Below are 43,511 nucleotides of genomic sequence, written 5' to 3'. Positions count from 1 at the left end.
ATGCCTGATGACCATAGCAAGTTGGTCCCACCCCTTCCCATCCCGAACAGGACCGTGAAACAACTTTGCGCCGATGATAGTGCTGCAACCAGTGTGAAAGTAGGTTATCGTCAGGCTTGTTATATAAAAAAACCCCGCTAGATGCGGGGTTTTTTTTCGTCTGCAGCGTTCATCGGATCAGATGCCCCAGGTGATGCTTTCACCTTCCGCCTTGGCCGAGCGCAGCATTTCCATCAAAGGATAGGCGCGCTGCGAAAAATGCACTTTTTGTGCGCGCGCATGGGCGCCTGTTTCGCCGTCTTCCAGCGTTTCCGGCGTATGCGCATCGTGTTCGATGTCATTTTCCGGATGCAGTTTGCTTTCCGCGACTTCTTTTTCCAGCAGGGCCAGGGCATCGCCCGCTTCCGCTGGCGTGATGACGCCGCGCGTGGGGTTCTTGTGCAGGATGTCGAGGATGCGCTGGGCATGTTCCTGGTACATCAGCACTTCTGGGGAGGATTTGGATTTGAATGAGATCAACATAAGCGCTTTCTGAAACTTGTTGTTAGTGTCGAAACAATATCACGACTTGAAATGTCGCACAGGCCGTCCGATTGCCCGGATTGCACATTTGCAAGCCGGATAGGCCCATCTGTTGGACAACGTACGTATTTACAAGAGCGTGTTTACCGTGAAAACATCCGTTTTAAGCGATCGTTAAGTCTCAATCCAGTTTCACCGAGTCCATGAACGTGTCGATGGTGTCACGCGACAGCTTGCTTTCTTCACCGAGTATGATGATCTGGAAGATGTGTTTGTCCTGCGCCACAAAACGGCCGACCAGCAGGACGGGCTTGCCCTGCTGCATCCCCGTCGCTTCGACGCTCAGCGCGCTGCGTTGATGGCTGCCGGCCGCCGTGTTGCTGGCCGTCGATGCGGATTTCTCGCTGCGCACGACACCATTGATATTTTTCAACAGGGCTGTCTGCATGGCGGGCAGGGCCGTTTGTGCCTGTTCCGCACTGTCGAGCACGGCGCTGCCGATGGCGAAGGTATTGCCATCGACCTCGCTCGCCGTCATGGTCAAGCTGACTTTCTTGCCGTCGAGATCGATTTCGCGCGTCAGCACGGCCGGTTTGCCCGGAAACAGGGCCGTGAACTGGGCGTCGGGGCTGCGATAGTCGCGCCAGTCGAATTTCGGACTGCAGGCAGACAGGACGCTGGCGGCCGCGAGCGTAGCCAGAAAGAGGGCAAGTGATGTTTTTTTCATCAACAGATGGTAGCAGCGCTGCCAATCACGCGCAATCGCGCACGTGCGGGGTTCACAGCTTGCCTTATATCTCGCGCAGTACGCGCCGGTACTGGATCGCTTCGGCAACATGCGGTTGCGTGATGGCGGGGCTGCCCGCCAGGTCCGCGATGCTGCGCGACACGCGCAGCACCCGGTGGTAGGTGCGCGCCGACCAGTGCAGGCGTGTCATGGCGCCATGCAACAACTGTTCGCCATGTGGTTCCAGGCGACAATGTTGTTCGATTTCTGTGTTGCTCAGCTGCTGGTTCGCTTTTCCCTGACGTGCCAACTGCAAGGCATAGGCTGCCGCTACCCGCGCGGCGATCGCTTGCGTACTTTCGCCGGCACCTGCACGTCGCCCCAGCGCCGTCGGCGGCATGGCGGCCACTTCAATCTGCAGGTCGATACGGTCGAGCAGGGGGCCCGACAGACGATTGTGATAGCGCAATACGGTGTCTGGCGTACAGCGGCAACGACCGGAAGCGTGGCCCAGATAGCCGCACGGGCAGGGATTCATGGCGGCGATCAATTGAAAACGGGCAGGAAACTCGGCCTGGCGTGCCGCGCGTGAAATGCTGATCACGCCCGATTCCATGGGCTGGCGCAGCACGTCGAGCACCCGGCGGTGGAATTCGGCAATTTCATCAAGAAACAGCACGCCGCAGTGGGCCAGCGAGATTTCACCTGGCCGCGGCACGTTGCCGCCGCCCACCAGGGCTACGCCGGACGCCGTCTGGTGCGGGGCGCGGTAGGGCCGCCGTTTCCAATGCTCCACCTTGAAGTGGCTGCCCAGCGAATGCACGGCCGCCGATTCCAGCGCCTCGTCATCGCTCATGGGCGGCAGCACGCCGGGGAAGCGGCTGGCCAGCATGGTCTTGCCTGCGCCCGGTGGTCCCACCATCAGGACGTTGTGACCGCCCGCTGCCGCCACTTCCAGTGCGCGTCGCGCCTGCAGCTGCCCTTGCACGTCGGCAAAGTCGGGATAGGGAAAAGCGTGCGCTGCCAGCACGGGCTGGTGGCGTTGCAGGGCAGTCTGGCTGGCGTGCCTGGCAAAATGCGCGCAGACCTCGAGCAGGCTGTGGGCGGGATAGATGCAGGCATCGCTGACGAGAGCCGCCTCGTCCGCGTTCGCCTGCGGCAGGATGAAGGCGCGTGGCGTGCCTGACTGGCTGCGCTGCATGGCAAAGGTCATGGCCAGGGCGCCGCGGATGGGACGTAACTGGCCAGACAGCGACAGTTCGCCCGCGAATTCATAGTGCTGTAATTGGTCGCCCGGCAACTGGCCGGAGGCGGCCAGGATGCCCAGTGCGATGGGCAAGTCGAAGCGGCCCGATTCCTTGGGCAAGTCTGCCGGCGCCAGATTGGCCGTGATGCGCCGCGCTGGCATCTCGAAGCCGCAGTTTTGCAACGCGGCACGCACGCGGTCGCGCGACTCCTTCACTTCCGTATCCGGCAGGCCGACTATCGTAAACGAAGGCAAGCCATTGGCAAGGTGGACTTCGACACTTACCTCGGGCGCCTCCATGCCGGCCAGGGCGCGGCTTTTCAGGACGGCCAGGCTCATCAGACTCCCCTGTAGCGCGGACGCGGGCAGGATCAGTCTAGCGCTTGAAAAGGTGTGAGGCTTGAGGTATGCCAGCAAGGTCGCCGATTACGGCGCCCTGCGTGCAGCGGCTGCTTAGGCTTTTGGATCGTTCAGGCGCGTTTCCAGTTCGATCAGGCGCAATTCCAGTGCATCCAGTTTGGCACGGGTCTTGGCCAGCACTTGCGCCTGGATATCGAATTCCTCGCGCGTGACGAGATCGAGGCGGGCGAAGCCCTGGGTCATCATCGATTTCACATTTTTCTCGATATCCTTGGCCGGCGAGTTTTCGATGGCTTGATGGATCTTGCCCTGCAAGTCGTTAAAGAAGGTATTCATGTCCATGGTCAGTCCTTTTATGGTGCGGCCTGTGCATCGCACCATTGCGGTGCACAGCGGCGTTAATCTGGTGCGAAACTGGGCGCTTCATTGTGCTTCAGCAGTCCGTTGCCGCATTCCTGGCCGTGTGCAGGGTATGTATGGACGGAAATGCACCTGTCAAGGTGGCAATAGAGCTGGCACGTATTCTGCTAAAGAAGGTATGAACGCTTTGTGATCTCCAGCCAAGATTTTAAACCTCAACCGCTTTAAAAGTTCAATAAAAGGGAATCGCCATGAAGAATCTGTCCAAGAACATGACTTTAGCTGCAGCGTTGACGCTGGCCATGACCGCCTTGTGCGGTAGCGCCATGGCCCAGGATGCAGTGGCGGCGCCTGCTGCGGCCGAAGCCGTACCGGATAACGTGGTGAGCTACAACGTGGCGCTGACCAGCGACTACCGTTACCGCGGCATCTCGCAAAGCCGCCTGAACCCGGCCATCAGCGGCGGTGCCGACTATACCCATAACCCGACGGGCCTGTATGTGGGCACCTGGCTGTCGAGCATCAAATGGATCAAGGACGGCGGCGGCGATACCAACCTGGAATGGGATATCTACGGCGGCAAGCGGGGCGAGATCAGCAAGGATTTTACCTATGACGTGGGCGGCCTGTACTATTTCTACCCATCGAATGGACTGAGCACCAATGCCAACACCTTCGAGCTGTATGGCCAACTGGGCTATGGTCCCGCGTACATCAAGTACTCGCATTCGACCACCAATCTGTTCGGCGTGGCCGACAGCAAGAACAGCGGCTACCTCGACGTGGGTGCCAACGTCGAGGTGCACGACGGTTACATCTTGAATCTGCACGCCGGGCGCCAGAAGGTAGAACACAACGATTCCCTCAGCTACAGCGATTACAAGATCGGCGTGACCAAGGACTTCGGCATGGCGACCGTTGCCCTGGCGGTCGTCAAGGCCAATATCGTATCGCTGGCACCGAATGGCAAGAATCTGGCGAAATCCGGTCTCGTGCTGACCGTATCGAAAACCTTTTAAGCGAGACAGCCATGAAAATGATTACTGCAATCATTAAACCGTTCAAACTGGACGAAGTACGCGAAGCTTTGTCGGCTATCAATGTGCAAGGCATTACCGTCACGGAAGTCAAGGGTTTCGGCCGCCAGAAAGGTCACACGGAACTCTACCGTGGCGCCGAGTATGTCGTTGATTTCTTGCCAAAAACCAAGATTGAAGCGGCCGTCGATGACGCCATTGTCGACCAGGCCATCGAAGCGATCGAAGGCGCCGCGCGTACCGGTAAAATCGGTGATGGCAAGATTTTCGTCTACAACCTGGAACAGGTCATCCGCATCCGTACCGGTGAAACCGGCAACGAAGCGCTCTAAGGGGAATATTGATGCATAAAAATATAACAAAATTGCTAGCCGGGATAGCCTGTCTGTGTGCGTTTGGCGTCGCCACGCCGAGCTTTGCCGATGCGCCCGCCAAGACGGAGGCGGCCACGACCGCGGCCGTCGCCGCCCCGGCCGTGACGCCCGTGCCTGACGCAGCAGCACCGGCTGCCGCCACTCCGGCCCCGGCCGCTGCCGCGCCAGCCGCCGCGCCCGTTGCCAACAAGGGCGACACCAGTTTCATGATGATCAGCACCTTGCTGGTGATCTTGATGACGATCCCCGGCCTGGCCCTGTTCTACGGCGGCCTCGTGCGCTCGAAAAACATGCTGTCGGTGCTGATGCAAGTGTTCATGGTGTTCGCGCTGGTCATCGTGCTGTGGTGCATCTACGGTTACTCGATCGCCTTCACGGAAAAAACCGCCTTCTTCGGTGGCTTCGACCGCCTGTTCTTGAACGGCATCTGGGATCCGGCCAAGGGCACGTTTGCCGCCGCCGCCACTTTCAGCAAGGGCGTCGTCATTCCCGAGTTCGTCTTCGTCGCTTTCCAGGGCACGTTTGCCGCCATCACCTGCGCGCTGATCGTCGGCGCCTTTGCCGAGCGCGCCAAGTTTGCCGCCGTGCTGGCCTTCGTCGTGCTGTGGTTCACGTTTGCCTACCTGCCAGCGGCCCACATGATGTGGTTCTGGACTGGTCCTGACCTGATCACCAACGCCGCCACCTCGGCCAGCGAAGCCCTGAAGGCTGGCTGGATCTGGCAAAAAGGCGCGCTGGACTTCGCCGGCGGCACCGTGGTGCACATCAACGCCGCTGTCGCCGGCCTGGTGGGCGCCATCATGATCGGCAAGCGCGTCGGTTATGGCCGCGAATCGATGGCACCGCACTCGCTGACGATGACCATGATAGGCGCGTCGCTGCTGTGGGTGGGCTGGTTCGGTTTCAATGCCGGCTCCTCGCTGGAAGCGGGCGACGTGGCGGCTTTGGCTTTCGTCAATACCTTGCTGGCAACGGCCGCCGCCACCCTGTCGTGGGTGTTTGGCGAATGGATTTCCAAGGGCAAGCCTTCCATGCTCGGTGGCGCGTCCGGCGCCGTGGCCGGCCTGGTGGCGATCACCCCGGCGGCCGGCTTTGTCGGCCCGATGGGCGGCCTGGTCATCGGCTTGCTGGCCGGTGTCGTCTGCCTGTGGGGCGTGAATGGCCTGAAACGCCTGATCGGCGCCGACGATTCGCTCGACGTGTTCGGCGTGCATGGCGTGGGCGGTATCCTGGGCGCCTTGCTGACGGGTGTGTTTGCTGCACCACAACTGGGCGGCCAGGGCATCTTCGACTATGTCACCAACAAGATGTCGGCGGATCCGTACTCGATCGGCCATCAGGTGTGGGTGCAGGCGCAAGCGGTCGGCACCACTATCCTCTGGTCGGCCCTGGTTTCCCTCGTTGCCTATAAACTGGTCGACATCGTCATCGGCCTGCGCGTACCGGAAGAGGAAGAGCGCGAAGGCCTCGATATCACCAGCCACGGCGAGCAAGCGTATCATGGTTAAATAGCAATTATCTGGCATGCCAGCGCCCCGGCGCGGCATGTCCTGCTGGAAAAGGCGCCTCATTGAGGTGCCTTTTTTCGTTGTGGGAATGGAAAAGGTCTTTAAAACAAGGCTTTTGCCCCGATTTGGGGTACTTACACGGTAATATAGTCGGCAGTTCTGTGTGCTTTTTTGAATACTGCACATAATTTAAGGATGTAACTATGGTTCCCCATCTCGTCACGGCCCTGACCGGACCGCTGCTCGACCTCGAAAAAAAGATTCTGGCCGCGACGCCGGCCATTGAGCGCTGGTTTCGCATGGAGTGGCAAGAGCACACGCCGCCCTTCTATTGCTCGGTAGACTTGCGTAACGCGGGCTACAAGCTGGCGCCCGTCGATACCAATCTGTTCCCTGGCGGTTTCCACAATCTGGCGACGGAAATGCTGCCCTTGTCCGTGCAGGCGGCCATGGCCGCCATCGACAAGTATTGCCCGGACGCCCGCAACCTGCTGATCGTGCCGGAATTGCACAACACGACGCCGCAATACCTGCAAAACGTGGCGCGATTGATGCAGATCTTCCGCCAGACGGGGCTGCACGTGCGCTTCGGCTCTTGGTCGCCCGACATCACCCAGCCGACACCGTTGGCGTTGCCAGATGGCAACATGCTCGTCATCGAGCCCCTCGTGCGCCTGAACAATGGCCGCCGCCTGGGCTTGAAGGATTTCGACCCGTGCACGATTCTGCTGAATAACGACTTGTCGGACGGCATTCCCGATATCTTGCAAAATATTCATGAGCAAAGCCTGCTGCCGCCCTTGCATGCGGGCTGGGCCTTGCGCCGCAAGAGCAACCACTACACGGCCTACGATGAAGTGGTGAAGAAATTCGGCAAGATGATCGATGTCGACCCGTGGATGCTCAACCCCTTCCACGCCAAGTGCAGCGATGTGAACTTCCAGGAAGGCGAGGGCGAAGATGCGCTGGCCGCCAGCGTCGACGTGCTGCTTGCCAAGATCCGCAAGAAATACAAGGAATACGGCATCAAGGAAAAGCCGTTTGTCATCGTCAAGCCCGATGCGGGCACGTATGGCACCGGCATCATGACGGTGCGCGACGCCAGCGAAGTGCGCGACCTGTCGCGCAAGCAGCGCGACAAGATGTCCATCGTCAAGGACGGTAAAGTGGTCACCGATGTCATCATCCAGGAAGGCGTGCCCACGTTTGAAAGCATCAAGGATGCCGTGGCCGAGCCGGTCGTCTACATGATCGACCGCTACGTGGTGGGCGGTTTCTACCGCGTGCACGCGGAAAAGGGCGTGGACCAGAACCTGAACGCGCCCGGCTCGCAGTACGTGCCGCTGGCATTTGCCCAGCAGCATGCCGTGCCGGACTTGAAGGCCAAGCCGGGCACGGCCGCGCCGAACCGCTTCTATGTGTATGGCGTGGTGGCGCGCCTGGCCTTGCTGGCCGCGTCGCTGGAAATGGAGCGCACGGACCCGAATCCCGAGGTGTATTGATCCATCCCTGTGGCTTGCCGGGCGCGGTGACTACCGCGCCTGGCGATCTCGGCTAGAATCAAGCATTCCTTATCCAGGCTCCCCGATTGGACGCACCATGAAAATTGCATTCCTTGCCGACCCGCTGGCAGGCTTCAAGACTTACAAAGATTCCACCTTCGCCATGATGCGCGAGGCGGCCAAACGCGGCCACGCCGTGTACGCCTTCGAACAGAAGGACATGGCGCTGGAAGAGGGCATCGTCACGGCACGGGTACAGCATATCGAGCTGACGGGCGACGAACACGACTGGTACAAGGTCGTTTCCACCGAAGAAGTGCGCCTGTCGACCCTGGACGCCATCATCGAGCGCAAGGACCCGCCGTTCGACATGGAGTACGTGTACGGCACGTATCTGCTGGAACTGGCGGAAAAGCAGGGCGCGCACGTCTTCAACAAGCCGTCCGCCATCCGCGACAACAATGAAAAGCTGGCCATTGCCCAGTTTTCCGAATTCACTTCGCCGACCCTGGTGACGTCGAACGAAGCGCGCCTGCGCGCCTTCCACGCCAAGCACCAGGACGTCATCTTCAAGCCGCTCGACGGTATGGGTGGCACGGGCATCTTCCGCGTCAAGGCCGATGGCCTGAACCTGGGCGCCATCATCGAGACCCTGAGCGAGAACGGCGCACAGACCATCATGGCGCAGCGGTTTATTCCCGACATCGTCAAGGGCGACAAGCGCATCCTGGTCATCGGCGGCAAGCCGGTGCCGTTTTCGCTGGCGCGCATCCCGCAGGCGGGCGAAGTCCGGGGCAACCTGGCCGCCGGCGGCACGGGCGTGGCGCAGCCATTGACGGCGCGCGACCTGGAAATCGCGGAAAAGCTGGGCCCGATCCTGGCCGCGCGTGGCCTGATGCTGGTAGGATTGGACGTGATCGGCGACTATCTGACGGAAGTCAATGTCACCAGCCCGACTTGCTTCCAGGAAATCATGCAGCAGACGGGCTTTGACGTGGCGGCCATGTTTGTCGACGCCGTCGAGCATGGCGTTGCGCAAGCGCAGCAGCGCTAGAAGGTGAAATGACTATGGTAGGGATTTTGCTCATGACACATGCACCGCTGGGACAGGCTTTCATCGCCGCCTGCGCGCATGTGTTTCGGGGGCCAACGGAACGGTTTGAAGCCATCGACGTCGTCGCCGACCAGGACCTGGCGGAAGTGCAAAAGCTGGCGTCGGACGCCATCTGCCGTCTCGACGACGGCTCCGGCGTGCTGGTGATTACCGACGTGAAGGGCGGCACGCCGTCGAACTGCTGCAATAAGCTGGCCGATGCGGGGCGGGTGGAAGTCATCGCCGGCATCAGCCTGCCGATGCTGCTGCGCGCCATCACGTATCGCCGCGACACGCTCGACGTGGTGGTGGAGATGGCGCTGGCCGGTGCGCAGAGCGGCGCCGTGCGCGTCGATAACCGCATCCGCGTGGGAGAATAAGGAAGTGCATGGCCGCCGCCCTGAAGGCGGCGGTTTTTATAGGCCAAGATTGTCATCAGCGTAGTGCATTCAGGGATAGAGACCATACAAAAATGATTCAAAGAGAACTCGAAATCATCAACAAGCTGGGATTGCACGCACGCGCCTCCGCCAAATTTACCCAGCTCGCCGCCAAGTTCAAGAGCGACGTCTGGCTGACCCGCAACGCGCGCCGCATCAACGCCAAGTCCATCATGGGCGTGATGATGCTGGCCGCCGGCAAGGGCGCGAAAGTGACCCTGGAAGCCGAGGGCGATGATGAGCAGGCATGTGTCGATGCGCTCACCGCCCTGATTAATGACAGGTTTGGCGAAGGCGAGTAATGCCCGCCGAACGCAGCCGCAGCCGCATTCCGACAGGTCACCCCATGGCATCTTTCACGCTCCACGGCATCCCGGTCTCCCGCGGCATCGCCATTGGCCGCGCGCATCTGCTGGCGCCGGCCGCCCTTGACGTCAAACACTACCTGGTCGCCCAGGAACAGATCGAAGCGGAAGTCCAGCGTTTGCAAAACGCCATCGCCGCCGTCCACAAGGAGCTGCAAACCCTGTGGAACGAGCTGCCGAAGGACGCCCCCACGGAACTGGGCGCGTTCATCGACGTGCATGCGCTGATCCTGTCGGACCCGATGATCGCCGAAGCGCCGCTCGACATCATCCGTTCGCGCCACTACAACGCCGAATGGGCGCTGTTGACGCAGATTGATGAATTATCGGCGCAGTTCGACGAAATCGAAGACCCGTATTTGCGCGAACGCAAGGCCGACATCCAGCAAGTGGCCGAACGCGTGCTGAAGGTCTTGCTGGGCACGGAACAGCTGCTGCCGAAAGCGCCCGCCGACGATGAATTGCTGGCGCAGATGATCGTCGTCGCCCACGATATCTCGCCGGCCGACATGCTGCAGTTCCGCGACCGCTCCTTCATCGGCTTCATCACCGACGTGGGCGGCCAGAACTCGCACACGGCCATCGTCGCGCGCAGCCTGGATATCCCGGCCGCCGTCGGCATGTCGCAGGCGTCGATGCTGATCGAGCAGGACGACTGGCTGATCATCGACGGCGACGCGGGCGTGGTGATCGCCAACCCCAGTCCCCTGGTGCTGGAACAGTACCGCGAGCGCCAGGTGGCCATGCAGCGCGCGCGCAAGAAGCTGGGCAAGCTGAAAAAGACGCCGGCCGTCACCAGGTGCGGCACCCCGATTACCCTGCTGGCGAATATCGAACTGCCCGAGGATTGCCCGTTCGCGCTGGAATCGGGCGCCAGCGGCGTGGGCCTGTTCCGCTCCGAATTCCTGTTCATGGGCCGCGCGCACAAGATTCCCACCGAGGACGAGCAGTTCGAGGCTTACCGCAACACGGTGCAATCGATGAAGGGGCGCGTGGTGACCATCCGCACGCTCGACATCGGCGCCGACAAGCCGCTCGACCAGTCCGACCATACGGCCTTGAATCCCGCCCTGGGCTTGCGCGCCATCCGCTACTGCCTGGCCGAGCCGCAGCTGTTCCTGACGCAGCTGCGCGCCATTTTGCGCGCCTCCGCCTTCGGCAAGGTGCGCATCCTGATTCCCATGCTGGCGCATGCGTTCGAGATCGACCAGTCGCTGGCCATGATCGCGCAAGCGAAGGCCAGCCTGCGCGAGGACGGCGTCAAGTTCGACGACGAGGTCGAAGTGGGCGCCATGATCGAGATTCCCGCCGCCGCGCTGGCCCTGCCCATGTTCGTCAAGCGCATGGACTTCCTGTCGATCGGCACGAATGACCTGATCCAGTACACCTTGGCCATCGACCGCGTCGACTATGAAGTGGCGCATTTGTACAATCCGCTGCATCCGGCCGTGCTGCAACTGATCTCCATGACGATCGCCGCTGGCCACAAGGCGGGCATCGACGTGGCAGTCTGTGGCGAGATGGCGGGCGACGTGAAGCTCACGCGCTTGCTGCTGGGCATGGGGCTGCGCGAGTTTTCCATGCATCCGGCCCAGCTGTTGGCGGTCAAGCAAGAGATACTCAACAGCGATCTTGGCCTGATTGCGCCACAAATGCGCAAAATTATGCGTTCCATGGAACCAAATGTGATCGCGGAAGCTGTCCAGCAACTGCAGCTCATGTAAACTGTCACCTTATCAGCATCAGGACACCTCGCGCGCGGCAAGAGGTGCCCTGATGCTAAAGTTGCAGCACCTATCATCGCGGTGCTGCATCGACCATGGCCCGTGGGGCCGCCCCCCTTTTATAAACCGACACACATGTCATCCATTGGAATTGTTTCGCCGCAAACCATGTATTTTGCGCAACCCTTGCAGCTGCAAAGCGGAGCATCGCTGCAAGACTATATGTTGATGTATGAAACCTACGGCACCCTGAACGCCGACAAATCGAACGCGGTGCTGGTCTGCCACGCCCTGAACGCCTCGCACCACGTGGCCGGCGTCTACGCGGACGAGCCGAAAAGCACGGGCTGGTGGGACAATATGGTGGGACCGGGCAAGCCGCTCGACACCAACAAATTCTTCGTCATCGGCGTCAACAACCTGGGTTCCTGCTTCGGTTCGACGGGCCCCATGCACACCAATCCCGCCACCGGCAAGCCGTACGGCGCCTCCTTCCCCGTCGTCACGGTGGAAGACTGGGTCAGCGCACAGGCGCGCCTGGCCGATGAACTGGGCATCACGCAGTTTGCCGCCGTGATGGGCGGTTCGCTGGGCGGCATGCAGGCGTTGGCGTGGAGCATCATGTTCCCCGAGCGCCTGCGCCACTGCGTGGTGATCGCCTCGACGGCCAAGCTGTCGGCGCAAAATATCGCTTTCAACGATGTGGCGCGCCAGGCCATCCTGTCCGACCCCGATTACCATGGCGGCGACTTCTATGCCCACGGCGTGGTGCCGAAGAACGGCTTGCGCGTGGCGCGCATGGTGGGCCATATCACCTATCTGTCGAATGACGACATGGCCGAAAAATTCGGCCGCAAGCTGCGCGATGCGGCGCAGACGGGCGATTACAAGTTCGGCTTCGGCATCGACTTCGAGATCGAATCGTATTTGCGCTACCAGGGCGACAAATTCTCCGAATACTTCGACGCCAACACGTATCTGTTGATCACCAAGGCGCTCGATTATTTCGACCCGGCGCGCGCACACGGCGGCGACCTGGCCAAGGCCCTGTCGGGCACCAAGGCCAAGTTCTTCCTCGCCTCGTTTTCCACCGACTGGCGCTTCTCGCCCGAGCGCAGCCGCGAAATCGTCGAAGCGCTCGTCTGCAACCGCCGCCAGGTCACGTATGCGGAAATCGACGCGCCGCACGGCCACGACGCCTTCCTGCTGGAAGATGCGCGCTACATGAACATGGTGCGCGCCTACTATGGCCAGGTATGGAACGACATCGGGGCGGGCTTGCCCGCTCCTGCACAGCACACCGCCGTCCGCCAGGGCGCCAAGGAGACCGCATGACTTTTGACGAATTGAGCGCGCTGCGCCCCGACCTGGCCTTCATCGCCCACTGGGTGCCGGACAACGCACATGTGCTGGACGTGGGCTGCGGCGACGGCGTGATGCTGCAGTACCTGCAAAGCGACAAGGAGTGCAGCGGTTACGGCATCGAGATCGCCGACGACAAGGTATTGGCGAGTACTTTGCGCGGCGTCAATGTGATCCAGCAGGACATGGAAAAGGGCCTGGCCGTCTTTGGCGACAACAGCTTCGATACGGTGCTGTGCCTGTCGTCCCTGCAGATGATGAAGCAGGTCGAGCCGCTGCTGCGCGACATCGTGCGCGTGGGCGCCGAAGCCATCGTCTCGTTTCCCAACTTCGCCTACTGGCCGCACCGCGTGGCATTGCTGAAAGGGCGCATGCCCGTGTCGAAATCGCTGCCCTACCAGTGGTACGACACGCCCAACGTGCGCTGCGCAACCATCAACGACTTCCGCGAACTGGCCGAGGAATGCGGCCTGGAAGTGATCGAATGCGTGGCCCTGGCCGAAGGCAAGATGGTTTCCGTGCTGCCGAACCTGCGCGGCGACCTGGCCGTCTTCCGCCTGCGTAAAAAAGCGGTGCATTGATGAGCACAAGCCCGGCGCCAGGCTGGCGTTCCTATGCCAATGGCCGCATGCTGGCCGTGCTGGTGCTGGGCTTCAGTTCCGGCCTGCCCCTGTTCATCCTGCTGTACCTGTTGCAGGCATGGCTGGCCAAGTCGGGATTGAACGTGAAGGCGCTGGGGCTGTTCGCCCTGGTGCAGTTCCCGTATATCTGGAAATTCCTGTGGGCGCCCCTGATGGACCGCTACCGCATCCTGGGGCTGGGACGCCGGCGCGGCTGGATGGCGGCCACGCAGGTGGCGCTGTTCTTTTCCATCGGCGGCATGGGCATGCTCGATCCGCTCACGCAGATCGGCCTGATCGCGGCTGCTGCCGGCGGCGTGGCCTTTCTGTCTGCCAGCCAGGATATCGTCATCGACGCCTACCGGCGCGAAATTCTCAGCGATAACGAGCAGGGGCTGGGCGCCGCCGTCATCGTCAACGCGTACAAGGTGGCGGGCATGGTGCCGGGCGCGCTGTCGCTGATCCTGGCCGACCGCATGCCGTGGCAGCCCGTGTTCTGGATCACGGCCGCCTTCATGCTGCCTGGCCTCGTGTGCACCTTGTTGATCAGGGAGCCGACCGTGTATGGCTCGCCGCCGAAGACCATGCGCGAAGCGATCATCTTGCCATTCCAGGAATTCATCGCGCGCGATGGTTGGCGTAACGCAATGTGGATTCTCGCTTTCGTATTACTCTATAAAATCGGCGACAGCATGGCCACGGCGCTGGCGACGAAGTTTTACCTGGACCTGGGCTTTTCCATGACGCAGATCGGCCTGGCCGCCAACACCACGGGATTCTGGGCCAGTCTGGCCGGCGGCGTGGTGGGCGGCGTGTGGATGCTCAAGCTGGGCATCAACCGGGGCCTGTGGGTCTTCGGCGCGCTGCAGGCGGTCGCGATTCTGGGATTCGCCTGGCTGGCGCAGGTGGGGCCGAACACCATGCTATTGAGCGCCGTGATCGGTTTTGAAGCTTTCGCCAGCCTGGGCCTGGGTGCGGCCGCCTTTGTCGCGTTCCTGTCGCGCACCACGGACCCGCGCTACACGGCCACGCAATATGCGCTGTTTTCCAGCCTGAGCGCCGTGCCGCGCACCCTGATCAATGCCTCGGTGGGCTTTCTGGTCGCCGAGCTGGGCTGGTTCTCGTTTTTCATCGTGTGCTTCTTCCTGGCCTTCCCGGCCATGACGATGCTGCCTAAAATCGCTCCATGGAGGTCTGCCAATGGCACCAATATCCCTTAAACGTTACACCGTCCTGGCCAGCCTGTGCGCGGTCACGGCGCTGGCGCCCCTGTCCGTCCACGCCCAGCAGGCGACGGTACAGGATGGCATCAAGGTGCGTCCCTTGTCGACGTCGCGCATCTTTGCCGGCGGCACCGATTTCAATGCGGAATCGAAGCAGCAATATACGCAGCTGGTCAACGAAGCGAAGGAAAAAAATGCGCTGGTGCCGGACAGCGATCCGCAAGTGAAACGCCTGCGCGCCATCGCCCAGCGCATCATTCCGTTTGCCACGCGCTGGAACGATGCGGCGGCCAACTGGAACTGGCAGATCAACCTGCTCAACTCGGACGAGGTCAACGCCTTTTGCATGCCGGGCGGGCAAATCGCTTTTTACAGCGGGATCATCACCAAACTGAACCTGACCGACGATGAAGTGGCCGTCGTCATGGGCCATGAAATTTCGCACGCCTTGCGCGAACACTCGCAAGCGCAGGCCGGCAAGGGCAACCTGGCCGCCGTCGGCTCGAAGCTGGTGGGCGCCGGCCTGTCAGCCTGGCTCGGCGTCGACCCGAATCTGACCAGCACCGCCACGAACATGGCGGCCAAGGGCGTGATGCTGAAGTTCTCGCGCGACGATGAGCGCGAAGCGGACCTGATCGGCATGGACCTGGCCGCGCGCGCCGGTTTCGATCCGCGCGCCGGTGTGGTGCTGTGGCAGAAGATGGCTGCCGTGAGCGCGGGCGCGCCGCCGGAATTCCTCTCGACTCACCCGTCGGGCAAGGACCGCATCTCGCAGATGAACAGCCACATGGCGCAAGTGCTGCCCCTGTACGCGCGCAGCAAGGGCGTCAGCGTGGACGCCTTGCCGCCGTACCGCAGCAACGCCATCGCGCAGCGCTAGGATGTCTGTACGCAGTCCCGGCAACAAGCCGGCAGCAGCGCCGTTGCCCATGCGCGACGGCGTGGCGCCCAGCTACCTGTGGCTGCCGGAAGGGCAGTGGCCCGACATGCTGTCGTTTCTGCTGGAGCGCTATCCGCAGATCAGCGCCGCGCAATGGCGGGACCGCATGGCGCGCGGCGAAGTGGTCAGCGGCGACGGTGCGGTGCTGGGCCCTGGCAGCGCCTACAAGCGCGGCATGCGCATTTTTTACTACCGCGAGCTGGAGCGGGAAACGCCTATCCCCTTCCAGGAAGAGATCCTGTTCCAGGATGAACACCTGGTGGTGGTCGACAAGCCGCACTTCCTGCCCATGACGCCGGCCGGACGCTTCGTGCAGGAGACCCTGCTGACGCGCCTGAAGAAAACCCTGGACTGCGCCGACCTGACGCCGATCCACCGCCTCGACCGCGAGACGGCTGGCGTGGTGATTTTTTCGCGCCAGGTGGCCAGTCGCGGCGCCTATCAATCGCTGTTCCAGCGCCGCGAAGTGCGCAAGACGTACGAGGCGCTGGCGCCGCGCCTCGACGGCCGCGATTTTCCATTTACCTACCGCAGCCGCATGGTCGAGGGCGAGCAGTTTTTCCTCATGCGCGAGGAAGCGGGCGAGCCGAACTCGGAAACCGTCATCGACGTGATCGAGCGGCGCGGCGATTTGAACCTGTACCGGCTGCATCCGCACACGGGCCGCAAGCACCAGCTGCGCGTGCACCTGGCGTCGCTGGGCATCCCCATCGTCAACGATGCGTTTTACCCGGTCGCCCTGCCGTGCAAGGAAGACGACATGTCGCAGCCCTTGCAGCTGCTGGCGCGCGCCATCGATTTCACGGACCCGTTGAGCGGCGCGCCGCGCCGCTTTGAAAGCCGGCGCAGGCTGGGGGCTTAAACCTTGAGCGTGTAATCGATGATCAAGGGCGCGTGGTCGGAAAAACGCTCGTCCTTGTAGACGCTGACCGTGTGCGCCTGCGCCGCGATGCCGGGCGTTGCGACGTGGTAGTCGATGCGCCAGCCCACGTTCTTCGCGTAGGCTTGTCCGCGGTTGCTCCACCACGTGTACTGGTCTTCGCGCTTGTCCAGGCCGCGGTGCACGTCGACGAAGCCCACTTCGTCGAAGACGCGCGTCAGCCACGCGCGTTCTTCCGGCAGGAAGCCGGAATTCTTCTTGTTGCCCTTCCAGTTTTTCAGGTCGATTTCGTGGTGGGCGATGTTCCAGTCGCCGCAGATGACGACTTCGCGGCCCAGCGCCTTCAATTCCAGCAGGTGCGGCAGGAACAGTTCCATGAAGCGGAACTTGGCTTCCTGGCGCTCCGGGCCGGACGAACCGGACGGGCAGTACACGGAAATGACGGACAGGTTGCCAAAATCACAGCGCACATAGCGGCCTTCGGCATCGAATTCGGGGCTGCCGAAGCCGATATGCACGGCGTCCGGTTCCACCTTGCTGTATACGCCCGTGCCGGAATAGCCTTTTTTCTCGGCGTAGTGGAAATGGCCATGGTAGCCGTGCGGATTGAGGAATTCCGGCGTCATGTCGGGCAGCTGCGCCTTCAATTCCTGCACGCAGATGAAATCGGCCGTTTGCGTGCCCATCCAGTTGAAAAAGCCTTTTTTGGCGGCGGAACGGATGCCATTCAGGTTGGCGGAGATAATTTTTGGCATAGGTCGAGAGTGAAAAGGGCGCTGGACGGGGCCGGCGGGCGCGGCATGGCGATTGTCTCGCCGGTGCGCGCGGATTAAAATACAGGCACTTTTAAAAAATGAGGCTAATGTGAATAATTTACGCCAGCAGTTTATCGCGTTTTCAGTATCCAAGGGAGTCTTGCGGTTCGGCGAGTTCACCACCAAGGCCGGACGCCAGTCGCCGTACTTCTTCAATGCGGGCCTGTTCCATGACGGCGCCACCCTGGCCGAGCTGGCGCAGTTCTACGCGCAGACCCTGCTCGACTCGGGCGTCGAATTCGACATGCTGTTCGGCCCCGCCTACAAGGGCATCACCCTGGCGTCGGCCACCACCGTGGCGCTGGCCGGCAAGGGCCGCAACACCTCGTTCGCCTTCAACCGCAAGGAAGCCAAGGACCATGGCGAAGGCGGCACCATCGTCGGCGCCAAGTTGCATGGCAAAGTTGTCATCATTGACGATGTGATCTCGGCCGGCACCTCGGTGCGCGAATCGGTCGACATGATCCGTGCCGCCGGCGCCGAGCCATGCGCCGTGCTGATCGCCCTGGACCGCATGGAGCGTTCGGGTCCGGACGGCCAGCTGTCGCCAAGTTCGGCGGTGCAGGAAGTGTCGAAACAGTACGGCATTCCCGTCATCTCGATCGGCAACCTGGACGACCTGTTCGGCTACCTGAATGGCGCGGGCGCCGATCCGGAACTGTTGAAACATAAAGAGGCTGTTTCGGCATACCGCACCAAGTATGGGATTTAAGTAGTCTTGTCCAGCAGCGCCCGCAGCCGCGGGTCGCTGCAGGCGGCGCTGGCCTGCGGATGGCATTGCAATAACCGCCGCAGCAGTGCGCCGCCGATGCCGCGCCGGCGGAACGGCGGTTTCACGAACAGCATGTTCACCGTCACTTCGTTCGCGCACTTGCTGATGTCGAGCATGGCCACCTGCTGGCCGTCGATCCACGCGCACAGCGCGCTGTCCCCTTGCCAGTCTATCTGCATCATCACGCCAGCCATGGTTTGAGCGCCGCATGCAAACCCAGGGCGAACAGGCCGATAAAAAAGCATCGCTTGAATACTGGCTGCGCGATGCGCCCGCGCAGCCATTGACCGGCCAGCATGCCGGCCAGCGCCGGCAGCAGCGCATACGCCGACGCGCCGGCCGCACCGAGACTGAAGTCGCCGTGAAGGGCTAGGCTGGCCGCCAGCGCCACGGTCGACGCCGTAAACGCCAGGCCCAGCGCCTGCACCAGCGCATCGCGCGCCAGCCCCAGTCCCTGCAGATACGGCACGGCGGGGATGACGAAGACACCCGTGGCGGCCGTCACCAGTCCCGTTACCGCGCCTGCCACGGGCCCCAGCCACGCTTCGTGCCGCGTCGGCACGCGCAGCTGCAGCGAGAACAGGCCCGCCAGCGCATACAGCATCAGCGCCACGCCCAGCGCGACGATGGCCCAGGCCCCGCTGTCGGCCGGCAGCAGGGCGCCGCCCGCCAGGGTGCCCGCCATGACGCTGGCCAGCAGGGGCCACAGGCGCCGCAGCAGCGCACGCAGGCCCGGGCCTGCGGCCAACTGCCATACGTTCGTCACCATCGAGGGCACGATCAGCAGGGCGGCCGCCTGCACGGGCGGCATGACGAGGCTGAGCGTGCCCATGGCCACCGTCGGCAGCCCCAGGCCGACTACGCCCTTGACGAAGCCAGCGACGAGGAAGCTGGCGCCAACAGCCAGCAGAAATGACGTCTCCATCTTTTTCATCCCACAGTGATTTTGCGTGGATTCTGCGCGCGCTTGCGGATTTCGCCAAGGTGGATTATTTTGAGTCAGCCTCTGTAAAATACGAAGGCTGATAAGATGGCGAAAAGGAGAGCCGCCATGCGCTTTGATCTGGTCGATTTGCAGCTGTTTGTCAACGTGGTGGAGGCGGGCAGCCTGACGGCGGGCGCCGCGCGCAGTCACCTGGCGCTGGCCTCAAGCAGTGCGCGCGTGCGCGGCATGGAAGAGATGCTGGGCATGCCCTTGCTGCTGCGCGGGCGGCGCGGCGTGGAGCCGACCCCCGTGGGCCAGACCTTGCTGCATCACGCGCGCCTCGTTTTACTGCAAATGGAGAAAATGCGGGGCGAGCTTGGTGAGTTTGCGCGCGGCTTGAAAGGGCAGTTACGGCTGCTGTGCAATACGGCGGCGCTCAGCGAATTCCTGCCCGAGGCGCTGGGCGCTTTTCTCGACCGCCATCCGAATCTGACCATCGACCTGGAAGAGCGCCTCAGTTACGATATCGTCAAGGCTGTCTCGGAAGGGCTGGCCGACATGGGCATCGTGTCCGACTCGGTCGATATGCGCGGCTTGCAGACGTTTTTGTTTCGCCCCGACCGCCTGGTGGTCATCGCGGCGGCCGACGGCGTGCACCACCGCGCGTTGGGCCAGGATGGTGTCGTCGCGTTTTCCACGCTGCTGGATCACGATTTCATCGGGCTGGCCGACGACAGCGCGATGCAGCAGTACCTGGGCATGCATGCGGCGCGCCTGGGGCGTCCATTGAAGGTGCGCGTGCGCCTGCGCAGCTTCGATGCCGTGTGCCGCATGGTGGCCAGCGGCGTGGGCATCAGCGTGGTGCCGCTGGCGGCTGCCAGCCGCTGCCAGCAGACGATGGCGCTGCGCTGCCTGGAATTATCCGATCCCTGGTCGGTACGCAATCTGACGATTTGCGTGCGCCAGTTCAGTGAATTACCCCTGTATGCGCGCCAGTTGATCGATCACCTGAAGGCGTGACAGGGCATGACAGGAGCAGCGATGCGTTTTTCAGAAGACAAGATGGCCAGCCTGCGGTGCAGCGACCAGGTCGAGCGCCCCATCCACATCTGGCAGCCGCCAGGGCCGCAACAGCCACGTGCCGTGATCCTGGCGATCCACGGCGGCATGGCGCATGCGGGCGATTACGTCACGCCGGCGCTGTACTTCCGCCAGCGCGGCATCGCCACCGTCAGCTTCGACATGGTGGGCCACGATGGCCAGCGCAAGGTCGATATCCCATCGTTCGAGGCTTTCCTCGACGACGAAGAGCTGTTCCTCGCCTGGGTCAAGCAGGCGTATCCGGGTGTACCGATTTTCGTCATGGGCCACTCCATGGGAGGCCTGATCGCCACGCATATGGGGCTGCGGCGCTTTGCGGGCGACCCGGCCATCAAGGGTTTTGTCATCTCATCGCCGTATTACGTGAATGCGATTCCCGTGCCGAAGGTGCTGCAAATGCTGTCGGGCTGGCTGGCGCAGCGCTTCCCCACGATGAAGGTACCGCTGGGGAATCTGACCATGCTGCTCACGCACGACCAGACCATCACCGCGCGCCATTTCCAGGATGAGCGCGACGGCATCCGCGCCAGTGCCGCCTCGGTGCGCTTCGCCCATGCCTTGACGTCGGCGCAAAAGGAATTGGCGGGTGGCTTGTCGGGCTGGCGTTTCCCCCTGTTTGCCGTGGTGGCCGGTGACGACAAGCTGGCCGACAGCCGCGCCACGGAGAGCATGCTGCGCAGCGTGCCCGATGGCTTGCTCGACTATCACTACTATCCGGCCAATTATCACGAGAATTTCAATGAACTGAACCGCGAGGAGATCTTCGCCGCCATCCTGGCGTGGATGGAAAAACAACTGGCACCCGCTCCGCGTGAGGCGCAGGTATCGTTATAATCAGGTCAATGGATTTTACCGCCGCATGCCGGCCCGGTCCCCGCGGCGCAGGGGAATACTGAAGGAACGAACGATGCGCTTGCTGATTGCCCTGATATTCCCGTGGCTGACCTTTTTCACGATCGGCCGTCCGATCGCCGGCATCATTTGCCTGATCCTGCAAATCACCTTGATCGGCTGGCTGCCAGCGACGATCTGGGCCGTATATGCGCTGAGCCAGTTCAAGACGGACCAGAAGATCGCCGAGGCCATGCGCCGGCGTTGATGGTTTCCTAAGTCCTGCCTAAGCTGCGCTTCCTATCTTGATTCAACCGACACGAGGAGAGTGAGATGGCATCAAACAGACGCGGTACCCTGGGTTTGGCGGCGGCAATGCTGGCCGCCGGGCTGTTGCTGGGAAGTGCGGCGCAGGCGCAAACGGATAACGCACTGCCGCCCGTGCAGAAGAGCGGGGCGGTGGAGTACCTGAGCGGCGGCATCGGCCTCGACGAGTCGACGGCCATCAAGAGCGCCAGCCGGCATTGGCCCCTGAGCCTGGTGTTTTCCGTGCAGGCGGCAGGCAAGGCGGAATTTGCCTCCGACGTGAAGCTGCAGATCAGCGATGCCAAGGGGCTGTCGGTGCTGGAAACGACGGCCAGCGGACCGTTCCTGCTGGCGAAATTGCCGCCGGGCAGCTACCGCTTGCGCGCCACCCTGGCCGGCAAGACCTTGGAACGCAAGGTGCAGGTCAAGGCGGGCAGCTCGGCGCGCGTGGAGCTGGTCTGGCCGGCGGGAACGAACCAGGGCCGGCCTTGATGCCGGGCGACGGCAAGGCGGCGCCCGAGCGGGGCGTGCCGGCGCGCGGTTTGTCTGCCCATATCCTGCCCACGTCGGCGACGATGGTCGGCGTATGCATGACGGTGCTGTCGATCGGCCACCTGGCACCGCGCGGCGAGGTGCGCGTGGCGATCGACAAGCTGCTGGCCGTCGATGCCATCGTCTTTCTCGTCAGCGCCGTGCTTTCGTTCATGTCGCTGCGCCCCGGCCAGTCGCGCTTGCGCTACGAATGGTGGGGCGAACTGCTGTTCATTTGCGGCCTGGCCCTGCTGGCGCTGGGCGCCGTGGTGCTGGCCTTCGTCATCAACTGACCTTGAGTACGCGCCCTTCGGTGGCGCTTTGCAGCGCCAGTTCGATCAGGCGTATCGTCGCCGCCGCATCTTCGGCTGCCACGGGCGCCGGTGCGCCGTGGCGGATGGCGTCGGCCATGCCCTGGTAAAAGTCCTGGTAGCGGCCCGCTTGCATCTCGAGGTGTTCGAAATGGCCGTCCGGCTGCGTGCCCAGGTGCAGGGCGCCGCGCACGGGATCCACGCCCCAGCCGGGCTGGCCCGGCCTGCCGCCTGCCTTCAGGGCGTCTTCCTGCGGGTCGAGGCCAAATTTCACGAAACTGCCTTTGTCGCCATGCACGGCGAAGCGCGCCGTCGGCGCCTTCACCAGGCAACCCGCTTGCAGCACCACGCGCAGCCGGTCGTAGTACAGCACAAGGTGCATATAATCTATAGCCTGCGCGCCGTCGCGCTGCAGGGCGATATCGGCGTACAGTTTTTCCGGCTGACCGAACAGCTGCATGGCCTGGTCCAGCATGTGCGGACCCAGGTCGTACAGCAAGCCGCCGCCCGGCGCGCCGGACTCGCGCCAGCGCTGGCGGATCTCGGGACGGAAGCGGTCGAAATGCGACTCGACACTGGCGATGCGCCCCAGGGTACCCTGCGCCAGCAGCGTTTTGAGGGTCAGGAAGTCACCATCCCAGCGCCGGTTGTGATACACGCTGAGCACCAGCTTGTGCTCTTTGGCCAGCGCGATCAGGCTTTGTGCTTCAAAGCTGGAAATGGTAAAGGGCTTGTCGACCACCACGTGCTTGCCCGCCTGCAGGGCCGCTTGCACCAGGCTGAAATGCGCCTCATTGGGCGCGGCGATGACGACCAGCTCGATGGACGGATCGGCAAACAGTTGCGCGGGATCGGCATACACGGTCGCGTGCGGCCAATCCTTGTGCACGAGCTCCGGTTTGCTGGAAGCGACGGCGGCCAGTTCCAGGGCGTCGATGGTGGACAGCACGGGCGCGTGGAAGGTGGAGCCGGCAAAGCCGTAGCCGACCAGGCCGGTTTTGATCTTGTTCATGGCGTATTCACAGGTGCGTGGAAGAATCCATGATCATACCCGCAAGCGGGCGGCGGCATCGCTGCAACAATGTCGCTGCGATGCCGCCGCTACTGCATTAGTTCAGGCTCCAGACATATTGCACCTTGACGCTGGCGCTGACTGGCTTGCCGCCAGCGAGGGCCGGCTTGAACGTGCACTTGGCGATGCCGCTGCGCGCCGCCTCGTCGAGGGCCGGATGGCCGCTGCTTTTGACCACGCTCGACCCGTGGACCTTGCCGGTGGCATCGACATCGAAGGACATGTTGACCGTGCCCTCTTCCTTCGCCTGCAGCGATGCGGCCGGGTAGGTCGGTTTGCCGCAGACGCCAAAGTCGATGACGGGGCGGCGCTCCAGCACGGGTGCGCTGTCGGCGGCGACGGCCTGGCCGTAGATGCCGAGGCAGGCGCCGGCCAGTGCCAGCAGCGGTATGGCCGCTTTCCAGTTCAGGGTTTGTGGTGCAGGGCGCAGCAGTCGTGTGATACGTGACATAAGATCTCCTCCGTTGGCCGCCTGGGCCAGGTGGTGGGTTGAGAACTGGAGACGTTCCAGTTCCGAGAGTGCAAGAGCCAGACGCCGCGGTTCGCCCAGTTGTCTTGCTGCGAAATCATCTGCAATGTGTTCGCGTTCGAGGCGCACGCCGCGTGAAATCCACCAGACAGCAGGGTGGAAGAACAGCAGCGCCTCGATGGCGTTTTGCAGCAGGTTGAGCAGATAATCGTGGCGCCGGATGTGCGCCAGTTCATGCGCCAGCAGCGCGTCGAGCAGGTGCGGCGGCATGCCGGTGATCAGCGCCGCCGGCACCAGCACCATGGGGCGCCAGATGCCGGCCGTGAGGGGGCTGGCAATGTCGTCGAGCACGCGCAGGCGCACGGGCCGCGTCACGCCGGCATCTTGCGCCATGCCGGACAAGCGCGTTTGCCAGAGGGTGTGCGTGGCCTCGTCTTTGCGGGCGCTGCGTGCTATCCACAGCATGCCCAGCGCCATGCGCAGGGCCAGCATGGCGGCGCACAGCGCCCACACGCCGACGATGGCGCGCAGCAGCAGGTCCAGGTCGGGCAAGCTGTCGGGCGCCAGCAGGGCGGCCGGCAGCAAGGTGCTGGAAAACAGGACGCCCGTGGCATCGCCGCCGGCCAGGCGCAGATACAAGCCCGCCGCCGGCCAGGCCAGGCAGGCCAGCAGGGCGCCGCAGCCGACGGCATAGCGCGCCTCGGGACGCGCATTGCGCAGGACGGCCCGCGTCAGCGCCGTGGCGCAGCCGATCAGCAAGCCTTGCCACAGGAAGTGCAGCAGGGTCCAGCCCAGGGCCGGCACGAAGGCGCTCATGATTGATCGTCCTTGAGCATTTTTTCGATCTCTGCGCGTTCGGCGCGCGACACGCCCGTGCGCAGGGCCGCCAGCACCAGCGCCTTGGCCGAACCGGCAAAGGCTTTCTGCATCAATTCCTTGAGCAGGTTCGTCTGCAGGCTGTCCTGCGCCTGCGCCGGCGCATACACGTGCGAACGCTGGCTTTCGTCGCGGATCAGCAAGCCCTTGCCATGCATGATCTGCATCAGGCGCAGCACGGTGCCGTAGGTGATGGCCGGCTTGGCCAGCGCCATCGCCTCGTGCACCTGCTTGGCCGTGGCGGCGCCCAGCGGCCACAGTGCCTGCAGCAGATCGAGTTCGGCTGCCGTCGGTTTCGGGATGTCGTGCGTCTTGGCCATGCTGTTTTCCTCTTGCCTGAAATTCAATAAGGCTAGAATAATCGTTGTAGACAAAAATGTATACTTTAATTTTCAATGCCGCATAAACGCTTGTCAGGCATGCTGGAAAATATAGACAAGCTTGTTTAGAAATGAGCCGGGCAGGCAAAAAAAAGACGCCGCAGCGTCTTTTTTTTTGGGGCGTACGGAGGAGAATTATCCCGCCAGCTTGGCCTTCAGCAATTCCGTCAGCTGGGCTGGATTGGCCTTGCCTTTCGACGCTTTCATGGCCTGGCCGATCAGCGAGTTGATGGCCGCTTCCTTGCCGGCGCGGTACTGTTCCACCGACTTGGCGTTCGCCGCCAGCACTTCATCGACGATGGTTTCCAGGGCGCCCAAGTCCGAGATCTGCTTCAGGCCCTTGGCGTCGATGATGGTGTCGACCAGATTTTCGTCGTCTGACTTCGCTTCCCACATGCCGGCGAAGACTTCCTTTGCCGCCTTGTTCGAGATTGTGCCGTCTGCGATGCGCTTGAGCATGGCGGCCAGCTGCGCGGCGGAGACGGGGGCGTCGTCCAGGTCCACGCCTTCGCGGTTCAGGGTCGACGACACGTCGCCCATCAGCCAGTTGGCGGCGGCCTTGGCGTTTTCCTTGCCGGCCTTGTCGACCACGGCGACGAAGTAGGTGGCCATGGCTTTCGACTGCGTCAGCACCAGCGCGTCGTATTCCGGCAGCGCGTATTCGCTGATGAAGCGGGCGCGCATGGCGGCCGGCAGTTCCGGCATCGAGGCCTTGACCGTGTCGATCCACGCTTGCGAGATGACCAGCGGCGGCAGGTCAGGGTCCGGGAAGTAGCGGTAATCCTGCGCGTCTTCCTTGCTGCGCATTTCGCGCGTTTCCTTGCGGTCCGGATCGTACAGACGCGTCGCCTGCACGACCTTGCCGCCTTCTTCGATCAGTTCGATCTGGCGGCGCACTTCCACGTGCACGGCTTCCTCGATGAAGCGGAAGGAGTTCAGGTTCTTGATTTCGCAGCGCGTGCCGAATTCCTTCTGGCCGACGGGGCGTACGGAAACGTTGACGTCGCAGCGGAACGAGCCTTCCTGCATGTTGCCGTCGCAAACTCCCAGCCACATGACCAGCGAGTGCAGCGCCTTGGCATAGGCCACGGCTTCGGCGGCGCTGCGGATTTCCGGTTCCGAGACGATTTCCAGCAACGGCGTGCCGGCGCGGTTCAAGTCGATGCCGCTCATGCCCGCGTAGTCTTCGTGCAGCGATTTGCCCGCGTCTTCTTCCAGGTGGGCGCGCGTCAGGTTGACCGTCTTGGTGACGAATTCGCCATCCTTTTCATAGCCGAAGGTCAGGGCGCCACCGATGACGACGGGGTCTTCGAATTGGCTGATCTGGTACCCCTTGGGCGAATCGGGATAAAAATAGTTTTTGCGCGCGAAGACCGAGTGCGGCGCGACGGTGGCGCCGACGGCCAGGCCGAAGCGGATGGCGCGGTCGACGGCTTGCTTGTTCATGACCGGCAGCACGCCTGGCAGCGCCAGGTCGACGGGACTGGCTTGCGTGTTGGCTTCGGCGCCGTACTTGATCGGCGAACCGCTGAAAATTTTGGATTCGGTCGTGAGCTGAACGTGGTTCTCAAGACCGATGACGACTTCCCATTGCATAGTGTTCTCGCTTATTTTTTGGTGGCGCCGCCTGGGCGGCGCGAATTATTTCTTAAATGCCTGCCGGGCTGCGCGTATGCCAGTCCGTCACTTGCTGGAACTGGTGGGCGATATTGAGCAGCCTGGCTTCGCCAAAGTAATTGCCGATGATTTGCAGGCCGACGGGGCGCTTGGCGTTCTTTTCGCCCTCGCCGAAACCGCACGGGATCGACATGCCGGGCAGGCCGGCCAGGCTGGTCGACAGGGTGTAGATGTCGGCCAGGTAGTTCGCCACCGGGTCGTCCGTCTTGTCGCCCAGGTCCCAGGCGACGGTCGGCGCGACGGGGCCCATGATGACGTCGCAGACGGCGTTCGGGCCATTGAGCACGGCGTCGAAATCCTGCGCGATCAGGCGGCGGATCTTTTGCGCCTTCAGGTAGTAGGCGTCGTAGTAGCCGTGGCACAGCACATAGGTGCCGACCATGATGCGGCGTTGTACTTCGGGTCCGAAGCCCTGCGCGCGCGACTTCTTGTACATGTCCTGCAAGTCCTTGTACTCGGTAGCGCGGTGGCCGTAGCGCACGCCGTCGTAGCGTGACAGGTTCGACGACGCTTCGGCCGGCGCGATCATGTAATAGGCGGGAATCGACAGGGCGGTGTTAGGCAGCGAGATGTCGACCAGGGTGGCGCCCAGCTTTTCATACTGCGCCAGCGCGCCGCGCACGGCCGCTTCCACGTCCTTGGCCAGGCCTTCGCCGAAGTACTCGCGCGGCACGCCGATGCGCAAGCCCGTCAGCGGCTGGCCCAGTTCACGCGAAAAATCTTCCGCCACGCCGCCCTGTTCCGGCGACAGGCTGGTCGAGTCGCGTTCGTCGAAGCCGGCCATGGCGCTTAAGAGCAGGGCGCAGTCTTCGGCCGAGCGGGCCATCGGGCCGCCCTGGTCCAGCGACGAGGCAAAGGCGATCATGCCGAAGCGCGAGACGCGGCCATACGTCGGCTTGATGCCGGTGATGCCGCAAAACGCGGCTGGCTGGCGGATCGAGCCGCCCGTGTCGGTGCCGGTGGCGGCCGGCGTCAGGCCAGCCGCCACGGCGGCGGCCGAGCCGCCGGACGAGCCGCCCGGTACGGCCGTCTTGTCCCACGGGTTTTGCACGGCGCCGAAGGCCGAGTTCTCGTTGCCGGAGCCCATGGCGAATTCATCGCAATTGACCTTGCCCAGGGTGACCATGCCGGCCGCCTGGAATTTCTCCACCACGGTGGCGTCAAACGGGCTGGCGTAGTCGGTCAGCATTTTCGAGCCGGCCGTCGTGCGCCAGCCTTTCGTGACGAACAAATCCTTGTGCGCGATCGGCACGCCCGTCAAGGGCGTGGCCGTGCCGGCGGCGATGCGCGCGTCGGCCTCGGCAGCTTGCGCCAGGGTCAGGGCACGGTCGACGTGCAGGAAGGCGTTCGAGGTGTCCGCTTCGATGCGGTCGAGGAAATGCGTCGCCAGTGCAACGGCGGAAATTTCCTTGTTCTGCAAAAGCGTGGACAGCTGTTTGATGGATTTTGTATGCATGGCGTTTCTATTTTGATATTCGGCAAAAAGGCGGGAACAGCGCTACGGCGTGTTTACTCGATGACCTTGGGCACGAGGTACAGGCCATCCTGTACCTTCGGCGCCACGGCCTGGTAGGCATCGCGGCGGTTCTGTTCCGTGGCGATATCGTCGCGCAGGCGCAGGGCGATATTGTCCATGTGGGCGGCCAGCGGGTGGCTCAGGGGCGCCACGCCATCGGTATTGACGGCTTGCATTTGTGCCGCGAGTGCAAAAATCTTGTTCAATTGGGCCAAAGACGTGACGGCCTGGTCGTCGGCCATTTCAAGTTGGGCCAGGTGGGCGATGCGTTTTACGTCGGAGAGTGTCAGGGACATGGCGAATGGCGCGGAGTGCCGCGCATTAGTATTAAGTTGGCGTTTTGATAAAACGCGGGTATTTACTGCTATTTTGCTCACAAAAATCGAGGAATGCCGCGTAACTCGCGGCTGCAAGAGTCGCACTTTTCCATGGTTTTTGAGCAAATCGCATTCAAATTATAAGGTAGAATGGCGGGTTAATGCGTTGCCGGCGCTGATGGACTGCTGCCGCAGCATAGAAAAGATTGCGCAAGCGCCAAGCGAAACCCGGAAAAATCGCCTTTTGGATTTTCAGGGTGCCTGAAAGCGCCCGCTTTGAAACTCCCCATAAACAGCTTTTGCGCAGCTCGATGCGCTACAGGACACTCATGTTTGGTTTTTTACGCAGGTATATCTCCACCGATCTGGCCATTGACTTGGGCACGGCCAACACCCTTATTTATGTACGCGGCCTCGGTATCGTCCTGGACGAGCCATCCGTTGTCGCCATCCGCCAGGAAGGCGGTCCGAATGGCAAGAAGACCATTCAGGCAGTCGGCAAGGAAGCCAAGCAGATGCTGGGCAAGGTGCCGGGCAATATCGAAGCGATTCGTCCGATGAAAGATGGCGTGATCGCCGACTTCACCGTCACCGAACAGATGCTCAAGCAATTCATCCGCATGGTGCACGACTCGAAATTCTTCCGTCCATCGCCGCGCATCATCATTTGCGTGCCGTGCGGTTCGACCCAGGTCGAACGCCGCGCCATCCGCGAATCGGCCCTGGGTGCCGGCGCCTCGCAGGTGTACCTGATCGAAGAACCGATGGCAGCGGCCATCGGCGCGGGCTTGCCCGTGTCCGAAGCAACGGGCTCGATGGTGGTCGACATCGGCGGCGGCACCACCGAAGTGGGCATCATTTCGCTGGGCGGCATGGTCTACAAGGGTTCCGTGCGCGTTGGCGGCGACAAGTTCGATGAAGCCATCGTCAACTACATCCGCCGCAACTACGGCATGCTGATCGGCGAACAGACGGCTGAAGCCATCAAGAAGGCCATCGGTTCGGCCTTCCCTGGCTCGGAAGTGAAGGAAATGGAAGTCAAGGGCCGCAACCTGTCCGAAGGCATCCCGCGCTCGTTCACCATCTCCAGCAACGAGATCCTCGAAGCGCTGACCGACCCGCTGAACAACATCGTCTCGGCCGTGAAGAACGCGCTGGAACAGACGCCGCCGGAACTGGGTGCCGACATCGCCGAAAAAGGCATGATGCTGACGGGCGGCGGCGCACTGCTGCGCGACCTGGACCGCCTGCTGATGGAGGAAACCGGCCTGCCGGTGCTGGTGGCCGAGGACCCGCTCACCTGCGTGGTGCGCGGTTCCGGGATGGCACTGGAACGTATGGACAAGCTCGGCTCGATCTTCTCCTACGAATAATCTGACAGAAGGGCCGGAAACCATTTTCCGGCCTTTTTTTGGTTTTGGCGCCGGCGTCTGACCGGGGCCTGCACGTTGGCGCACTGCGCCTGGCCTGATTATTGGAAGTCATGGAATACAGTCCTCCGCCACTTTTCAAACAAGGCGCCTCCGCCCGCGTCAAGATGATGGTGTTCGCCGGCATTTCAATCGCCCTGCTGCTGGTCGATTCGCGCATGCACGCGCTGACGGCCGTGCGCCAGGCCGTCGGCACCGTGCTGTATCCGGTGCAGATGGCGGCCCTGGTGCCGCGCGATGTGGCGCTTGGCGTCGGCAATTACTTTTCTTCGCTGTCCGCCCTGGAAAAACAGGTGCGCGACCTGAAACACGAGCAAATCGCCTCGGCGCAGATCCTGCAGCAGGCGCAGCTCAATATCGTTGAAAACAACCACCTGCGCAAATTGATGGAAGCGCGAGAGCGCGTTCCCGTCAAGACCATGATGGCCGAAGTCCTGTATGACACGCGCGATTCGGCCACGCGCAAGATCGTGCTCGATCGCGGTATCCAGCATGGCGTCGAACTGGGCCGCCCCGTGATCGACAACCTCGGCGTGGTGGGGCAAGTCACGCGCGTGTTCCCGTTCACGTCCGAAGTGACCCTGCTGACCGATGAAGAGCAAGCCATTCCCGTGCAGCTGTTGCGCAACGGCGTGCGCAGCGTGGCCATCGGCCGCGGCAAGTCCGGCACCATGGAACTGCGCTTCACGGCCCCCAGCGCCGACATCCAGATCGGCGACATCGTCATTACCTCGGGCCTCGACGGCCTGTACCCGGCCGGCCTGGCCGTGGCGCGCGTGACCCTGGTCGAGCGCAATGCGCATGGCCCGTTCGGCCGCGTCGTGTGCCAGCCGCTGGCCGGCATCGAGCGCAACACCCAGCTGCTCATCTTGATGACGTCGCCGGACATTCCACCGCGTCCGCCCGCCGAAGAAGTCAAGACGGGCCGCAAGATCGCCGGCAAGATGGCGCCGATCAAGGACCCTGCCAAGGAGCCTGCGGCTGCCGCTGCGACACCACCTGCCGCCAATACGGCTGCAGTGCCGGCCGCGAAACCGCCTGCGAGCCCTGCGCCGAAACCGGCGGCGCCTGCCGCAACACCTGTACCAACACCTGCCGCCGTGCCACCGAAGGAAGCGACACGATGAACCGCCCGCATTACATCCTGCTGCCGGTCAGCCCCCTGTTCATCGGTTTTTCCCTGCTGTGCGCTTTTTTGCTGAACCTGCTGCCGTGGGGGCAGTTCGTCGGCGTGCCCGATTTCGTCGCCCTGGTGTTGGTCTTCTGGGGCATCCACCAGCCGCGCAAGGTCGGCATCGGCGTGGCGTTCTTCATGGGTCTGATGATGGACGTGCACGATTCGACCCTGCTGGGCGAGAATGCGCTGGCCTACACCTTGCTGTCGTATTTCGCCATCATGATGCACCGCCGCGTGCTGTGGTTCCCCATCCTGACGCAGGCGCTGCACGTGCTGCCGCTGCTGCTGCTGACGCAGGCGCTGCAATTGCTGACGCGGCTGATCGTCTCGGGCCGTTTCCCCGGCTGGCTCAATTTCATCGAGAGCTTCGTCGCCGTGGCCCTGTGGCCCTTCGTCACGTGGATCCTGCTGGCGCCGCAGCGCCGCGCCGTGGACCGTGACCACAACCGGCCGATTTGACGGGCGCCTGCAATGACTGAACTGAAAAACACCGAGCGCGAACTGCATTTTTTCCGCATGCGCCTGACCATCCTGGGCGGGCTCGTCTTCGTCTGCTTTTCGCTGCTGCTGGCGCGTTTCATCTGGCTGCAGGTGATCAAGCACGAGGATTACGCCACCAAGGCCGAGGACAACCGCATCGCCGTGGTGCCCATCGTGCCCACGCGCGGCCTGATCCTCGACCGCAACGGCGTGGTATTGGCGCGCAATTACTCGGCCTATACGCTGGAAATCACGCCATCGAAATTGAGCGCCAGTCTCGATTCCGTGATCGACGAGCTGTCGACCCTGGTGCAGATCGACATCAAGGACCGCCGCCGCTTCAAGAAGCTGCTGGAAGAGTCGAAGAATTTCGTCAGTGTGCCGCTGCGCACGCGCCTGACGGACGAGGAAGTGGCGCGCTTCACGGCGCAGCGCTTCCGCTTCCCTGGCGTCGAGGTGCAGGCGCGCCTGTTCCGCCAGTATCCGATGGGCGAAATCGCCTCGCACGTGGTGGGTTTTATCGGCCGCATCAACCGCAATGAAGCGAAGGCGCTGGAAGAGGGCGAGGACGCGGCCAACTACAACGGCACCGACCATATCGGCAAGGAAGGCCTGGAAAAAAGCTACGAGAAGCAGCTGCATGGCACCACCGGCTACGAGGAGGTGGAAGTGTCGGCCGGCGGGCGCGCCATGCGCACCCTGTCGCGCACGGCGGCCACCCCGGGCAACAACCTGATCCTGTCGATCGACATCGAACTGCAAAAAGTGGTCGAGGAAGCGTTCGGCGAATGGCGTGGCGCGGCCGTGGCCATCGACCCGGCCACGGGCGACATCCTCGCCTACGTCTCCAAGCCAGGTTATGACCCCAACCTTTTCGTCGACGGCATCGACCAGCAAAGCTGGAATGAGCTCAATACTTCGCTGGACCGGCCGATGGTCAACCGTCCCCTGTCCGGCACCTACGCGCCTGGCTCGACCTTCAAGCCCTTCATGGCGCTGGCCGCACTCGAATTGGGCAAGCGTACGCCGAGCCAGTCGATTTCCGATCCCGGTTTCTTCATTCTCGGCGGGCATACCTTCCGCGACGATAAGGTGGGCGGCCACGGCACGGTGGACATGCACAAGTCCATCGTCGTCTCGTGCAACACCTATTACTATCAGCTGGGGCGCGACATGGGCATCGACGCCATCCACGACTTCATGAAGCCGTTCGGTTTCGGCCAGTTGACGGGCATCGACCTGAATAACGAAAAGACGGGCGTGCTGCCATCGACGGAATGGAAGCGCAACCGCTTCAAGACGCCGCAGCAGAAAAAATGGGTGGGCGGCGACACGATTTCGGTGAGTAACGGCTCTGGCTACAATTCGTATACGCCGCTGCAGATCGCCCACGCGACGGCCAACCTGGCCAATAACGGCGTGGTGATGAAACCGCATCTGGTGAAGATCATCGAAGACGCCGCCACGCGCGCGCGCACCCTGACGGTGCCGAAGGAAAGCTACCGCATCGCGCTCAAGCAGGAAAACATCGACATCATCAAGCGCGCCATGGTGGGCGTGACTAGCGAGCAGGGCGGCACGGCCGCGCGCATCTTCACCGGCGTGCAGTACACGGTGGGCGGCAAGACGGGTACGGCGCAGGTGGTGGGCATCAAGAAAAACGAGAAGTACAATGCCAAGCTGCTGGCCGAACGCCTGCGCGACAACGCCCTGTTCACTGCCTTCGCGCCGGCCGACAAGCCGCGCATTGCGATTGCCATCGTGGTGGAAAACGCGGGCTTTGGCGCCGGCGTGGCCGCGCCGATCGCGCGCAAGGCACTCGACTACTACCTGCTGGGCAAGCGCCCGAGCGACAAGGAAAAGGACACCACCAAGGTGCCCAAGGAAGATGTCGACGAAGTGCGCACCTTGGAAGAAATCACGGACGAGCAAGCAGCCCCGACGGCACCTGCCAGACAATAAGGAAGCACATGCCCATTAACGAGAGGCGCTCGCTGTGGCGGCGCGCCAAACCCTATCTGGCGGTGTTCGATCCGCCGCTGATGATCATCATCCTGATGCTGCTCAGCACCAGCCTGCTGACCCTGTATTCGGCCAGCATCGGCATCCCCGGCAAGATCGAAGACCATTTGCGCAATATCCTGCTGTGCTTTTTCGTCATGTGGGTGGCGGCCAACGTCACGCCGCAGATGATGATGCGCATCGCCGTACCCGCCTATACGGTGTCGGTGATCTTGTTGGTGGCCGTGGCGCTGTTCGGCACCATCAAGCTCGGTGCGCGGCGCTGGCTGCATATCGGCGTGATCGACATCCAGCCGTCCGAATTCCTGAAGATCGCCACGCCACTGATGCTGGCCTGGTTCTTCCAGCATAATGCGGGCGCCCTGCGCTGGAAATCGTTCGTGATGGCGGCCGTGCTGTTGCTGGCGCCCGTCTATCTGATCGCGCGCCAGCCCGACCTGGGCACCGCGCTGCTGGTGGTGGCGGCCGGCTTTACCGTCATCTTCCTGGCCGGCTTGTCGTGGAAGGTGCTGGCCGGCTTGCTGATCACCTTCGTTTCCTGCCTGCCGATCGCCTGGTCGCACCTGCATGATTACCAGCGCGACCGCGTGATGATGCTGATCGACCCGACCAAGGACCCGCTGGGCAAGGGTTTCCATATTATCCAGTCCATCATCGCCATCGGTTCCGGCGGCATGACGGGCAAGGGCTGGACGCACGGCACGCAAGCCCACCTGGAATTCGTTCCGGAACGCACGACCGATTTTATTTTTGCCGTATATTCCGAGGAATTCGGCCTGGTCGGTAACTTGATCCTGATGCTGATGTATTTGCTGCTGGTGGGACGGGGGCTGATGATCGCCGCCAACGCCCCCAGTTTTTTCACTCGCCTGCTGGCAGGAGCGATCACTATGATTTTCTTTACTTACGCCTTCGTCAACATGGGCATGGTCAGCGGCATCGTGCCGGTGGTCGGCGTCCCCTTGCCATTCCTCAGCTATGGCGGCACCGCGCTGCTGACCCTGGGCGTGGCCACCGGTATCCTGATGAGCATTCAGCGCCACCGCAAGCTGGTGCAGACCTGATGCGCGCGCCTTTCGATACCTTCGCCATGCGCGGGTTGGGCCTGACGGTCTTGCTGACCCTGGCTGCCTGCGGCACGACGCCGCAAAAGCCCGCATCGAATAACGTGCCGCTGCCGTCCGGCGGCAAGGTCAAGTCCCCTGTGCGCCAGGATCCCACCTTGCCTGCGCTGCCGGCGGCCGGCTCCGGGCGTGGCGGCTACTACAAGGATGACGGCCCGGGCGACAATCCGCCGGCCAACCTGCGCGACGTGCCCGATGCGGAAGTGCGTAACGAGCCGTATTCCACGCGCTCGAACCGCCCGTATGTCGTCTTCGGCAAGACCTACACGCCGATCACCGATAACGAACCGTTCAAGCAGAAAGGCACGGGTACCTGGTATGGCAAGAAATTCCATGGCCAGCGTACCTCGTCCGGTGAAATCTACGATATGTACAAGATGACGGCGGCCCATCCCACCTTGCCGATTCCATCGTATGCGCGCGTGACGAGCATCGACAGCGGCGAACAGGTGATCGTGCGCATCAACGACCGCGGACCGTTTCACGCCACGCGCGTGATCGACGTGTCCTACACGGCGGCGCTGAAGCTGGGTTTCCTCGGCAAGGGCAGCCACCAGGTGGTCGTCGAACGGCTGCTGCCGGCCGATATCGACGCCATCCTGGCCGCCCGTGCGGCGCCCAAGCCGGTGCCGTCCGTGGTGGCCATCTCCATCGACACGCCCGTGGAAACGGGCGCCGTGGTGCAGCCGGAAGTGTCGACGCAGATGCTGCCCGTCGATGCGACGGTGGCCATGCCGGCGCCGGCGGCGCTGGCCAGCGGCTTCTATTTGCAGCTGGGCGCCTACTCGCGCGCCGACAATGCGGAATCGGGACGTTCGCGCCTGGCGCCATACGCGGCAGCCCTCGGTACCCTGGGCGTGGTGCAGGCCGGTAACCTGTTCCGCCTGTACGGCGGACCGTTCTCCAGCCGCGCCGAGGCGGCCCGCGCGGCGGCGAATTTGCCGGAATCGACAGGCATCAAGCCTATCGTCATCCAACGCTAGGCGCGCCTGACGGTGCAAAGCACCTGATAAAACCGTAGCGAGCGGCAGCGATTTTTGGCTAAGAAGCGCAGCTGTGCTGGAGCACAGCGAGCATCGCAGGCTGCAAAGTGCGACGCGCAGTAGGTTTAGTCAGGTGCTTATTTGCAGTTGCGCAGTTCCTGGTCAGGGAACTGCGTTTTGATCTTTTCCAGACGCGCGCGCGTGGCGGCGTCGAGGTCGCGGAACTGGTAAGCCATCTGCTTGCTGGCGCTGTAGCGCGGTGCCACGCGGGCGCTGTGCACGCCCTGTTTGTTGAGCGATGCCAGCTGGCTTTGCGCGCTGGTTTCCGACTTGAACACACCCAGTGAAATGCCCCAGCGCAGCGGGCTGCTTTCATTCATGATGAAGTAATTCGTCACGCCCAGCTGCTTCAATTCGCCCGCCTTGCGGTCGGCGCCTTCCTTGCTGCCCTGCGGCGGGATGTACACCATGTAGCTGGAAATCTCCTGGCCGGCCACGTTGCGGCGCGACTGGCGGTCGCCCAGGTCCAGCGACGCCACTTGCGCTTCGAAGCGGCGCCCGTCAGCCAGCAGAAAATTGCCCACTTCCGTGCAGGCATACGATAGCGGTGGCGCCGGTGCGGCCGCCGCCGGCGTCACTGCCTCTTCAGCAGCAGGCGGCGCGGCGGGCGCCATGGCCTGCTCCTGCGTCAGCAAGGTGAGTTTGGTCGCCTGCAGCTGGTTTTTCAGGCGCGCCGGCTCGCGTGTCTCCGTGCGAAAACTGCCCAGATAACCCTGGCCGATGGCCAGTACCAGCAGGTTGACGCCGGCCAGCAGCCAGAAGACGAATTTCAGCATGGGTGGTTTCCTTGTGTTCCTGCAGCCCCGGCGCGCGCGGCCGCTTGCAGGCCGAGCATGACGATATTGTCGACCAGGTGCAGCGGCACCGCCAGCGCCAGGGCCAGTGCGATGCGTGCGGCGGCGCCGCCCGACAGCAGGCAGGTGCCGGCGCCGTGCATGCGAACGGCCCGTTCGATGGCGCCCGCCTGGGCCGCCAGGCAGCCGGAGAGGATGGCGTCATCCGTGTTGTCGGCAAAGCCGGCCGGCAGCAGGGCGTCGCTGGCGATTTGCGGCAGCTGCGCCGTGTTGCGCGCCAGCGAGCTGGCCATCAGTCCCAGTCCCGGCAAGATCATCCCGCCGAGGAAAACGCCATCGGCCGTGATGGCGTCGATGGTGGTGGCGGTGCCGCAATTGGCGACGATGACGGCCTGGCCAGGCGCCAGCGCGTGCGCGCCGATGGCGGCGGCAAAACGGTCGCAGCCCAGTTGCGACGGCATGCGGTAGCCATTTTTTAGTCCCGCCAGCTGCGGCAGCGAGACAAAGTCGCGGGCAACGACCGGCAGCATGGCGCGCAGGCGCGCGCCGATGACGGCGCCTGCCACGTTCGACAGCAGTGCTTCGCCGATGGCGAGTGACGCCCACTGCGCGGCCAGGGTGTCGATCTGCGCATGTGTGACGGCGCCGCTGGCCAGCCAGCCGCCGGCGGCGCTGTCGGCGGCCACGAGTGCCCATTTGATGCGCGTATTGCCGGCGTCGATCAGCAGCAGCATGCGCTTACTCCCCCGTCAGGCGCAAGGACACGTCGCCGGACATGATGTGCTGCAAGCCATCTTCGCCGCGCAGCAGCAGCCGGCCCAGTTCATCCACGCCGGCCGCCACGCCTTGCTGCAGCAGTTGGCCATTGTCGAGGATTTTCACGTGCTGGCCTTGCCAGGCATGCAGTGCGTTCCAGCGTTCCGTGAAGGGAGAAAAGCCCGTGTCGTCGAATTCGGCCAGCACGCCGGCCAAGCGGCTCAGGAGCGCCGCCACCAGGGTATTGCGCTCCATCTGCGCCAGCCAGGGCACGGCCGAGACGCTGCGGCCGATCTGCCGTTCCAACGCGTCGGGCATCAAGAGGTTGATGCCGCAGCCGATGACGGCCCACACGCCGCCGTCTGGCGTCTGCTGCGTCTCGACGAGGATGCCGGCCAATTTATGGCCATCCTTGAGCAGGTCGTTCGGCCACTTCAATTGCACGGGCACGCCCAGCGTCGTCATGGTCTCGGCCAGCGCCACGCCGACGGCCAGCGGCAGGCCGACCAGCCGGTGCAGCGGTCCCTTGAAGCGCCAGGCCAGCGAGAACATCAGGCTGGCGTCCGGTTGTGACACCCAGGGCCGCCCTGCGCGTCCCCGTCCGGCCGTTTGCTGGCCGGCGATGCGCAGGGTGGGGCCGGCCAGGGTGGCGCAGCGCGCCAGCAGGTCGGCGTTGGTCGATCCCGTTTCGTCGACCACTTCGATGGCCACGTGGGAGGCGCCTGTGGCGCAATGGGCGGCGATGGCCGCGCTGTTCAGGTCTGAGTGCTTCGTCATGGTGGTCAGTTCAGTTGCGCGCCTTGTGCGGCGCATTCGCGAAGGCCCGGTCGTAGATGGCATTTGGCAGCGCGCGCAGCAGCTTGGCGACGACGCCCATCTGCCACGGGATCACGCGGTAGCTGTCGCCATCGGCGATGGCGCGCGCGGCACGCACGGCGAATTTTTCGGCCGGCATCAGGAAAGGCATGCGGTAGGCGTTATGGCGCGTCATCGGCGTGTCGATGTAGCCGGGCGTGATGGTGACGACCTTGATGCCCGCCGGTTTCAATTCCAGGCGCAGCGATTCGCAGTAGCTGATGACGGCCGCCTTCGAGGCGCTGTAGGCTTCGGCGCCGGGCAGGCCGCGGATGCCGGCCACGCTGCCGATGCCCACCAGGCGTCCGCTGCCCTGGCTTTTCATGGCGGCGATGAAGGGGGCGAAGGTGGCGAAGGTGGCCGTGACGTTGATGGCGATCAAACGGGCGAAGGCGTCGAGGTCTTCCGCATGTTCGGTCAAGGTGCCGTACGACACGCCGGCGCTGGCGATGACGACGTCGATGCCGCCGGCATGGGCGATGAAGTCGCCGGCCGCGCTTTTCAGGGCGGCGTGGTCGCACACATCGACGGCGTAGGCGCGGTGGCGTTCAGGGTGGGGCAGGGAGGCGATCAGTTGCTGCAGGGTGTCGCCGCGACGGGCCAGCAAGCCCAGATGGGCGCCCTGGCGCGCGTACTGCAGCGCCAGGGCGGCGCCCAGTCCGCTTGACGCGCCCGTGATGAAAACGCGATGCATCAGGCGATGCCCGGGCGCGCCAGGGAAGTGGCCATGCTTATTTCTTTTCCGCTTTGGCTTTCGCGACCAGCACGTCCATCACCGTGAGCGCCTGGGCGTTCAGCTGCTCTTCGTTCTTGGCCGACTTGCTGCCCTGGTCGGCCTGCGAAGGGGAGGTGATGTAGCGGCCATCGATGGCGATCATGGGCCAGAACGTCACGTTATAACCCTGCATCATGGCGTCCGCGCGGCGCACGCGGGCCGAGACACCCATCGAACGGTAGGTGTCGGTGAACTTCTGGCGGTCCACGCCCTGCTTGGCGACGAAGTCGAAGACGGCGTCGTCGGTGTTCAGGCGGTTGCGTTCAACGTGCATGGCGTGGAAGACGCCGGTGTGCAGCTTGTCGACCAGGCCCATGGCTTGCAGGGTGAAGAACAAGCGCTGCTGCGGCGCCACGCTGTCATCGCGCGACACGTGCACGCGCTTGAAGACGATGTTGTCGCCCTGTTTCTTGACCCAGGCCGCCAGCTGCGGTTCGAGCACGTTGCAATGGGGGCAGTAATAGGCGAAGAATTCCGTCACTTCGATTTTCTTGCCCGATTCCGTCGCCTGCGGCGCGGGCAGGGTTTCGTACTCGACGCCGTTCTTCGGCTCGGCCGGCGAGGCCGACGCCCCTATGGCGGCGGTGCACAGGGCGGCGGCGATCAGGAGGTTCTTCAGAAAACGCATGCTGGTTCCTTATTTTTGGTTGCGGACGACGGCGACATCGATGCCGTTTTCAGACAGTTTGGTGCGTGCGCGGTTCATCGCTTCGAGCTGGTTGAACGGCCCGACCCGTACGCGGTGCAGCACGCCGGCGTCGGTGCTGCGGTCGCTGATGGCCGCTTCGAAGCCGAGCAGCGCCAGTTTGCCGCGCGTGCTTTCGGCGTCCGACATGTCATGGAAGGCGCCGGCCTGCAGATAATAAATCCATTTGTCGCTGGCTGCATCGGCCTTGGCCTCTTTCGCGTCTGCCTTGGCTTGCGGCGCGGGCGCTGCTGGTGCTGCCGCCGGCGTTTTCGGCGCCGGCTTGTCCTTCAATGTACCGATCAATTCCTGCAGCGCGTCCGGCGGCGGCGCCTTCGGCTGCTGCGCGGTGGCGGGCGCGGGTGCCGGTGCGGCAGGGTGCGTCGGCGTGACGATCTCGCGCGGCTCCTTGGAGAAGTCGCGCGCCGCTTCCTTGGCCGCTTCCTTGTTGCCGTACATCGGCTTGTTCGGGTCGGCGATCTGGCCAGCCGTCGGCTCGGCCGATTTGCCGGCCTTGCCCGACTTGTCGGTGAAGGGCGAGGCGCCCTTGGTGATCACCAGGGCGACCACCACGGCGATGCCCAGGCCGATGACCAGGCCGATGATGATGCCGACCAGGGTATTGCCCTGCTGGCGCCGGGACGAAGAGAAGCGGGAAGCGTGATTCATTGACGGTTTGACCTTCGCGATTACATTTTGTTTGGCGCGGACACGCCGATCAGTGCCAGGCCGTTGCGCAGTACCTGGCGCGCGGCGATGACGAGGGCCAGGCGGGCCAACTTTACGGCTTCGTCCTCGACCAGCACTTTTTCGGCGAAGTAGAAGCTGTGCAGGTTGGCGGCCAGGTCGCGCAGGTAGAAGGCGACTTGGTGCGGTCCCAGTTCGGCTTGCGCGCGCGCCAGCATTTCAGGGTAGGCGGCCAGGGTCGCCAGCAGGGTCGCTTCGGTCGGCGCCGTCAGCGGGGAAAGGTCGACGCTGGCGACCGTGCTTGCATCGCCGCCCCAGTTTTCCAGGATGCGGCAAATGCGCGCATGCGCGTATTGCACGTAATAGACGGGGTTTTCGTCGGTGGTTTTCAGCGCCACGTCGACGTCGAAGACGAATTCCGTGTCGGCCTTGCGCGAGATCAGGAAGAAGCGCACGGCGTCGCGGCCCTTGGCGATGTCGCCGCCGCCCGACCATTCGATCAGGTCGCGCACGGTCACGTAGGAGCCGGCGCGCTTCGAAATCTTGACTTCTTCGCCATCCTTCATGACGGTGACCATCTTGTGCAGCACGTAGTCGGGGTAGCCTTGCGGGATGCCCATGTCGACCGCCTGCAGGCCGGCGCGCACGCGCGCGATGGTGCCGTGGTGGTCGCTGCCCTGGATATTGATGGCTTGCACGAAGCCGCGCTGCCATTTCACCAGGTGATATGCGACGTCCGGCACGAAATACGTGTAGGTGCCGTCCGTCTTGCGCATGACGCGGTCCTTGTCGTCGCCGAAGTCGGTGGTGCGCAGCCACAGCGCGCCATCCTGCTCATACGTGTGGCCCGCCTTGATCAGGGTTTCCACCGCGCTGTTGACCTTGCCGTCCGCGTACAGCGACGATTCCAGATAGTAATTGTCGAACTTCACGCCAAACGCCTGCAAGTCGATGTCCTGCTCGTTGCGCAGGTAGGTGACGGCGAACGGGCGGATCGAATCGATGTCTTCCACGTTGCCGTTGGCCGTCGCTGGCTGGCCATCGCTGGCCGAGACCGTCTTGCCGGCCTTGAAGTCGTTGGCGATATCGGCGATGTAGTCGCCGTTGTAGGCGGACTCAGGCCATTCGGCGTCGCCCGGCTTGAAGCCGCGCGCGCGCGCCTGCACGGAATTGGCCAGGGTCTGGATCTGCACGCCCGCGTCGTTGTAGTAGAACTCGCGCGTCACTTTGTAGCCTTGCGCGTCGAACAGCGAGGACAGGGCGTCGCCCAGGGCTGCCTGGCGGCCATGGCCCACGTGCAGCGGACCGGTCGGGTTGGCCGAGACGAATTCCAGGATGACTTGCTTGCCGGCGCCTGCCGTGCTGCGGCCATAGCTGTCGGCCTCGCTCAAGATGGTTTTCACCACGGCTTGCTTGGCGGCGGCGGAGACGCGCACGTTGATGAAGCCGGGACCGGCGATTTCCACTGCCTCGACCAGGCCCTTGCCGGCCGGATTGGCCAGCACGGCCGTCACGATGGTTTGCGCCAGTTCGCGGGGATTCTGTTTCAGCTGCTTGGCCAGTTGCATGGCGATATTGCAGGCGACGTCGCCATGCGATGCATCGCGTGGTCGCTCGAGCACTACGCTAGGCGCAAGCGAGGTGCCGGCCAGGACGGGAGCGAGGGCGGCCTGGAACAGGGCGATGATTTCTTGTTTCTGTTGGGCGAGCATGAGCAGGATGGCGGTGGAACCGCGTTAAGAATGAATAGAATGAATCAAAATGCAAAACGGACGGCCAGTACCCAAGCCGCCCAGACTGCGTTAATTATACTGGTTTGCTGCCGGGAACAATACGCCAGCCGGCAGTGTGCCCGTGCCGGCGCTTTTCACGATATTATCAGGACAGCATGCCTATGTTGGTGCATGAAAACATCAGCATGGCGCATTCTGCTTGTATATATGCAGTTTTTTGCCGCAATTTACATGTATCGCTGCAATCGCTTGGGCCAGAGGGCGCCACAAACGCTACAATCGACCCTTTATTGATGACGCGCGGCCGCGACTTTGCCACCATGCAGCCCGCCGCGCGCAGCCACACCGGATAACTATGAACAAGCGCCCCACGCTGAAATTGAAAACCAAGCCGGCGCCAGGCCAGGCTCCTGCCGCACCGAAATTGCGTCCCAGCTACCATCCCGACCTGAAACCGGTCTTGCAGCCAGGCTTCCAACCCGATTTGCGCGCCGACTCGCTGGCGTTTTGCCTGCTGGGCGCAGCCAATGCCGTGGCGCAAGTGCGCACGGGCACGGCCCTGCCGCAGGCGCTGGCCAAGGTGTTTATGCAATCGAACGCCAGCCCACAGGCGCGCGGCGCCATCCAGGACATTTCCTACCGTACCATGCGCCAGCTGGGCCGCAGCGAAACCCTGGTCGGCCTGATGACGTCGAAGGCGCCCGAGCCGCCGATGCTGGCTGCCCTGCTGTGCTGCGCGCTGTCGCTGATGTCGGCCGAGCCGGGCGAGCAGCCGTACGAAGAATTTACCGTTGTCGACCAGGCTGTCACAGTGGCCACTTCGCATCCTGATCTGGCGCATGCCAAGGGCATGGTGAATGCAGTCTTGCGCCGTTTCTTGCGCGAGCGCAAATCCTTGCTGGAAGCGGCCCTGCAGCAACCGTTGGCACAATGGAATTATCCGCAGTGGTGGATCGACTCGCTGCGCCTGGCTTACCCGCGCGATTGGCAAGCCATTCTGACGGCCGGCAATGCCGTGCCGCCCTTGACCTTGCGCGTGAATCGCCGCAAGAGCACGGTCGAAGCGTATCTGGCCGTGCTGGCGGAGGCGGGCATTGCCGCGCGCCAGGTGGGACCGTTCGCCGTGCGCCTGGACAAACCGATCGGCGTGGCGCTGATCCCCGGCTTCGAGCAGGGCGTCGTTTCCGTGCAAGATGCTGGCGCGCAATTGGCCGCGCCGCTGCTGGACTTGCAAGATGGCATGCGCGTGCTGGACGCCTGCGCCGCGCCGGGCGGCAAGACGTGCCACATCCTGGAACTGGCCGACGTGCAAGTGACGGCCATCGATGCGGACGCCAAGCGCCTGCCGCGCATCGCGGAAAACCTCGAGCGCCTGGGCCTGGATGCCACCCTGAAGGCGCAGGATGCGCAATCGAGCGCATGGTGGGACGGCCAGCAGTACGACCGCATCCTGGCCGACGTGCCGTGCACGGCCTCGGGCATCGTGCGCCGCCATCCCGACATTCGCTGGTTACGCCGCAAGGGGGATGCGTTCCAACTTGCAACACTTTCCTCCAAAATTCTGGACAACCTGTGGCAGATGCTGCGCCCCGATGGTAAATTGCTGTTCGTGACATGTTCATTGTGGCCGCAAGAATCCGAGGCACAGGCGGCGGCATTTGCGGTACGCAATAATGCGATCCGATTGACAGCGCCTGGCCAGCTGTTGCCGACTGGCAGCGCGGAGCAGGACCACGACGGTTTGTTCTATGCGCTATTCCAAAAAAAT

General features: G+C 63.0%; 46 protein-coding genes and 1 rRNA gene (1 of these 47 only partly in view). 27 read left to right on the top strand and 20 right to left on the bottom strand.

The window, feature by feature from the left end; translation table 11 throughout:
- Positions 1-3 precede the first annotated feature (3 nt).
- A 5S ribosomal RNA gene (gene rrf, locus O0879_RS27355) occupies positions 4-116 on the top strand.
- 61 nt (positions 117-177) lie between these two features.
- Here rrf and O0879_RS27350 read toward each other — a convergent pair.
- From O0879_RS27350 to O0879_RS27335, 4 genes are all read right to left on the bottom strand, one after another.
- Positions 178-522: a DUF1840 domain-containing protein gene (locus tag O0879_RS27350; RefSeq protein WP_071325465.1), complete on the bottom strand. Its 345-nt coding sequence runs from the start codon at positions 520-522 to the stop codon at positions 178-180.
- A 181-nt stretch (positions 523-703) separates the two neighbouring features.
- Positions 704-1,249, bottom strand: coding sequence for a hypothetical protein (locus O0879_RS27345; protein WP_289919768.1), 546 nt, complete (start codon positions 1,247-1,249; stop codon positions 704-706).
- Positions 1,250-1,313: 64 nt separating this feature from the next.
- Positions 1,314-2,834: a YifB family Mg chelatase-like AAA ATPase gene (locus tag O0879_RS27340; protein WP_289919767.1), complete on the bottom strand. Its 1,521-nt coding sequence runs from the start codon at positions 2,832-2,834 to the stop codon at positions 1,314-1,316.
- Between the two features lie 114 nt (positions 2,835-2,948).
- Entirely contained in the window at positions 2,949-3,197 is a 249-nt protein-coding gene (locus O0879_RS27335) for an accessory factor UbiK family protein (protein ID WP_035824443.1), read from the bottom strand.
- Between the two features lie 269 nt (positions 3,198-3,466).
- Between O0879_RS27335 and O0879_RS27330 the strand changes: the two genes are divergently transcribed.
- From O0879_RS27330 to O0879_RS27270, 13 genes are all read left to right on the top strand, one after another.
- The gene (locus O0879_RS27330; protein WP_251350963.1) at positions 3,467-4,234 is read left to right on the top strand and encodes a TorF family putative porin; all 768 of its coding nucleotides are present in this window, start codon (positions 3,467-3,469) and stop codon (positions 4,232-4,234) included.
- Between the two features lie 11 nt (positions 4,235-4,245).
- Positions 4,246-4,584, top strand: a complete 339-nt coding sequence (locus tag O0879_RS27325) for a P-II family nitrogen regulator (protein WP_010393464.1) — start codon at positions 4,246-4,248, stop codon at positions 4,582-4,584.
- An 11-nt stretch (positions 4,585-4,595) separates the two neighbouring features.
- The gene (gene amt / locus O0879_RS27320; protein ID WP_289919766.1) at positions 4,596-6,134 is read left to right on the top strand and encodes an ammonium transporter; all 1,539 of its coding nucleotides are present in this window, start codon (positions 4,596-4,598) and stop codon (positions 6,132-6,134) included.
- A 203-nt stretch (positions 6,135-6,337) separates the two neighbouring features.
- Positions 6,338-7,636, top strand: a complete 1,299-nt coding sequence (gene gshA, locus O0879_RS27315) for a glutamate--cysteine ligase (protein ID WP_077399358.1) — start codon at positions 6,338-6,340, stop codon at positions 7,634-7,636.
- A 97-nt stretch (positions 7,637-7,733) separates the two neighbouring features.
- Positions 7,734-8,690 carry a glutathione synthase gene (gene gshB, locus O0879_RS27310; RefSeq protein ID WP_099665557.1) on the top strand — a complete coding sequence of 319 codons (957 nt, stop codon included), beginning with the start codon at positions 7,734-7,736 and terminating at the stop codon, positions 8,688-8,690.
- Positions 8,691-8,704: 14 nt separating this feature from the next.
- A complete protein-coding gene (locus tag O0879_RS27305; protein ID WP_035824452.1) occupies positions 8,705-9,109 on the top strand; it encodes a PTS fructose transporter subunit IIA in 405 nt (134 codons plus the stop codon).
- A gap of 92 nt (positions 9,110-9,201) precedes the next feature.
- Entirely contained in the window at positions 9,202-9,471 is a 270-nt protein-coding gene (locus O0879_RS27300) for an HPr family phosphocarrier protein (RefSeq protein WP_034749416.1), read from the top strand.
- A gap of 44 nt (positions 9,472-9,515) precedes the next feature.
- Positions 9,516-11,258 (top strand): phosphoenolpyruvate--protein phosphotransferase, encoded by a 1,743-nt coding sequence (ptsP, locus tag O0879_RS27295; RefSeq protein WP_289919765.1) that lies wholly within the window; start codon positions 9,516-9,518, stop codon positions 11,256-11,258.
- A gap of 135 nt (positions 11,259-11,393) precedes the next feature.
- Positions 11,394-12,593: a homoserine O-acetyltransferase gene (locus O0879_RS27290; RefSeq protein ID WP_099665556.1), complete on the top strand. Its 1,200-nt coding sequence runs from the start codon at positions 11,394-11,396 to the stop codon at positions 12,591-12,593.
- Positions 12,590-13,201 (top strand): methionine biosynthesis protein MetW, encoded by a 612-nt coding sequence (gene metW / locus O0879_RS27285; protein WP_099665555.1) that lies wholly within the window; start codon positions 12,590-12,592, stop codon positions 13,199-13,201. Before O0879_RS27290 ends, metW begins: the two co-directional genes overlap by 4 nt.
- A complete protein-coding gene (locus tag O0879_RS27280; RefSeq protein WP_289919764.1) occupies positions 13,201-14,460 on the top strand; it encodes an AmpG family muropeptide MFS transporter in 1,260 nt (419 codons plus the stop codon). Before metW ends, O0879_RS27280 begins: the two co-directional genes overlap by 1 nt.
- Positions 14,441-15,343 (top strand): M48 family metallopeptidase, encoded by a 903-nt coding sequence (locus O0879_RS27275; protein ID WP_251350967.1) that lies wholly within the window; start codon positions 14,441-14,443, stop codon positions 15,341-15,343. Before O0879_RS27280 ends, O0879_RS27275 begins: the two co-directional genes overlap by 20 nt.
- A 1-nt stretch (position 15,344) precedes the next feature.
- Entirely contained in the window at positions 15,345-16,265 is a 921-nt protein-coding gene (locus O0879_RS27270) for a pseudouridine synthase (RefSeq protein ID WP_289919763.1), read from the top strand.
- On the opposite strand, the gene O0879_RS27265 is transcribed toward O0879_RS27270, so the two are convergent.
- Positions 16,262-17,038, bottom strand: coding sequence for an exodeoxyribonuclease III (locus O0879_RS27265; RefSeq protein ID WP_152283926.1), 777 nt, complete (start codon positions 17,036-17,038; stop codon positions 16,262-16,264). The genes O0879_RS27270 and O0879_RS27265 overlap by 4 nt on opposite strands.
- A gap of 109 nt (positions 17,039-17,147) precedes the next feature.
- Here O0879_RS27265 and pyrE point away from each other — a divergent pair, with 109 nt between their 5' ends.
- Positions 17,148-17,810 (top strand): orotate phosphoribosyltransferase, encoded by a 663-nt coding sequence (pyrE, locus tag O0879_RS27260; RefSeq protein ID WP_289919759.1) that lies wholly within the window; start codon positions 17,148-17,150, stop codon positions 17,808-17,810.
- Here the strand turns inward: pyrE and O0879_RS27255 are convergent.
- Both O0879_RS27255 and O0879_RS27250 read right to left on the bottom strand, forming a co-directional pair.
- Positions 17,807-18,052: a GNAT family N-acetyltransferase gene (locus O0879_RS27255; protein ID WP_289919758.1), complete on the bottom strand. Its 246-nt coding sequence runs from the start codon at positions 18,050-18,052 to the stop codon at positions 17,807-17,809. The two genes, pyrE and O0879_RS27255, sit on opposite strands and share 4 nt — an antisense overlap.
- Entirely contained in the window at positions 18,052-18,795 is a 744-nt protein-coding gene (locus O0879_RS27250; RefSeq protein ID WP_289919756.1) for a sulfite exporter TauE/SafE family protein, read from the bottom strand. The genes O0879_RS27255 and O0879_RS27250 overlap by 1 nt, the downstream gene beginning before the upstream one ends.
- Before the next feature lie 126 nt (positions 18,796-18,921).
- Between O0879_RS27250 and O0879_RS27245 the strand changes: the two genes are divergently transcribed.
- The 5 genes from O0879_RS27245 (at position 18,922) to O0879_RS27225 (ending at position 21,857) form a co-directional block, all read left to right on the top strand.
- Entirely contained in the window at positions 18,922-19,815 is an 894-nt protein-coding gene (locus tag O0879_RS27245) for a LysR substrate-binding domain-containing protein (RefSeq protein WP_070222806.1), read from the top strand.
- A 21-nt stretch (positions 19,816-19,836) separates the two neighbouring features.
- Positions 19,837-20,730: an alpha/beta fold hydrolase gene (locus O0879_RS27240; RefSeq protein WP_289919754.1), complete on the top strand. Its 894-nt coding sequence runs from the start codon at positions 19,837-19,839 to the stop codon at positions 20,728-20,730.
- A 73-nt stretch (positions 20,731-20,803) separates the two neighbouring features.
- A complete protein-coding gene (locus tag O0879_RS27235; protein WP_077399393.1) occupies positions 20,804-20,995 on the top strand; it encodes a YqaE/Pmp3 family membrane protein in 192 nt (63 codons plus the stop codon).
- A gap of 65 nt (positions 20,996-21,060) precedes the next feature.
- Positions 21,061-21,525 carry a carboxypeptidase regulatory-like domain-containing protein gene (locus O0879_RS27230; protein WP_289913558.1) on the top strand — a complete coding sequence of 155 codons (465 nt, stop codon included), beginning with the start codon at positions 21,061-21,063 and terminating at the stop codon, positions 21,523-21,525.
- Positions 21,525-21,857, top strand: coding sequence for a hypothetical protein (locus O0879_RS27225; protein ID WP_289919753.1), 333 nt, complete (start codon positions 21,525-21,527; stop codon positions 21,855-21,857). The genes O0879_RS27230 and O0879_RS27225 overlap by 1 nt, the downstream gene beginning before the upstream one ends.
- Here O0879_RS27225 and O0879_RS27220 read toward each other — a convergent pair.
- From O0879_RS27220 to gatC, 6 genes are all read right to left on the bottom strand, one after another.
- A complete protein-coding gene (locus tag O0879_RS27220; protein ID WP_289919750.1) occupies positions 21,850-22,887 on the bottom strand; it encodes an oxidoreductase in 1,038 nt (345 codons plus the stop codon). The genes O0879_RS27225 and O0879_RS27220 overlap by 8 nt on opposite strands.
- Before the next feature lie 97 nt (positions 22,888-22,984).
- Positions 22,985-24,232 (bottom strand): M56 family metallopeptidase, encoded by a 1,248-nt coding sequence (locus O0879_RS27215; protein ID WP_289919749.1) that lies wholly within the window; start codon positions 24,230-24,232, stop codon positions 22,985-22,987.
- Entirely contained in the window at positions 24,229-24,612 is a 384-nt protein-coding gene (locus O0879_RS27210) for a BlaI/MecI/CopY family transcriptional regulator (RefSeq protein ID WP_289919746.1), read from the bottom strand. Before O0879_RS27210 ends, O0879_RS27215 begins: the two co-directional genes overlap by 4 nt.
- Positions 24,613-24,807: 195 nt before the next feature.
- Positions 24,808-26,283, bottom strand: a complete 1,476-nt coding sequence (gene gatB, locus O0879_RS27205) for an Asp-tRNA(Asn)/Glu-tRNA(Gln) amidotransferase subunit GatB (protein ID WP_289919781.1) — start codon at positions 26,281-26,283, stop codon at positions 24,808-24,810.
- A gap of 37 nt (positions 26,284-26,320) precedes the next feature.
- On the bottom strand, positions 26,321-27,805 hold the full coding sequence (gene gatA / locus O0879_RS27200; RefSeq protein WP_289919743.1) for an Asp-tRNA(Asn)/Glu-tRNA(Gln) amidotransferase subunit GatA: 1,485 nt from the start codon (positions 27,803-27,805) through the stop codon (positions 26,321-26,323).
- A 53-nt stretch (positions 27,806-27,858) separates the two neighbouring features.
- Positions 27,859-28,161, bottom strand: a complete 303-nt coding sequence (gene gatC / locus O0879_RS27195) for an Asp-tRNA(Asn)/Glu-tRNA(Gln) amidotransferase subunit GatC (RefSeq protein WP_289919741.1) — start codon at positions 28,159-28,161, stop codon at positions 27,859-27,861.
- A gap of 350 nt (positions 28,162-28,511) precedes the next feature.
- Between gatC and O0879_RS27190 the strand changes: the two genes are divergently transcribed.
- The 6 genes from O0879_RS27190 to O0879_RS27165 all read left to right on the top strand — a co-directional run bounded on the left by O0879_RS27190 (position 28,512) and on the right by O0879_RS27165 (position 35,398).
- On the top strand, positions 28,512-29,555 hold the full coding sequence (locus O0879_RS27190) for a rod shape-determining protein (RefSeq protein WP_010393186.1): 1,044 nt from the start codon (positions 28,512-28,514) through the stop codon (positions 29,553-29,555).
- A gap of 110 nt (positions 29,556-29,665) precedes the next feature.
- A complete protein-coding gene (gene mreC, locus O0879_RS27185) occupies positions 29,666-30,739 on the top strand; it encodes a rod shape-determining protein MreC (protein ID WP_289919740.1) in 1,074 nt (357 codons plus the stop codon).
- Complete coding sequence (mreD, locus tag O0879_RS27180) at positions 30,736-31,248, top strand: rod shape-determining protein MreD (protein ID WP_035824494.1); 513 nt, start codon at positions 30,736-30,738, stop codon at positions 31,246-31,248. The genes mreC and mreD overlap by 4 nt, the downstream gene beginning before the upstream one ends.
- Positions 31,249-31,260: 12 nt before the next feature.
- A complete protein-coding gene (mrdA, locus tag O0879_RS27175; RefSeq protein ID WP_289919737.1) occupies positions 31,261-33,231 on the top strand; it encodes a penicillin-binding protein 2 in 1,971 nt (656 codons plus the stop codon).
- Between the two features lie 8 nt (positions 33,232-33,239).
- The gene (rodA, locus tag O0879_RS27170) at positions 33,240-34,355 is read left to right on the top strand and encodes a rod shape-determining protein RodA (RefSeq protein WP_077399426.1); all 1,116 of its coding nucleotides are present in this window, start codon (positions 33,240-33,242) and stop codon (positions 34,353-34,355) included.
- Complete coding sequence (locus O0879_RS27165; RefSeq protein WP_289913564.1) at positions 34,355-35,398, top strand: septal ring lytic transglycosylase RlpA family protein; 1,044 nt, start codon at positions 34,355-34,357, stop codon at positions 35,396-35,398. Before rodA ends, O0879_RS27165 begins: the two co-directional genes overlap by 1 nt.
- Positions 35,399-35,535: 137 nt before the next feature.
- On the opposite strand, the gene O0879_RS27160 is transcribed toward O0879_RS27165, so the two are convergent.
- From O0879_RS27160 to argS, 7 genes are read right to left on the bottom strand one after another with little or no spacing between them, the layout of a single operon-like run.
- On the bottom strand, positions 35,536-36,234 hold the full coding sequence (locus tag O0879_RS27160; protein WP_289919733.1) for an SPOR domain-containing protein: 699 nt from the start codon (positions 36,232-36,234) through the stop codon (positions 35,536-35,538).
- On the bottom strand, positions 36,228-36,986 hold the full coding sequence (locus O0879_RS27155; RefSeq protein WP_289919731.1) for a type III pantothenate kinase: 759 nt from the start codon (positions 36,984-36,986) through the stop codon (positions 36,228-36,230). Before O0879_RS27155 ends, O0879_RS27160 begins: the two co-directional genes overlap by 7 nt.
- Positions 36,987-36,990: 4 nt before the next feature.
- Complete coding sequence (locus O0879_RS27150; RefSeq protein ID WP_289919729.1) at positions 36,991-37,785, bottom strand: biotin--[acetyl-CoA-carboxylase] ligase; 795 nt, start codon at positions 37,783-37,785, stop codon at positions 36,991-36,993.
- Between the two features lie 10 nt (positions 37,786-37,795).
- On the bottom strand, positions 37,796-38,557 hold the full coding sequence (locus O0879_RS27145; protein WP_289919728.1) for an SDR family oxidoreductase: 762 nt from the start codon (positions 38,555-38,557) through the stop codon (positions 37,796-37,798).
- A 37-nt stretch (positions 38,558-38,594) separates the two neighbouring features.
- Positions 38,595-39,266, bottom strand: a complete 672-nt coding sequence (locus O0879_RS27140; protein ID WP_289919726.1) for a thiol:disulfide interchange protein DsbA/DsbL — start codon at positions 39,264-39,266, stop codon at positions 38,595-38,597.
- Between the two features lie 9 nt (positions 39,267-39,275).
- Complete coding sequence (locus O0879_RS27135) at positions 39,276-39,992, bottom strand: SPOR domain-containing protein (RefSeq protein WP_289919724.1); 717 nt, start codon at positions 39,990-39,992, stop codon at positions 39,276-39,278.
- A gap of 20 nt (positions 39,993-40,012) precedes the next feature.
- The gene (gene argS / locus O0879_RS27130) at positions 40,013-41,722 is read right to left on the bottom strand and encodes an arginine--tRNA ligase (protein WP_289919722.1); all 1,710 of its coding nucleotides are present in this window, start codon (positions 41,720-41,722) and stop codon (positions 40,013-40,015) included.
- A 376-nt stretch (positions 41,723-42,098) separates the two neighbouring features.
- Here argS and rsmB point away from each other — a divergent pair, with 376 nt between their 5' ends.
- Positions 42,099-43,511 carry the 5' portion of a 16S rRNA (cytosine(967)-C(5))-methyltransferase RsmB gene (gene rsmB, locus O0879_RS27125; RefSeq protein WP_289919720.1) on the top strand. The gene runs 9 nt beyond the window's last position, so only the first 1,413 of its 1,422 coding nucleotides appear in the window; it begins with the start codon at positions 42,099-42,101; its stop codon lies off the right edge, out of view.

Origin of the sequence: Janthinobacterium sp. SUN120 (genome assembly GCF_030397735.1) — a bacterium.
In the GTDB taxonomy this organism is placed as follows: domain Bacteria; phylum Pseudomonadota; class Gammaproteobacteria; order Burkholderiales; family Burkholderiaceae_D; genus Janthinobacterium; species Janthinobacterium kumbetense.
This window is presented reverse-complemented; position numbering and strand designations above follow the sequence as displayed.

Bases quoted from the DNA above. Each gene is read 5' to 3' on its own strand.
- O0879_RS27350 (WP_071325465.1), bottom strand. From the start codon at position 522: ATGTTGATCTCATTCAAATCCAAATCCTCCCCAGAAGTGCTGATGTAC.
- O0879_RS27345 (WP_289919768.1), bottom strand. From the start codon at position 1,249: ATGAAAAAAACATCACTTGCCCTCTTTCTGGCTACGCTCGCGGCCGCC.
- O0879_RS27340 (WP_289919767.1), bottom strand. From the start codon at position 2,834: ATGAGCCTGGCCGTCCTGAAAAGCCGCGCCCTGGCCGGCATGGAGGCG.
- O0879_RS27335 (WP_035824443.1), bottom strand. From the start codon at position 3,197: ATGGACATGAATACCTTCTTTAACGACTTGCAGGGCAAGATCCATCAA.
- O0879_RS27330 (WP_251350963.1), top strand. From the start codon at position 3,467: ATGAAGAATCTGTCCAAGAACATGACTTTAGCTGCAGCGTTGACGCTG.
- O0879_RS27325 (WP_010393464.1), top strand. From the start codon at position 4,246: ATGAAAATGATTACTGCAATCATTAAACCGTTCAAACTGGACGAAGTA.
- amt (WP_289919766.1), top strand. From the start codon at position 4,596: ATGCATAAAAATATAACAAAATTGCTAGCCGGGATAGCCTGTCTGTGT.
- gshA (WP_077399358.1), top strand. From the start codon at position 6,338: ATGGTTCCCCATCTCGTCACGGCCCTGACCGGACCGCTGCTCGACCTC.
- gshB (WP_099665557.1), top strand. From the start codon at position 7,734: ATGAAAATTGCATTCCTTGCCGACCCGCTGGCAGGCTTCAAGACTTAC.
- O0879_RS27305 (WP_035824452.1), top strand. From the start codon at position 8,705: ATGGTAGGGATTTTGCTCATGACACATGCACCGCTGGGACAGGCTTTC.
- O0879_RS27300 (WP_034749416.1), top strand. From the start codon at position 9,202: ATGATTCAAAGAGAACTCGAAATCATCAACAAGCTGGGATTGCACGCA.
- ptsP (WP_289919765.1), top strand. From the start codon at position 9,516: ATGGCATCTTTCACGCTCCACGGCATCCCGGTCTCCCGCGGCATCGCC.
- O0879_RS27290 (WP_099665556.1), top strand. From the start codon at position 11,394: ATGTCATCCATTGGAATTGTTTCGCCGCAAACCATGTATTTTGCGCAA.
- metW (WP_099665555.1), top strand. From the start codon at position 12,590: ATGACTTTTGACGAATTGAGCGCGCTGCGCCCCGACCTGGCCTTCATC.
- O0879_RS27280 (WP_289919764.1), top strand. From the start codon at position 13,201: ATGAGCACAAGCCCGGCGCCAGGCTGGCGTTCCTATGCCAATGGCCGC.
- O0879_RS27275 (WP_251350967.1), top strand. From the start codon at position 14,441: ATGGCACCAATATCCCTTAAACGTTACACCGTCCTGGCCAGCCTGTGC.
- O0879_RS27270 (WP_289919763.1), top strand. From the start codon at position 15,345: ATGTCTGTACGCAGTCCCGGCAACAAGCCGGCAGCAGCGCCGTTGCCC.
- O0879_RS27265 (WP_152283926.1), bottom strand. From the start codon at position 17,038: ATGCCAAAAATTATCTCCGCCAACCTGAATGGCATCCGTTCCGCCGCC.
- O0879_RS27255 (WP_289919758.1), bottom strand. From the start codon at position 18,052: ATGATGCAGATAGACTGGCAAGGGGACAGCGCGCTGTGCGCGTGGATC.
- O0879_RS27250 (WP_289919756.1), bottom strand. From the start codon at position 18,795: ATGGAGACGTCATTTCTGCTGGCTGTTGGCGCCAGCTTCCTCGTCGCT.
- O0879_RS27245 (WP_070222806.1), top strand. From the start codon at position 18,922: ATGCGCTTTGATCTGGTCGATTTGCAGCTGTTTGTCAACGTGGTGGAG.
- O0879_RS27240 (WP_289919754.1), top strand. From the start codon at position 19,837: ATGCGTTTTTCAGAAGACAAGATGGCCAGCCTGCGGTGCAGCGACCAG.
- O0879_RS27235 (WP_077399393.1), top strand. From the start codon at position 20,804: ATGCGCTTGCTGATTGCCCTGATATTCCCGTGGCTGACCTTTTTCACG.
- O0879_RS27230 (WP_289913558.1), top strand. From the start codon at position 21,061: ATGGCATCAAACAGACGCGGTACCCTGGGTTTGGCGGCGGCAATGCTG.
- O0879_RS27225 (WP_289919753.1), top strand. From the start codon at position 21,525: ATGCCGGGCGACGGCAAGGCGGCGCCCGAGCGGGGCGTGCCGGCGCGC.
- O0879_RS27220 (WP_289919750.1), bottom strand. From the start codon at position 22,887: ATGAACAAGATCAAAACCGGCCTGGTCGGCTACGGCTTTGCCGGCTCC.
- O0879_RS27215 (WP_289919749.1), bottom strand. From the start codon at position 24,232: ATGAGCGCCTTCGTGCCGGCCCTGGGCTGGACCCTGCTGCACTTCCTG.
- O0879_RS27210 (WP_289919746.1), bottom strand. From the start codon at position 24,612: ATGGCCAAGACGCACGACATCCCGAAACCGACGGCAGCCGAACTCGAT.
- gatA (WP_289919743.1), bottom strand. From the start codon at position 27,805: ATGCATACAAAATCCATCAAACAGCTGTCCACGCTTTTGCAGAACAAG.
- gatC (WP_289919741.1), bottom strand. From the start codon at position 28,161: ATGTCCCTGACACTCTCCGACGTAAAACGCATCGCCCACCTGGCCCAA.
- O0879_RS27190 (WP_010393186.1), top strand. From the start codon at position 28,512: ATGTTTGGTTTTTTACGCAGGTATATCTCCACCGATCTGGCCATTGAC.
- mreC (WP_289919740.1), top strand. From the start codon at position 29,666: ATGGAATACAGTCCTCCGCCACTTTTCAAACAAGGCGCCTCCGCCCGC.
- mreD (WP_035824494.1), top strand. From the start codon at position 30,736: ATGAACCGCCCGCATTACATCCTGCTGCCGGTCAGCCCCCTGTTCATC.
- mrdA (WP_289919737.1), top strand. From the start codon at position 31,261: ATGACTGAACTGAAAAACACCGAGCGCGAACTGCATTTTTTCCGCATG.
- rodA (WP_077399426.1), top strand. From the start codon at position 33,240: ATGCCCATTAACGAGAGGCGCTCGCTGTGGCGGCGCGCCAAACCCTAT.
- O0879_RS27165 (WP_289913564.1), top strand. From the start codon at position 34,355: ATGCGCGCGCCTTTCGATACCTTCGCCATGCGCGGGTTGGGCCTGACG.
- O0879_RS27160 (WP_289919733.1), bottom strand. From the start codon at position 36,234: ATGCTGAAATTCGTCTTCTGGCTGCTGGCCGGCGTCAACCTGCTGGTA.
- O0879_RS27155 (WP_289919731.1), bottom strand. From the start codon at position 36,986: ATGCTGCTGCTGATCGACGCCGGCAATACGCGCATCAAATGGGCACTC.
- O0879_RS27150 (WP_289919729.1), bottom strand. From the start codon at position 37,785: ATGACGAAGCACTCAGACCTGAACAGCGCGGCCATCGCCGCCCATTGC.
- O0879_RS27145 (WP_289919728.1), bottom strand. From the start codon at position 38,557: ATGCATCGCGTTTTCATCACGGGCGCGTCAAGCGGACTGGGCGCCGCC.
- O0879_RS27140 (WP_289919726.1), bottom strand. From the start codon at position 39,266: ATGCGTTTTCTGAAGAACCTCCTGATCGCCGCCGCCCTGTGCACCGCC.
- O0879_RS27135 (WP_289919724.1), bottom strand. From the start codon at position 39,992: ATGAATCACGCTTCCCGCTTCTCTTCGTCCCGGCGCCAGCAGGGCAAT.
- argS (WP_289919722.1), bottom strand. From the start codon at position 41,722: ATGCTCGCCCAACAGAAACAAGAAATCATCGCCCTGTTCCAGGCCGCC.